The 57,671-nt window shown below is 30.4% G+C and carries 51 protein-coding genes and 5 tRNA genes (2 of these 56 cut by a window edge); 33 read left to right on the top strand and 23 right to left on the bottom strand.

What is annotated here, in order from left to right; genetic code table 11:
- Positions 1–186, top strand: partial view of a FixH family protein gene (locus tag ABDX67_RS05025; RefSeq protein WP_347173876.1) — the end only. Its footprint begins 270 nt before the window's first position; only the last 186 of its 456 coding nucleotides appear in the window; its start codon lies off the left edge, out of view; it ends in the stop codon at positions 184–186.
- The gene (locus ABDX67_RS05020; protein WP_347173875.1) at positions 187–888 is read left to right on the top strand and encodes a sulfite exporter TauE/SafE family protein; all 702 of its coding nucleotides are present in this window, start codon (positions 187–189) and stop codon (positions 886–888) included.
- A 170-nt stretch (positions 889–1,058) separates the two neighbouring features.
- On the opposite strand, the gene ABDX67_RS05015 is transcribed toward ABDX67_RS05020, so the two are convergent.
- From ABDX67_RS05015 to ABDX67_RS04995, 5 genes are all read right to left on the bottom strand, one after another.
- Positions 1,059–1,973 carry a bile acid:sodium symporter family protein gene (locus ABDX67_RS05015; RefSeq protein ID WP_347173874.1) on the bottom strand — a complete coding sequence of 305 codons (915 nt, stop codon included), beginning with the start codon at positions 1,971–1,973 and terminating at the stop codon, positions 1,059–1,061.
- Positions 1,957–2,598 (bottom strand): DUF4159 domain-containing protein, encoded by a 642-nt coding sequence (locus tag ABDX67_RS05010; RefSeq protein ID WP_347173873.1) that lies wholly within the window; start codon positions 2,596–2,598, stop codon positions 1,957–1,959. The genes ABDX67_RS05015 and ABDX67_RS05010 overlap by 17 nt, the downstream gene beginning before the upstream one ends.
- A gap of 45 nt (positions 2,599–2,643) precedes the next feature.
- A complete protein-coding gene (locus ABDX67_RS05005; protein WP_347173872.1) occupies positions 2,644–3,357 on the bottom strand; it encodes a 16S rRNA (uracil(1498)-N(3))-methyltransferase in 714 nt (237 codons plus the stop codon).
- A 120-nt stretch (positions 3,358–3,477) separates the two neighbouring features.
- Positions 3,478–4,602 carry a GTP cyclohydrolase gene (locus tag ABDX67_RS05000; RefSeq protein ID WP_347173871.1) on the bottom strand — a complete coding sequence of 375 codons (1,125 nt, stop codon included), beginning with the start codon at positions 4,600–4,602 and terminating at the stop codon, positions 3,478–3,480.
- 24 nt (positions 4,603–4,626) lie between these two features.
- Positions 4,627–5,784, bottom strand: coding sequence for a transporter (locus tag ABDX67_RS04995; protein WP_347173870.1), 1,158 nt, complete (start codon positions 5,782–5,784; stop codon positions 4,627–4,629).
- Positions 5,785–5,988: 204 nt separating this feature from the next.
- Here ABDX67_RS04995 and ABDX67_RS04990 point away from each other — a divergent pair, with 204 nt between their 5' ends.
- Together ABDX67_RS04990 and ABDX67_RS04985 are read left to right on the top strand one after the other, a co-directional pair.
- The gene (locus ABDX67_RS04990) at positions 5,989–6,240 is read left to right on the top strand and encodes a DUF4834 family protein (protein ID WP_347173869.1); all 252 of its coding nucleotides are present in this window, start codon (positions 5,989–5,991) and stop codon (positions 6,238–6,240) included.
- Between the two features lies 1 nt (position 6,241).
- Positions 6,242–8,653: a YfhO family protein gene (locus tag ABDX67_RS04985; protein ID WP_347173868.1), complete on the top strand. Its 2,412-nt coding sequence runs from the start codon at positions 6,242–6,244 to the stop codon at positions 8,651–8,653.
- 2 nt (positions 8,654–8,655) lie between these two features.
- Here ABDX67_RS04985 and ABDX67_RS04980 read toward each other — a convergent pair whose 3' ends face one another.
- On the bottom strand, positions 8,656–10,335 hold the full coding sequence (locus ABDX67_RS04980) for a helix-turn-helix domain-containing protein (RefSeq protein WP_347173867.1): 1,680 nt from the start codon (positions 10,333–10,335) through the stop codon (positions 8,656–8,658).
- Positions 10,336–10,591: 256 nt separating this feature from the next.
- Here ABDX67_RS04980 and ABDX67_RS04975 point away from each other — a divergent pair, with 256 nt between their 5' ends.
- The 4 genes from ABDX67_RS04975 to ABDX67_RS04960 are packed head-to-tail and all read left to right on the top strand — an operon-like array spanning position 10,592 to position 15,646.
- Complete coding sequence (locus tag ABDX67_RS04975; RefSeq protein WP_347173866.1) at positions 10,592–11,815, top strand: glycosyltransferase family 4 protein; 1,224 nt, start codon at positions 10,592–10,594, stop codon at positions 11,813–11,815.
- Positions 11,812–13,086 (top strand): glycosyltransferase family 4 protein, encoded by a 1,275-nt coding sequence (locus ABDX67_RS04970; protein ID WP_347173865.1) that lies wholly within the window; start codon positions 11,812–11,814, stop codon positions 13,084–13,086. Before ABDX67_RS04975 ends, ABDX67_RS04970 begins: the two co-directional genes overlap by 4 nt.
- A 5-nt stretch (positions 13,087–13,091) precedes the next feature.
- Positions 13,092–14,177, top strand: a complete 1,086-nt coding sequence (gene wecB / locus ABDX67_RS04965; protein ID WP_347173864.1) for a non-hydrolyzing UDP-N-acetylglucosamine 2-epimerase — start codon at positions 13,092–13,094, stop codon at positions 14,175–14,177.
- A gap of 8 nt (positions 14,178–14,185) precedes the next feature.
- The gene (locus ABDX67_RS04960; protein WP_347173863.1) at positions 14,186–15,646 is read left to right on the top strand and encodes a lipopolysaccharide biosynthesis protein; all 1,461 of its coding nucleotides are present in this window, start codon (positions 14,186–14,188) and stop codon (positions 15,644–15,646) included.
- Here ABDX67_RS04960 and ABDX67_RS04955 read toward each other — a convergent pair.
- From ABDX67_RS04955 to ABDX67_RS04910, 10 genes are all read right to left on the bottom strand, one after another.
- On the bottom strand, positions 15,627–15,935 hold the full coding sequence (locus tag ABDX67_RS04955; RefSeq protein ID WP_347173862.1) for a DUF6122 family protein: 309 nt from the start codon (positions 15,933–15,935) through the stop codon (positions 15,627–15,629). The genes ABDX67_RS04960 and ABDX67_RS04955 overlap by 20 nt on opposite strands.
- A 145-nt stretch (positions 15,936–16,080) precedes the next feature.
- Positions 16,081–16,656, bottom strand: a complete 576-nt coding sequence (locus ABDX67_RS04950) for a Crp/Fnr family transcriptional regulator (RefSeq protein ID WP_347173861.1) — start codon at positions 16,654–16,656, stop codon at positions 16,081–16,083.
- Between the two features lie 22 nt (positions 16,657–16,678).
- The gene (locus ABDX67_RS04945) at positions 16,679–17,308 is read right to left on the bottom strand and encodes a WbqC family protein (RefSeq protein ID WP_347173860.1); all 630 of its coding nucleotides are present in this window, start codon (positions 17,306–17,308) and stop codon (positions 16,679–16,681) included.
- Positions 17,309–17,311: 3 nt separating this feature from the next.
- Positions 17,312–18,889, bottom strand: a complete 1,578-nt coding sequence (lepB, locus tag ABDX67_RS04940) for a signal peptidase I (RefSeq protein WP_347173859.1) — start codon at positions 18,887–18,889, stop codon at positions 17,312–17,314.
- Between the two features lie 88 nt (positions 18,890–18,977).
- Positions 18,978–19,679, bottom strand: coding sequence for a 4-hydroxy-tetrahydrodipicolinate reductase (gene dapB / locus ABDX67_RS04935; protein ID WP_347173858.1), 702 nt, complete (start codon positions 19,677–19,679; stop codon positions 18,978–18,980).
- Position 19,680: 1 nt separating this feature from the next.
- Positions 19,681–20,256: a DUF5683 domain-containing protein gene (locus ABDX67_RS04930; RefSeq protein WP_347173857.1), complete on the bottom strand. Its 576-nt coding sequence runs from the start codon at positions 20,254–20,256 to the stop codon at positions 19,681–19,683.
- Positions 20,256–21,143 (bottom strand): ParB/RepB/Spo0J family partition protein, encoded by an 888-nt coding sequence (locus ABDX67_RS04925; RefSeq protein WP_347173856.1) that lies wholly within the window; start codon positions 21,141–21,143, stop codon positions 20,256–20,258. Before ABDX67_RS04925 ends, ABDX67_RS04930 begins: the two co-directional genes overlap by 1 nt.
- On the bottom strand, positions 21,143–21,907 hold the full coding sequence (locus ABDX67_RS04920) for a ParA family protein (protein ID WP_347173855.1): 765 nt from the start codon (positions 21,905–21,907) through the stop codon (positions 21,143–21,145). Before ABDX67_RS04920 ends, ABDX67_RS04925 begins: the two co-directional genes overlap by 1 nt.
- Positions 21,908–22,097: 190 nt before the next feature.
- Positions 22,098–23,558 (bottom strand): aminoacyl-histidine dipeptidase, encoded by a 1,461-nt coding sequence (locus ABDX67_RS04915; RefSeq protein WP_347173854.1) that lies wholly within the window; start codon positions 23,556–23,558, stop codon positions 22,098–22,100.
- Positions 23,559–23,705: 147 nt separating this feature from the next.
- Entirely contained in the window at positions 23,706–24,338 is a 633-nt protein-coding gene (locus ABDX67_RS04910) for an NAD(P)H-dependent oxidoreductase (RefSeq protein ID WP_347173853.1), read from the bottom strand.
- Positions 24,339–24,483: 145 nt separating this feature from the next.
- Here ABDX67_RS04910 and ABDX67_RS04905 point away from each other — a divergent pair, with 145 nt between their 5' ends.
- From ABDX67_RS04905 to ABDX67_RS04890, 4 genes are all read left to right on the top strand, one after another.
- The gene (locus ABDX67_RS04905; protein WP_347173852.1) at positions 24,484–25,761 is read left to right on the top strand and encodes a DUF2851 family protein; all 1,278 of its coding nucleotides are present in this window, start codon (positions 24,484–24,486) and stop codon (positions 25,759–25,761) included.
- Between the two features lie 22 nt (positions 25,762–25,783).
- Positions 25,784–26,461, top strand: a complete 678-nt coding sequence (locus ABDX67_RS04900; protein ID WP_347173851.1) for an NUDIX hydrolase — start codon at positions 25,784–25,786, stop codon at positions 26,459–26,461.
- A 124-nt stretch (positions 26,462–26,585) separates the two neighbouring features.
- A complete protein-coding gene (locus tag ABDX67_RS04895; RefSeq protein WP_347173850.1) occupies positions 26,586–27,596 on the top strand; it encodes an SPFH domain-containing protein in 1,011 nt (336 codons plus the stop codon).
- A 2-nt stretch (positions 27,597–27,598) separates the two neighbouring features.
- A complete protein-coding gene (locus tag ABDX67_RS04890; RefSeq protein ID WP_347173849.1) occupies positions 27,599–28,519 on the top strand; it encodes an NAD(+)/NADH kinase in 921 nt (306 codons plus the stop codon).
- A 32-nt stretch (positions 28,520–28,551) separates the two neighbouring features.
- On the opposite strand, the gene ABDX67_RS04885 is transcribed toward ABDX67_RS04890, so the two are convergent.
- From ABDX67_RS04885 to uvrA, 7 genes are all read right to left on the bottom strand, one after another.
- Positions 28,552–31,005, bottom strand: a complete 2,454-nt coding sequence (locus ABDX67_RS04885; protein WP_347173848.1) for an alpha-ketoacid dehydrogenase subunit alpha/beta — start codon at positions 31,003–31,005, stop codon at positions 28,552–28,554.
- Positions 31,006–31,210: 205 nt separating this feature from the next.
- On the bottom strand, positions 31,211–32,920 hold the full coding sequence (locus tag ABDX67_RS04880) for a tetratricopeptide repeat protein (protein ID WP_347173847.1): 1,710 nt from the start codon (positions 32,918–32,920) through the stop codon (positions 31,211–31,213).
- A 240-nt stretch (positions 32,921–33,160) separates the two neighbouring features.
- On the bottom strand, positions 33,161–34,873 hold the full coding sequence (locus ABDX67_RS04875) for a hypothetical protein (RefSeq protein ID WP_347173846.1): 1,713 nt from the start codon (positions 34,871–34,873) through the stop codon (positions 33,161–33,163).
- A 10-nt stretch (positions 34,874–34,883) separates the two neighbouring features.
- A complete protein-coding gene (locus ABDX67_RS04870; protein WP_347173845.1) occupies positions 34,884–35,627 on the bottom strand; it encodes a hypothetical protein in 744 nt (247 codons plus the stop codon).
- Between the two features lie 107 nt (positions 35,628–35,734).
- Entirely contained in the window at positions 35,735–38,536 is a 2,802-nt protein-coding gene (locus ABDX67_RS04865; protein WP_347173844.1) for a gluzincin family metallopeptidase, read from the bottom strand.
- A 72-nt stretch (positions 38,537–38,608) separates the two neighbouring features.
- On the bottom strand, positions 38,609–39,319 hold the full coding sequence (locus ABDX67_RS04860) for an LOG family protein (protein WP_347173843.1): 711 nt from the start codon (positions 39,317–39,319) through the stop codon (positions 38,609–38,611).
- Positions 39,320–39,385: 66 nt separating this feature from the next.
- The gene (gene uvrA / locus ABDX67_RS04855; RefSeq protein ID WP_347173842.1) at positions 39,386–42,208 is read right to left on the bottom strand and encodes an excinuclease ABC subunit UvrA; all 2,823 of its coding nucleotides are present in this window, start codon (positions 42,206–42,208) and stop codon (positions 39,386–39,388) included.
- Positions 42,209–42,318: 110 nt separating this feature from the next.
- Here uvrA and ABDX67_RS04850 point away from each other — a divergent pair, with 110 nt between their 5' ends.
- The 21 genes from ABDX67_RS04850 to rpoB form a co-directional block, all read left to right on the top strand.
- Complete coding sequence (locus ABDX67_RS04850) at positions 42,319–42,546, top strand: PspC domain-containing protein (protein WP_347173841.1); 228 nt, start codon at positions 42,319–42,321, stop codon at positions 42,544–42,546.
- 6 nt (positions 42,547–42,552) lie between these two features.
- Complete coding sequence (locus tag ABDX67_RS04845; protein ID WP_347173840.1) at positions 42,553–43,467, top strand: SDR family oxidoreductase; 915 nt, start codon at positions 42,553–42,555, stop codon at positions 43,465–43,467.
- A gap of 73 nt (positions 43,468–43,540) precedes the next feature.
- Positions 43,541–45,217: an alanine/glycine:cation symporter family protein gene (locus ABDX67_RS04840; RefSeq protein ID WP_347173839.1), complete on the top strand. Its 1,677-nt coding sequence runs from the start codon at positions 43,541–43,543 to the stop codon at positions 45,215–45,217.
- A gap of 8 nt (positions 45,218–45,225) precedes the next feature.
- Positions 45,226–46,107, top strand: a complete 882-nt coding sequence (locus tag ABDX67_RS04835) for a ComEA family DNA-binding protein (protein WP_347173838.1) — start codon at positions 45,226–45,228, stop codon at positions 46,105–46,107.
- A 28-nt stretch (positions 46,108–46,135) separates the two neighbouring features.
- The gene (locus tag ABDX67_RS04830) at positions 46,136–47,302 is read left to right on the top strand and encodes an acyl-CoA dehydrogenase family protein (protein WP_347173837.1); all 1,167 of its coding nucleotides are present in this window, start codon (positions 46,136–46,138) and stop codon (positions 47,300–47,302) included.
- Between the two features lie 174 nt (positions 47,303–47,476).
- On the top strand, positions 47,477–47,674 hold the full coding sequence (gene rpsU, locus ABDX67_RS04825; protein WP_347173836.1) for a 30S ribosomal protein S21: 198 nt from the start codon (positions 47,477–47,479) through the stop codon (positions 47,672–47,674).
- Between the two features lie 112 nt (positions 47,675–47,786).
- Positions 47,787–48,671 carry a tyrosine-type recombinase/integrase gene (locus ABDX67_RS04820; protein ID WP_347173835.1) on the top strand — a complete coding sequence of 295 codons (885 nt, stop codon included), beginning with the start codon at positions 47,787–47,789 and terminating at the stop codon, positions 48,669–48,671.
- Positions 48,672–48,677: 6 nt separating this feature from the next.
- The gene (hpf, locus tag ABDX67_RS04815; protein ID WP_347173834.1) at positions 48,678–48,986 is read left to right on the top strand and encodes a ribosome hibernation-promoting factor, HPF/YfiA family; all 309 of its coding nucleotides are present in this window, start codon (positions 48,678–48,680) and stop codon (positions 48,984–48,986) included.
- 96 nt (positions 48,987–49,082) lie between these two features.
- A tRNA-Thr gene (locus ABDX67_RS04810) sits at positions 49,083–49,156 on the top strand.
- A gap of 31 nt (positions 49,157–49,187) precedes the next feature.
- A tRNA-Tyr gene (locus ABDX67_RS04805) sits at positions 49,188–49,269 on the top strand.
- Between the two features lie 42 nt (positions 49,270–49,311).
- Positions 49,312–49,384, top strand: a tRNA-Gly gene (locus ABDX67_RS04800).
- A gap of 11 nt (positions 49,385–49,395) precedes the next feature.
- Positions 49,396–49,468: transfer RNA gene (locus tag ABDX67_RS04795), tRNA-Thr, on the top strand.
- 62 nt (positions 49,469–49,530) lie between these two features.
- The gene (gene tuf / locus ABDX67_RS04790) at positions 49,531–50,715 is read left to right on the top strand and encodes an elongation factor Tu (RefSeq protein ID WP_347173833.1); all 1,185 of its coding nucleotides are present in this window, start codon (positions 49,531–49,533) and stop codon (positions 50,713–50,715) included.
- 65 nt (positions 50,716–50,780) lie between these two features.
- Positions 50,781–50,853: transfer RNA gene (locus ABDX67_RS04785), tRNA-Trp, on the top strand.
- 15 nt (positions 50,854–50,868) lie between these two features.
- Positions 50,869–51,057, top strand: coding sequence for a preprotein translocase subunit SecE (gene secE / locus ABDX67_RS04780; RefSeq protein ID WP_347173832.1), 189 nt, complete (start codon positions 50,869–50,871; stop codon positions 51,055–51,057).
- Between the two features lie 2 nt (positions 51,058–51,059).
- Complete coding sequence (gene nusG / locus ABDX67_RS04775) at positions 51,060–51,611, top strand: transcription termination/antitermination protein NusG (RefSeq protein ID WP_347173831.1); 552 nt, start codon at positions 51,060–51,062, stop codon at positions 51,609–51,611.
- Between the two features lie 70 nt (positions 51,612–51,681).
- Complete coding sequence (gene rplK, locus ABDX67_RS04770; RefSeq protein WP_347173830.1) at positions 51,682–52,119, top strand: 50S ribosomal protein L11; 438 nt, start codon at positions 51,682–51,684, stop codon at positions 52,117–52,119.
- 21 nt (positions 52,120–52,140) lie between these two features.
- Entirely contained in the window at positions 52,141–52,830 is a 690-nt protein-coding gene (rplA, locus tag ABDX67_RS04765) for a 50S ribosomal protein L1 (RefSeq protein ID WP_347173829.1), read from the top strand.
- 11 nt (positions 52,831–52,841) lie between these two features.
- Positions 52,842–53,357, top strand: coding sequence for a 50S ribosomal protein L10 (gene rplJ / locus ABDX67_RS04760; RefSeq protein WP_347173828.1), 516 nt, complete (start codon positions 52,842–52,844; stop codon positions 53,355–53,357).
- A 51-nt stretch (positions 53,358–53,408) separates the two neighbouring features.
- Positions 53,409–53,783, top strand: coding sequence for a 50S ribosomal protein L7/L12 (gene rplL, locus ABDX67_RS04755; RefSeq protein WP_347173827.1), 375 nt, complete (start codon positions 53,409–53,411; stop codon positions 53,781–53,783).
- 123 nt (positions 53,784–53,906) lie between these two features.
- Positions 53,907–57,671: the 5' portion of a DNA-directed RNA polymerase subunit beta gene (gene rpoB, locus ABDX67_RS04750; protein ID WP_347173826.1), read on the top strand. The gene runs 51 nt beyond the window's last position; the window shows 3,765 of its 3,816 coding nt (coding positions 1–3,765); its start codon is at positions 53,907–53,909; its stop codon lies off the right edge, out of view.

Here is a 57,671-nt window from a genome sequence, read left to right as displayed (position 1 = left end):
AAAGGAAAAGTGTTCCTATACAGACCATCTAATAAACAATTGGATTATGAAATGCCTATCGCACTTTCAGATTCATCTTATTTGCTCATGCCTGACAAACGTTTATTGGATGGTCGCTGGAACATTATCGTCAAATGGACGTATAATCAACAAAGTTACTTATTTAAAAAAGAAATTTTCTATTAAATGTTGTTTTCGGCAATAATTTTTGGACTTTTAGGCAGTTTCCATTGTATTGGAATGTGTGGTCCAATTGCTTTTATGTTGCCAGTTGATAGAACAAATAACGCTAAAAGGATTTTACAAGTTTCTGTATATCATCTTGGTAGGATGTTTTCGTACGGGGTTTTAGGATTACTTTTTGGTTTTTTAGGAAAAGGATTTTACCTTTTCGGATTTCAACAATATTTATCTATAATAATTGGTGTTTTAATGATCTTGATGGTTGTATTACCAAAAAAAACAATCAATAGATTTAGCATTACAAAACCGATTTATAAAATCCTTTCAGGAGTTAAAAATAGATTAGGAAAAGAATTAAAAAAGAAAAAAACAGACACTTTTTTTACCATTGGTTTCTTAAACGGGTTTTTACCTTGCGGATTGGTTTATATGGCAATTTTTGCTTCTATAGCAACAGGAAGTATACTTGAAGGAAGTTTGTACATGGTTTTATTTGGATTAGGAACTGTTCCGTTAATGACGGCTTTTGTCTATTTAGGAAACTTTACAACAGGCTTAGTTCGAAAAAGAATTCAACAATTTATTCCAGTAGCGGTTGTGGTAATTGCCGTGTTATTTATTTTACGCGGAATGGGTTTAGGAATTCCGTATGTTTCTCCAATTCATGTTCACGAAATGGTTGATGGCGGACAAATGTGTCATTGATTTAGTTAGAAAGTTAGAAAGTGAAAAAGGCGCAAAGTAACAAAGGATTAAAGTTTCAAAGGCTAAAAGAAGAGAAATTTTAATCTTGTAAAGTGTGCGAAATTTTTATTTTTGATAACTGATAACTGATAACTGATAACTGATAACTGATAACTGATAACTGATAACTGTTACTTTTTCCTTCCCCAATACGTAGCCAAAGCCATTCCAGAAAAAACATCCCAGATTCCCCAAAAAGCCGCTAGTAAAGCCATTCCGCCTAAACCTTCAAAAAAACCAAAAATTAATAGTAACCCTAAACCACCATTCTGAATTCCGGTTTCCATAGAGATTGTTTTTCTATCTTTTTTGTTTAACCCAAAAGCTTTAGCAGTATAAAATCCAAGTACAAAAGCAAAGATGTTATGAAATATTACAAGGAATAAAACCAAGTGAATATAATTCATAAAAATATCTAAGTTTTGAGAAAATGCCACAAAAATTAACGCAACAAAAACCAACATAGAAAGTGGTTTTAATACTTTTTCTATTTTTTTTGCCATTTCTGAATGATAATGTTTTACCAACATTCCGGCAATTAAAGGAATTCCTAAAATTAATAAAACGAGTTTAAATAAATCATAGGGATTTAACTCTACGGTTTGTAAAATGGCGTTTGTTGGTTCATATAAACTTCCCCAAAAATGTAGATTAAAAGGCGTCATAAAAATGCAAATCAATGTTGCAAAAGCTGTTAAACTAACAGATAAAGCGGCGTTTCCACCAGCCATTTTACTAAAAAAGTTAGAAACATTTCCGCCAGGACAAGCTGCAATCATCAACATTCCTAATGCAAAACTTGGATGAGGTTTAAGCGCTAAAATTATTAAAAAAGTTGCTGCAGGCAATAAGATAAATTGAGAAAGAACACCAACAAAAACTATTTTAGGATTTTTAAATAAGCGTTTAAAATCATCAATAGTAATTCCTAGTGCAACACCAAACATAATGATGCCAATAGCAATATTTAATACCCACAAACCGCTAGCATCAAAATGAATTTTAATATCGTCTATATTAGTAATTTGATCAATGTTTAAAGGCATATTCTATAATATTTGAACCCATTTTTAAAGCTTTTTCTCGTACTTCTTTAGAATTATTGTGTACACTTGCATTTTCCCAGCCATCACTTAAATCTGATTCGTAATCATAAAAACAAATTAATCTTCCTTCGTAAAACAAACCAAAACCTTGTGGTGGTTTTTTATCGTGTTCATGAATTTTCGGCAAACCATTTTTAAAAGTAAATGTTTGGTTGTAAATAGGATGATTTTTAGGAATTTCTTGAAATTGCAAAGTCGGAAAAACTTTTTTCATTTCTCTTCTAATAAATGTATCTAAACCGTAATTGTCTGAAATATGTAAAAAACCACCAGAGATTAAGTAATTGTGTAAATTTTTGGCTTCATCTTCAGAGAAAAAAATGTTTCCATGACCAGTCATAAAAACAATTGGATAATTTATAATATCTGGATTTCCTACAGCTACAAAAGTTGGGTTTTCCTTAATTTTTGTGTTGCTATTGGTGTTTGCAAATTCAATTAAGTTTGGTAAAGCTGTTGGATTTGAATACCAATCTCCTCCGCCATTGTATTTTAATACTGCAATTTCTTGTGCATTTGCAAAAAATGAAAAACTAAAGAAAATGAAAATAAAAAAATTCTTCATCAAGTAAGTTATAATTGAATTTGAAGCAAGATACTAAAATATAAATCAATTTATTTCATTAATCAAAGCAACAGTTTGAGCAGCTACAACACCAGCAGTTTCTGTACGTAATCTACTTTCTCCTAAAGTAACAGGAATGAAATTAGCAGCTAATGCTTTTTCAATTTCAGCTGGATTAAAATCTCCTTCTGGACCAATTAAAATGGTAATATTTTGAGTTGGTTTTATGGTTTTTGCAAATGATTTTTTGTCTTGTTCTTCACAATGCGCAATAAATAAATGGTCTTCAAAATTTTGTTTGATAAAATCAGAAAATTTTATGGGTTCATTCAATTTTGGTAATACAAATTTCAACGATTGCTTCATTGCAGATTGTAGAATTTTTTCTAATCGATCCCTTTTTAAAACAGTTCTTTCTGAATTTGCACAAATGATTGGTGTAATTTCATCAATACCAATTTCTGTGGCTTTTTCTAAAAACCATTCGAATCTGTCGCTATTTTTTGTTGGTGCAATGGCAATATGCAACTTGTAGTTCCAAGGTTTTGGTTTTGTTTCTGAATTTTGAATTTCTACCAAACATCTTTTATCATTAGCTAAAATGATTTTCACAGCGAACAATTCATTTTTTCCGTTAGTGATATGTAAAATATCGCCGTCTTTTTTTCGCAATACTTTTACAATATGTCGGCTCTCTGTTTTATCGAAAGTAAACTGAGAATCGTTGGTTGATATGTTTTTATTATAGAATAATTGCATTTTTTGTTTTTAAGGTTCAGAGGTTCAAAGGTTCAGAGTAGCAAAGTTGCAAAGTGAAAAAGTTACAAGTTTTATTGTTTTCTAAGTTTCAAAATTTTAGTTTTTCCTAATTCCTAATTCCTAATTCCTAATTCCTAATTTATAAGTTCTACGTCTTTTGTGTGTAACGGGATTAAAATTCCTCCAAATTTTATGGATTGCTTCATTGTCTTCTAACTCTGGAGTTCTAATCATTTCTTTTACTCCTTTTGCTATACAGACTTTTGCGTATTCATTAAAAATAATTGCGGTTACACCTTTGTTTTTATAACTGTCTTCAACTCCAATTAAATAAGTTGTTACAGTTTTAGGTTTTTTTCTAGCCTTTAATAAATGAAAAATTCCGAACGGAAATAACTTTCCGTTTGCTTTTTGAAGTGCTTTAGAAAATGAAGGCATAATAATAGCAAAAGCTACTAATTTTTTATTTTCATCTACCACAAATTTTATAAATTCTGGATTGATAAAACCGATATAACGTTTTTTAAAATGTTCTATTTGTGTGTTAGAAATCGGAACAAAAGAAGATAATTTCGAATACGTTTTGCTAAATAAATCAAACATTTCATCCACATAAGGCATAATGTCTTTTGTGTTGGTAAAATTTAACGGAGTAAGTTTATATCGATGTTTTACAACTTTTGCAATCCTATCATAATAAGCCGCATCAATATTGCTAATTAGAAACTTGTTTTCTAAATATTCTTTCTCTTTTTTATATCCTAATTTTTCTAAATGCTCTTTGTAATACGGTTGAGAATACCACGTAATCATGGTTCCGATATGATCAAAACCTTCAACTAAAACACCTACTTTATCTAAATTAGAAAAACCAACCGGACCTTCAATATATTCTAAGTTATTTTGAAAACCGATTTCCTTTACTTTTTCAAGTAAAATTCTACTAACTTCTATGTCATCAATTACATCAAACCAACCAAAACGCATTTTTTGAATGCCTTGCTTTTCAGTTTCATATTTGTTGATGATTGCTGCAACACGACCAACAATTTTTTCGTTTTTAAGAGCGATAAAAAAACGAGCTTCTGCATGTTCAAATGCTGGATTTTCATTTTTATCTAACGTGTCTAATTCGTCTTTTATTATTGGTGGAACCCAAAATGGATTTCCTTTATAAAGCGAAAAAGGAAATTTAACAAATTGTTTTAAATCCTTTCTTGTAAAAAGTTCTTTAATGGTAATCATAGGTTAAATATACAAAACGTTCAATTACTTAGTATCGTTTTTTGTTTCGTCTTTTTGTTTGGTGTCGTCCTTTTTCTTAGTGTCGTCTTCTTTTTTGTTTTTTCGTTTTAAAAAACTAAAGAAACCACCTTTTTTCTTTTTAGTATCTTTCTTTTTTGTGGTAGATTCTATTCTTTTTCGAACAGGTTTTTTTCGATCATATTTTTTTTCATTACTCTTATCTTTCTTTTTAAACTTAAAGAAATCTAACAAACGACCAAAAAACTTTTTCTTTTTTGTTGAAACTGGATCATCTTCTATAATTACATTTCCTTTTTCGTCTAACAAATCAAATTCTGGAACATGTCTATCTAATCGAAACGAAAATCCAATTCCAGTATAAAATTCAGTTGTTTTTCCGTTAAAATTTAATCGAGTAGAAGCATCAATCTGAAAATGTCTACCAGATAAATAGGCAATTCCAGTTCCGAAATCAGTATTAGTTTGATACTTGTTATAACTTCCTTGATGTTCTAAAAAAGTACTCCAAGTTTCATTAAAAGCATAGGTTCCTGTAACGATATAAGCAAATTCTGAATACGAACTTCCAATATTATCATAGTAAAGATTAGTAACAATATTTAATTTTTTAGATAAATTATTTTGAAGTAAAACTCCAAATTTAGGCGTTAAACCTTCTAATTTGTAAATGTTGTTTACCAAGTTTGAGTTAACGCCTACATAGATGGCTACAGACGGAATTGCTCTTTTCCAATCAAAAGCATGTCTGCGTTTCCAACTTCTTATTTCTTTAGATTTGTCTTCATATTCTTGATGAAAAAATAAATATTTTGCACCGAAAGAAAAATCGCTAACTCCTGTTGTAAAATAATCAGAAGTAAATACATTTTTAAAAGCTACTTTATCGCTTTGAAGTGTAAAATTTGTGTTGAACTCTAATTTATCATCAAAAAAGCTAGTTCTAAAAACCATATTATAGCCAAAAGATCTTGGAATGGTAAAGGTTCTAACAATTTGAGATGAATTATAAAAAAAACCAGTTTCTAATTGATAAATACCAGAGCCAACACTATACGGACTTTCAGAAAAACCAGGCCTGTTAGAGTTAATAACATTTGTGTATTGAGCATTTAAAAGATAACTGCTACATATAAAAAAGAAAAAAAGAATCTTTTTATTCATATTCATTTTTGGGGTAATTCATCATCAATGCTCTGTCTTTTTGCAGATAAACACAAACATACAGCAAAAAAAGCATACGTCATATTTATGAAATTGCTTTTTTAAACTTTTGGATTGTTTTTTGTATAATCTTAACGTTAAAATTGCTGTCAAATTGTTACTTTTGAAGGAATTTTTGAATCATAAAAAGCAATAACAATATAAATGGGTTTATTAAGAACAATCGCTATTATTTTATTAGTGTATTATGTGCTTAAATATTTGACTAAATTATTTGCACCAATTCTAATGAAAAGAATGGTGAATAAAATGCAGCAAAAAGCACAAAATCAACATCAAAAGCAACAAGAACCAAATGTAAAAGTTGGTGAAACTATTATTGATAAAAAGCCTGTAAATAAGAATCAAAGCAATAATTCTGTTGGAGAATATGTTGATTATGAAGAAGTAGAATAAGATGAAAATTAAAAATACATTCCCATATATTATAGCGATTCTAATTTTTGTAATTGCTTCTGTTTTATACTTTAATCCTGTTTTAAAAGGAGAAAAAATAAAACAAAGTGACATTACTCAGTTTAAAGGAATGTCTAAAGAAATTGCAGATTATAGATTAGAAAAAGGAGAAGAACCTTATTGGACCGGATCCGCTTTTAGCGGAATGCCAGCGTATCAATTAAGTGCATATTATCCGAATGATTATATTAAAACTTTAGATAGTGCTTTACGGTTTTTACCAAGACCAGCAGATTATGTTTTCTTATATTTCTTAGGATTCTTTTTATTGTTAACAGCTTTAAATACCGAATGGGAATTGGCAATTTTAGGTGCTCTTTCCTTTGGCTTTTCTACCTATTTAATTATCATTTTTGGAGCAGGTCATAATGCAAAAGCACACGCAATTGCATATATGCCAATGGTTATGGCTGGCGTAATTTGGATTTTTAAACAAAAATATTTACTCGGATTTATTGTTACGTCTATTGCAATGGCATTAGAAATATATACGAATCATCCTCAAATGACGTATTATTTAGGTTTTACGTTATTAATTCTTGGTATTATAAAATTGATTGAAGCAATTCAGAATAAAAGTTATGTTCCGTTTATAAAACAATCAGTAATTATTGTTTTTGCAATGATATTAGGACTTGGTGTAAACGCTACTCGTTTACTAGCAATGAAAGAATATGCAAGTTTTAGTACGAGAGGGAAAACGGAATTAACAATTGAACCAAACGGTTCTCCAAAACAAGTAACAGATGGTTTATCTAAAGAATATATTACAGAATATAGTTACGGTTTAACGGAAACTTTTAATTTATTTATTCCGCGTTTTATGGGTGGCGGAACGTATGAAAAATTAGGAAAAAACTCTAGTTTCTATGAAACCTTAAAATCGCATCCACAAATTGGGCCTGTTCAAGCATCCCAAGCGTCAAAACAAGTTTTTACCTATTGGGGAGATCAAACAATTATAGAAGCACCAGCTTATATAGGTGCAGTTTTAGTGTTCTTGTTTTTTCTTGGCGCGTTTTTGGTAAAAGGAACTTTTAAAAAATGGTTGGTTGCTGCAACTATTTTTTCAATTGTATTAAGTTGGGGTAAAAACTTTGAAATTATTACCAACTTATTTATAGATTATGTACCGCTATACAATAAGTTTAGAGCAGTTTCTTCGATACAAGTAATTGCAGAAATTTGTGTTCCGTTACTAGGAATTTTAGCCTTAAAAGAATTCTTTTCTAAAGAAATTTCTTTGGATGAGAAAAAGAATGCATTAAAAAAAGCATTTTATATTTTAGGCGGAATTGCAGTTTTCTTTATCCTTTTCGGTTCAAGTTTATTTGCTTTTGAAGGATTTAGAGACAATAGTTATGAGCAAATTCCTGGTTTGATTGAAGCTTTAATTTCGGATAGAAAAGCAATGTTATTTCAAGACAGTTTACGTTCATTGATTTTGATTTCAATTTCGTTTGCAATTTTATGGTTTTTCCTTAAAAATAAAATGAATCAAACTAAAACAATTGTTGGATTTGCAATCATCATTTTATTTGACTTACTTTCTGTAAATATCAATTATGTAAATAAAGATTCGTTTGAAAAAGCAAGAAATATTGAAAAACCTTTTCAATTAAATGACATCGACAAGGAAATCTTAAAAGATAAAAGTTATTATAGAGTCGCCAATTTTCCAAGTCCGTTACAAGATGGAAGAACATCGTATTTTCATAATTCTATTGGTGGTTATCACGCTGCTAAAATGGGACGTTATCAAGAATTGTTTGATTATCAAATAGTAAAAAACAACATGGAAGTGTTGAACATGTTAAATACCAAATATTTTATCTTTCCAGATCAAACAGGTAATTTAAGTGTACAAGAAAACCCGAATACAAATGGTAGCGTTTGGTTTGTGTCGAACTTAAAATTAGTTACTACTGCTGATGAAGAAATAAAAGCATTAGATTCTTTAAAAACAAAACATGAAGCAGTAATTGACACAAGTAAATTTGATGTTAAAAACAATTTTGAAAGAGATTCTACAGCAAGAATTAAACTCACAAATTATGATGTTACAGCGCTAACTTATGAATCTAATTCTACAAAAAATCAGTTTGCTGTTTTTTCTGAAATTTATTATAAAGACGGTTGGAATGCTTATGTTGATGGAAAATTAACGCCACATTATAGAGTTAATTATGTGTTGCGTGGAATGGAAATTCCGGAAGGAAAACATACAATCGATTTTAAATTTGAACCTACAACAATTAAAAATGGAAACACAATAACATTAACTTCTTACTTTTTGTTATTGATAATTCCGATTGGATGGTTTTTTGTTGAGAAAAAGAGAAAGAAAGAATAAAATTAATCCTTTAGAGATTTGATATATTCTGACGGAGTTACGCCAACTTCTTTTTTAAAAGCTCTTGTAAAAGCAGACGCATTTGTGTAGCCAATTTCTTCTGCTAAATACTGAATTGTATATTGTTGGTATTGTTTTTTTGTATTTAATTTTTTGATTAAATAATCAATTCTAAGTTTTGTAATATATTGTTTAAAACTTTGATTTTTTGTGTTGTTAATAATATAAGAGAGGTAAGAAGTATTTGTTTCTAGTTTTTTTGCCAATATATTTATATTGAAATCACTTTTTAAGAATTCAGTTGATTCTTCTAACTCATCAAGTTGCTTTAAAATAGTTGCTTCCAGCTCTTTTTCTATCTTATATTCTTTCTTTGGATGTGATTCTTTTGTTTGAATTTCATTCAATATGAAGTCAAAACTCTCTTTGTTTTTTCTTCTTTTCTTTTTTGATCTATTAACTAAATAAACAATTAGAAAAATAGATAAAAGGCAGATAAATAGCAGTTGAATTAAATGGGTTTTACGCTCTAAATTTATAGTCACATCATTATTTTCTTTAATTTGATTAAAGTTATATTTATAATGAGATTTATTAATTTTACTTTTGTTTAAAGTTAATTCAGACAATTCTTTTAACCCCAATCGCGAATATTTATAAGCACTATCCGTTTTTTGTAAATTGTTATATTGATTTGCTAAAACATCATAAATAATAATTTTTTTATCTTTTGAAATAGTTGCGTTAGTAGCATCAGAATATAAAAATTTGTTAGCGTAAATTAGTGTTGAATCTTTTTTGTTTAAATTATAGTAAATCAAAGATTTATAAAAACAAATATCTTTTGTAATTCCAGAATCTACATTGTTAATTAAAGATAATTCTTCTAAAGCTTTCTTAAATTCCTTTTTTAGAATTTGAACTTTAGTTTTTCTTAAAGTGTATAATTGTTTTGAATTTTTATTTGGAGGATTAAAACCTAAGGCAACAGAGTATGCTTTTTTATAATATACACCAGCAGAATCTAAATAACTTTTTACCGAGTCTTTTCCGATGTTAAAAAAATTATCGCCAATCATGTTTAAATTACTAGAATGTAATACTTTTAAATGATTGAAATAATATGTATTGTCGTTACTTAGTTTTTGTAATTCAGTGTTGGTTTCTTTAAGAATCTGAATAGCTTCATTATGTAGACCAAGAATTTCTTTTATGCCTGCAATATTATTATTTACACCCAATTTATGAAGATAATAATACATATTTCTTTCAGGAATGGTTTCTATTATTTTCTTTTTTTCTAGAAGATATTGAAAAGCTTTATCATATTTTGCTTGATTTTTTTTAATCCAAAACAACCTATTATACGCTGATAGTAATATTTTATAATTACAAGAAGTAGTTTTGCTTTTTAAATCTTCAATAACTTTTAAGCAAATTTTTTCAGAGGTGTCAAAATCGCCACTCTTATAATAAGCATTTGCTTCACTTATAATTCCAAGATTTTTTGTGCATGGGTCATTCGATTTTTGACTTTCTTTTGCGTAGTAGAATAAACTATCAATATTTGTATTTCCAAATTTTTCAATTTTTTTCGTATAGCTTTTATTTAATTGCTCAGTTTGAGCCATAGAAAATGAACAGCTACATAAGAAAAAAATAAGAAAAAAATTATATTTCATAAAAAAACATTAATATTTAATGAGGTAAATTTTAACTGTGCTTTTTATAAAAAGCGGAATACATAATTATATTAAGGTAAATATAATAGGTATATTTATACTACCAAATAAACCGGTATAAATATATTTGGTATGAAAAGGGAATAAAGAGAGCGAAAGCTCTCTTTTTTTATTTGAGAAGTTTAAAATGTTAATTTGATTGTATACATTTGGTGCTTGTTATAAAGCACTTAAAAATAGCATTAGCACAGAGAATATGAACATAGGAATGTTATTAAATGGAAATTATCCGGCAGATATTAGAGTTCGTAAAGAAGCAGAAACTTTAGTGGAAAATAACCATTCGGTTTTTGTTTTGTGCAAAAAAAATCCTAACGAAAAAGAGTACGAAGTTGTAAACGGAGTTCAAATTATTCGTAAAATAGAATATCGAAATTTAGCACATGAAGGTATTATTGATGTAATTGCTTCAGTAGGTTTTGTCCATCCTTTTTTTAAAAAACAGCTAGCTTACTTTATCAAAGAAAATAAAATTGATGTACTTCATGTACACGATTTACCTTTGGCAAAAACTGCTTTTCTGGCAGCAAAAAAGAGACATTTAAAAATGGTACTGGATTTGCATGAAAATTATCCAGCAGCTTTAATGACATGGTTCTCTTGGCGTAAAAATCCAATCATCAGAATAAAAAATAACTTGTTTTTTAGTTACAATAGATGGCGAAAATACGAATCTAGAATCATTAAAAAGTTTGATGTTTTAATTACAGTTGTTGATGAAATGAAGCAACGATTAATTGAGCAACACAATATTTCTGAAAGTAAAATTGTGATTGTTCCAAATTCAGAGAAAAAAGAATTTATCAAGAATTTTAACGCTGCTACCACCAATTATTTCAGCAATTTAGAAGATAAATTCATTATTTCTTATGTTGGAGGATTTGGTCCACATAGAGGATTGCATACTGCAATTTTAGGAATGAAAGAAATTTCTAAGAAAATTCCGAATGCTTTTTTAGTATTGGTAGGTCCGGCAAATAATGATGTTAGAAATCATTTACAAAACATTATCATTGATAATAATTTACAAGATTTTGTTGAAATTAGAGGAAGCGAACCTTTTAATAATGTTGTGAATATTATGAAGAATTCTTCCGTAAACATCATTCCACATATTTCAAATGAACACACAGAAAGTGCTGTTCCGCATAAGTTTTTTCAAATTTTATTATCAGGAAAACCATTATTAGTTTCTGATTGCGCTCCGATGAAAAGATTGGTAAATCAATATGAAATCGGCACTTATTTTGAATCAGAAAATCCACAGAGTTTTGCAAAAGCAATTGAAGAAATCTATACTGATTACGATTCTGCAATGCAAAAAGCAAAGAAAGGAAATGACGAATCTTTAAATGGTGAACTTAATTGGGAATTTACTTCAAAAAACTTAGTACATTTATACAATAACTTAGGTAATTGAAAATACTAATTATTACATATTATTGGCCACCATCTGGCGGTTCTGGAGTGCAACGTTGGTTGAAATTTGTAAAGTATTTACAAGATTTTGGAGTTGAACCTGTTGTGTATACGGTTGATAATCCAAAATATCCAATTTTAGATGTTTCTTTAGAAAATGAGATTCCGAAAAATATCACCATTTTAAAACAACCCATTTGGGAGCCAAACAATATTTTATCATTTTTTAAAAAGAAAAATACGCAACAATCAGCAGGGTTTTTAAATCCAAATCCTACTTTTTTTGGAAGAATATTACAATATGTTAGAGCTAATTATTTTATTCCAGATGCACGAAAATTTTGGATAAAACCCTCTGTTAAGTTTTTAAAAAAATATGTAAAGGAGCATAAAATTGATGCAGTAATTACTTCTGGTCCGCCGCACAGTTTGCATTTAATTGGTTTGGAATTAAAGAAAGAATTGAACATCAAATGGATTTCTGATTTTAGAGATCCGTGGACAGAAATAGATTATTTTGAGCAGTTACCATTGACCAAAAAATCAATTCAAATTCATCAGCAATTAGAACAAGAAGTTGTTGAGAATTCGGATGCAGTTTTAGTTATCGGAAAAACAATGAAAGAGAATTTCTCTAAATTTTCTAAAAATATTCATGTTATTACAAACGGATTCGATAATGACATCAATTCTGCATCAATAACTTTAGATAAAAAATTTACAATTACTCATGTTGGTTTAATGAATGCAGATAGAAATCCAATTTCATTATGGAAAACAATTTCTGAAATTTGTAAAGAAAATGATGCTTTTGCTGCTGATTATCAAATTCAATTTGTTGGAAAAATAGCATCAGAAGTTAGAGAAAGTTTAAAAGAATATCAAATAAAAAAAATTACAGATGTTGGATATGTTTCACATCAAGAAGTGACCAAGTATCAACAAAAATCGCAAGTTTTATTGTTAGCAGTAAACAATGTAAAAAGTGCAAAAGGCATTATTACTGGTAAAATATTTGAGTATTTACAAGCAAAACGTCCTATCTTAGCTATTGGACCAATTGATGGCGATTTGGCTGAAATTTTAAAAGAGACTAATTCAGGAATTATTGTAGATTTTGATGCTGTAGAAAACTTAAAAAAAGAAATTCTGCAATTATATAACTCATTTAAGAATAGAGGTTCAGAGTCAAATTCTAGCAATATAGAGCAATATCACCGAAGAAATTTAACAGAAAAATTAGCCAATATAATTAAAGAAACCGTTTCGTAATTTTTATGAAAAAAATAGTAACCATTTTAGGAGCAAGACCACAGTTTGTAAAAGCTGCAGTGCTAAGTAGAGTGATAAAAAATCACCATCAAATTGAAGAAGTGATTATTCATACTGGTCAACATTTTGATGCCAATATGAGTGAAGTTTTTTTTGAAGAAATGGAGATTCCGAAACCTAAATATAATTTAGCAATAAACAGTTTAAGTCATGGTGCAATGACTGGACAAATGTTAGAAAAAATAGAAGCTATTTTGTTGGATGAAAAACCAGACGCAGTAGTTGTATATGGCGATACAAACTCAACAGTCGCAGGTTCTTTAGCAGCTAAAAAATTGCATATAAAAGTAATTCATATTGAAGCAGGTTTGCGTTCTTTTAATATGAAAATGCCAGAAGAAATAAATAGAATTTTAACAGACAGAATTTCTGATTTGTTGTGTTGTCCAACAGAAACTGCAATCAAAAATTTGAACAATGAAGGCTTTGATAATTTGCCAATCAAAATTGTAAAAAATGGCGATATTATGAAAGATGCAGTAGAATATTACAGTCAAACATCCGCAGAAAAGTCTTCTATCATTGCTGATTTAGAGTTGAATAAAAACGCTTTTGTGCTAGCAACAATTCATAGACAAGAAAATACTGACGATGTAGAGAATTTAAAATCAATTTTTGCTGGTTTAAAAGAAATTAATAAAGAATGCACTGTGGTTTTACCATTGCATCCTAGAACAAAAAAAATCTTAGAGCAAAATAATATTCAACCGAAAATCACATTAGTAAATCCTGTTGGTTATTTTGCAATGTTAGAGTTGCTTAAAAACTGTAAACTAGTAATTTCTGATAGTGGAGGATTACAAAAGGAAGCTTTCTTTAATAAAAAGAATTGCATTATTGTAAGAGAAGAAACAGAATGGATTGAGTTGGTGGAGAATGGTTTTGCAGAAATTGTTGGAAGCAATCAAACTTTAATTATAAATGCTTTTCATAAATTTAAAAATTCAGAATTGGATTTTAATAAAGAGTTGTATGGAAATAATGTTGGAGAAAGTATTCATCAATCTATTTTAACATTGCTAACTAAATAATTTTTTCATTGGGAATTGTATTAAATCAATCGTTTAAAAACACAATTATCACGTTTGCGGCATTCGGAATTGGTGGTGTTAATGCGTTGTTTTTATACACAAATTTCTTAACGGATGAGTATTATGGTTTGGTTACGTATCTGTTATCAACCGCAAATTTATTAATGCCATTAACAGCTTTTGGCGTTCAATATTCTATCGTTAAATTCTTTTCGTCGTATACATCAAAACTCGAAAGAGATAAATTTTTAAGTTCATCTTTAATTTTTCCATTGATTATTGCATTGCCTTTTGGATTTTTAGGTTCCGTTTTTTACGAGCAAATAAGTAATTATTTATCTATAAAAAATCCAATTATAAAAGATTTTACTTGGATTATTTATTTGGTTGCAATTGCTACAGCCTATTTTGAAATTTTTTATGCATGGGCAAAAGTACAGATGCAATCGGTTTTTGGAAATGTGTTAAAAGAAATGTTTTCTAGAATTGCAGCAATGATTCTGTTGATCTTAGTTTATTTAGAAGTTATAACTCAAGTAGAATTCATTTATTATTTAACTGGGGCTTATTTTATACGTGCTTTTGTAATGCTTTTGTATGCATTAAAATTATATACGCCAATATTTACATTTCAATTACCAGAAAATTACAAAGAAGTATTTAAATATGCGTCGTATATTATTTTGGCGGGTTCTGCAGGAGCAATTTTATTAGATATTGACAAGTTTATGATTCCGCAAAAAGAAGCAATTGCATATACAGCATATTATGCTGTCGGAGTTTATATTGCATCATTATTAGAAGCTCCAGGACGATCAATGGCTCAAATTATTCAGCCAATTACAGCAAAGGCTTTAAACGAAAATAATGCCACCGAAATACATAAATTATATAAAAGCACTTCAATTAATTTATTATTAATTTGTGGATTGTTTTTCTTGCTGATAAATCTAAATATCAACCAAGGATATTTACTGATTGACGAAAAATATTCTGGGGGAATTTGGGTGGTGTTGATGATTTCTATAGCAAAATTATACACAATGGCTTTGGGAAATAACGGAGCAATAATTTCGAACTCTAAACATTATAAAATTTTATTACCCTATTCTATTGGAATGGCACTATCTGTATATTTTTTAAATGATTGGTTTATAGATTTATATGGAATGAATGGTGCAGCGCTATCTACGTTAATCGTTTTATTGTTTTTTAATACAGTGAAGATTTGGTATGTAAAAAAGAAATTTAACATTCAGCCTTTTACCATAAAAACAATTTACTTGCTTTTTGTTTTAGGAGTTGTTTATGGCTTATTTTTCTTCTGGGATTTTAAGTTTCATCCAATTATTAATATTGGATTGAAATCAATTTTAATAACCCTTGCTTATTTAGTGATTATTTATAAATTGAATATTTCTTCTGATATCAATACGATTATCAATAGGCTTATAAAAAGCAATCGATAGTATCTGCAAGAATATGTAGTAGCAATCCAATTGCTAGGATTCTCGTTTTTTTCCAAATCAATAGTAAAAAATAAATTGCAATAGCAATATAACTATGTAATGGATGAAAATTAATACTGCATCTATTCGGATCAAAAATTGGATTTGCTAATAAATGATCTACATCTATCAACATGGTTGCTATAAAAATTAGGTATACTTTTTTCCAATTTTCTTTGAAAAATAGAAAAGCAATTATTGCAGGAACAATAAAATGAAAACTATAATGTACAATAAATTTTAAATCCATTTTGGTAAAAATAAAAAAGACTTGTTGTTAAACAAGTCTTTTTTTAATAAACAACTAGGGGATAGTAAATTCATCAGGGAAATATTATATCAAATTTAATTGAATTATTACTATTAGTGGTTAACAAATGTTAAGAGATTCTTTTTTATTTAGAGTACAATTCTTTTCTAATTCTACTTAATTGTACAGCAGTAATACTTAGGTAAGATGCAATGTGATATTGTTGAATTAAATTCTCAATTTCTGGAATATCTTTTTTTAGTTTTAAGTATCTTTCTGTGGCGTTTAGTGTTGAGAGTTCATTAATTCTTTTTACGACACTTAAAAAAACGTTTTCTAAAATTTTAACATGAAAAAGAGTAAGTTCGTGATTCTCTTTAGCTAATTCTACAAACTTGTAATAATCTCCTTCTAAAAACTCACAATCGGTTAGACAACCATAATAAGAGTCAGAAGGCTTTTTTTTAATAAGTCCAGCTAAAGATCCAGAAGTTGTTATTGGAACAAAAAGAGTACGAATATGTTCTTTTCCTCTTTCGTCAATAACGTAAGATCTGGCTACTCCTTTTTTTAAGAGATAAAATTTTGTTGGTATTTCTCCAATAGAAACAAAAGTTTCATTTTTTGAAAATGATTTTTCTGTAATAGTGCTTTTAAACAAGTTTAATGCCTCATCAGATAAGGGATAAACTTGATTTACAAAGGTTTCAATAAAATCCATATAATAAGAACTAAAAACTGTTTTATTGGGGATATTCTTCCAAAGTTAATGTATTATTATCTAAAAAACTAATTGCATTTGGACCTTCCATAAATAATAAATCTAAAATAGATAGGTTTTTAATAAACCCAAATTTGTCGTCAAACATTTGAATATATGGCTTAAAAATACCTTTATGTTCTTGTTTTGCATTGACTAAAAAACGATAATCATTTTTATTGGAAGATTGGTATTCTTCCATTTTTTTATATGCCTGACTAATTTGTAAAGCATCTGTAATAAAAAGATATGTATCGATGTTTATGTCTAATAAATATTTGTATTTTTTTGAAAAAATCGGAAGCAAATCATCTTCGTAAAATTCAAAAAAAGGCGAATTTCTGTAAGCTATTTGTATTGATTTTAAATGTTGACTTTGCCAAGAAACAGAATTATCTACTAAAGTATCTTTTGTCTTTTTTTTTGATGAAGTTGATGTATGTTTTATAGGGATATTTAATAGTTGTTTTCCGTTTGGCCCATAAATATAACAGCGATTTCTATAGGTTTGCTTTTGAAAATTATCTTCTACTTCAAAAAGCACTTTGTCTGTATTTACAATAGTGATATATTGAGAAATAGGAGAGAAGTAGGTTGGTAACAGTAAAGACATTTATTATTTAGTTACTTTTTTCTTTTTACGATAATAACTTATTGCAAAATAAACCATTAAAGCAATTAAGAAAGGTTTAAAATAAGAAACTGGTTCTCCGCTTCCGCCAACTGTTGTAAACATTCTATCCCAACGTATTGATGCAAATTTTGCAAATCCAGGTGCATTAGGATCCCAACTTAACCAAATAAAAACAGGTTTTCCAACAACATGATCAAACGGAACATAGCCCCAAGAACGTGCGTCTAACGAGTTTTGCCTGTTGTCTCCCATCATCCAATAATAATCTTGCTTAAACGTGTAAGAAGTTGCTTTTTTACCGTTTAAATAATAATTATTTCCAACAATTGATAAATTATTATGCTCGTATCTTCTTATGATTTGTTCGTAAAAAGGCATTGATTTTTCATTTAATGCTACGGTTTCTCCTTTTTTAGGAATATAAATTGGGCCATAATTATCGTTTGTCCATAAATAATGTGGACTGTGCGGAAATAAATCTTTGTTAAATGTTCCTTTTGGTTCTATTCTTTTAACAATGCTTTTTACAATTGGGTTATTTTTAATTAAAGCTGCTTCATCGTCTGTTAGGTTTAAAATATATTTTCCATTTTCAGATCCATATTCTCTAATATTATATCTTTTTGCAGCGCCTTGGCTAAATTGTTGTCCGCCTGTGTCAACCGTGAAAAAGTATTGCGGTTTTGCTCTATCTGGCAATACGGTTCTTTTTCCGTTTATAAATACATAACCATCTCTTACCTCTAAAGAATCACCAGGAACACCAACGGCACGTTTTACATAGTTGGTTCTTTTATCAACTGGTTTGTAGGTGAATTTTCCAGATTTATCTCCCCACATTAAATTTAAAGAATCTGCAGGCCAGCTAAACACAACAATATCGTTGCGTTTTATTTTTTGAATTCCTGGTAAACGCATGTATGGTAAAGACAATTTGTTTAAAATTGAATTTTGGTCTTTAGAATTTGATAAATACGATTTCCCTAAGTAAGGTAATGTGTCATGAACCATTGGCGCAGCAACAGTTGTCATCGGAACTCTTGCTCCGTAATGAAACTTACTTACAAATAAAAAGTCGCCAACATATAATGTTTTTTCTAATGATGAAGAAGGAATTGTGTATGGCTGCATAAAATACGTATGTACTAAAGTAGCTGCAATAATTGCAAAAGCAATTGAACTAATCCATTCGCCAAGCGCACTTCTTGGTTCTAAACTTCGGTCTTTTATATATTGGTTTTTAGAAAAATAATTGATATAAAATAAGTAAAAACCTAAAGTTGCAACCGAAAGAATTGTATCAGGCCTTTTGTTATGACTAAAACTTCTACAGGTTTCTATCCAAATTATTGGAAACATTAATAAGTTTACAATCGGTATAAATAATAAGATTGTCCACCATTTTGGTCTGTTTATAATTTGCATCAATACAATTGCATTGTAAATTGGTACAATTGCTTCCCAAGCTTTTCTTTCAGCTTTTATATATAATTTCCAAGTAGCTAAAAAGTGGATAGCTTGTATTGCTAAAAAGAATAAAAACCATTCTGTAAATGTCATAATCTGTATTTTTTGCTTGTTTCCGCTAAAGAAAACAATATTGTAATAATAGTGTATTAGTTTGTTTTGTTAAGAATTGTTACATTCTTTAACCAATGTTTAACACATCTTTCATTGTAAACACGCCTTTTTTATTCAGAATCCATTCTGCAGCTACAACTGCACCTAATGCAAATCCAATTCTGTTATGTGCTGTGTGTTTTATTTCTATCGAATCTACTTCTGATGCATAATTTATAATATGTGTACCAGGGATTTCTCCAGTTCTTTTTGATGTTATCGGAACAATTTCATCGGATACTTCTCCGTCTAATTTCCATGCTGATTTAGAACTATTTGCTATAATTCCTTCTGCCAATGTAATTGCCGTTCCGCTTGGCGCATCTAATTTTTTTGTATGATGAATTTCTTCTAATGAAATTTGATACTCACTCAAAGTGTGCATCATTTTAGCCAATTGATTATTGAGCTCAAAAAAAATATTGACTCCAATACTAAAGTTGGATGCATAGATAAAAGCACCATTTTTCTCATTGCAAAAATCAACTACTTCATCATATTTTTCAAGCCAACCAGTTGTTCCGGAGATTACAGGAACTTGGTTTTCTAAACAATTAGAAATGTTATTTACTGCCGATGTTGGCACACTAAAATCGATAGCAACATCTGCATCCGTAATTGTATATGTTGAGTTTGAAGTTGATTTTACAACAATTTCATGACCTCTTTGTAAGGCAATTTTTTCAATTTCTTTGCCCATTCTTCCGTATCCTAATAAAGCTATTTTCATACTAAAAAGAATATTTAAAAGTTAAACCAAATTTCGGAATTCCATATGTTTTTGGGCTCTGAATCATAGCAGGAGTAAACGATAAATTATCGTTGGTGTTAAATTGCAACAAATGTGCATTTACACTTGCTTCTACAATTTGTAAAACATAGAAAACCACGGTTGTTAACAAGGCTAAATCACGATTGCTTTTTAAAGTTTTTTGTGCGCTTATTAATCCGTTTCTAGAAACAATATCCGCAAATTCATCTTGTAAACCTGCTTCTCGTAATTTAAATGCAGTTCTATATCTGTCGTATTCTTTGTTATTGTCTAAATACAAATAAATACTTGTTCCCATTGCACCCCAAACAATTGGTGCTTTCCAATATTTCTTGTTGTAAATTTGACCACCGCCAGGAAATATTGCTGAGTAAAACGCTGCTTTTGATGGAGATAACGGATTAAAATAATTGCTATTTAATTTGATATTTCCTTTTATTTTAAGATCATCTACTTGTGTAGAATCTTTTTGTGCGCTTATAGAAAATGATATAAGTACACTTAAAAAGAAAAGTATTTTTTTTAGTGATAACACTACTTTAATAAGTTTTTTATTCGATTAAAATCTTCTTCTGATTTAAATGAAATTGAAATTTTTCCTTTTCCTTTAGCAGTAGCACTAATTGCCACCTTGCTGCCAAAAAACGAATTCAATTCTGATAAAGATTCTTTAACAAAACTAGGCGTTTGTTTTTTTGACTTTGTGGCTGTATTTCCTTCTTTTATATTTTTAACCAATTCTTCAGTCTGCCTAACAGATAATTTATCTTTCACAACTTTTGTATAGATATTTAATTGATTTTCAGAAGAATCAACATTGATTAAAGCTCTTCCGTGCCCCATCGAAATAAACCCATCTCGCATTCCGGTTTGGATAATTGGATCTAATTTTAACAAACGTAAATAGTTGGTTACTGTAGATCTTTTTTTACCAACACGAACACTTAATTGCTCTTGTGTTAATTGAATTTCATCAATTAAACGTTGATAAGAAAGGGCAACCTCTATGGGATCTAAATTTTTACGTTGGATGTTTTCTACCAATGCCATTTCTAGCATTTCTTGATCGTTGGCAAGTCTAATATAAGCAGGAACAGTAGTATTTCCAACTAATTTAGAAGCCCTAAATCTACGTTCTCCAGAAACTAACTGAAATTTATTTCCTTCTAATTTACGAACGGTAATTGGCTGAATAACTCCTAATTCTTTGATAGAATTAGCTAATTCATTTAAAGCATCTTGGTCAAAATAAGTTCTAGGCTGAAACGGATTTACTTCTATATTTTTTAATTCAATTTCTACAATTGTACCAACTAATTTGTCGGCATTTTTATCAGAAACAGAATTAATATCTGCTGAAGATTCATTTAATAAAGCAGATAATCCTCTACCTAAAGCTTGCTTTTTTGTTGCTTTTGCCATTATGCGTTTTTCTTAATAATTTCGTTTGCCAAACTTAAATAATTTACTGCACCTTTACTTGTAGCATCATAAGCAATAATGCTTTCTCCATAACTTGGAGCTTCTCCTAAACGTGTGTTTCTTCTAATAATAGTGTCAAAAACCATTGAGCTAAAGTGCTTGCGAACTTCTTCTACAACTTGATTAGAAAGGCGTAAACGAGAATCGAACATGGTTAATAATAATCCTTCTATATCTAAATCAGGATTGTGGATGTTTTGTACACTTTTAATGGTGTTTAATAATTTTCCCAATCCTTCTAATGCAAAATATTCACACTGAATTGGAATGATAACTGAATCTGCAGCAACTAAAGAATTTAAGGTGATTAATCCTAACGAAGGTGCGCAGTCAATTAAAATATAATCGTATTTGTTTTTTAATTTTGTTAGCGATTTTTGAAGCATATATTCTCGTTGCTCTTTATCAACCAACTCAATTTCTATGGCAACCAAATCTATGTGAGCAGGAATAATATCTACATTCGGAGAAGTAGTTTTTTGTATCGCATCGTTTATAGAAGCTGTATGTTCTAAAACTTGATATGTTCCAATTTCTACAGCGTCAACATCTATTCCTAAACCCGAAGAAGCATTTGCTTGAGGATCAGCATCTATCAACAACACTTTCTTTTCTAGAACACCTAAAGAAGCTGCTAAATTTACCGTAGTTGTTGTTTTACCAACACCACCTTTTTGGTTTGCAATTGCAATAATTTTACCCATTAAAATATCGGATTATATAAAAAGTAAAAATACGATTATTTGTCGTTAATTAAAATCAAAGATGTTAACAAAATAATAAAAATATAACAAATTAAAAGTCAGTAGTTTATATTTATTTTATTGGAGATAATAAACATTCTAATACATGAAAAAACCGTTGAGTTATCAACGGTTTTTAAATAGAGTTTTATTATTTATTTGGAATATTTTTTAGTATTTCTAGTAAAAAATCCCAGAACTTCTGAGTTGATGTAATGCTTGCTCTTTCATCTGGAGAATGTGCTCCTCTAATAGTTGGTCCGAAAGAAACCATGTCCATTTTTGGGTAATTCTGACCCAAAATTCCACATTCTAATCCTGCATGACAAGCAGCGATTTTTGCTTTTTCTCCGTGTAATTTTTCGTATAAACCATCTAAGGTTTTTAAAATTTCTGAATTTATATTTGGCAACCAACCTGGATATTCACCAGAATAAGTAACGTCGAACCCAGCTAATTCAAAAGCAGAACGAATAGAGTTTGCTAAATCAATTTTATTACTTTCAGATGAAGAACGCGTTAAACAATTCACTAAAATTTCTCCGTCTTTTACAACAACTTTTGCAATATTATTTGATGTTTCAACCAAATCACTAATATCTGGACTCATTCTATAAACGCCATTTAAAGTAGCGTAAATAGATTTTATCAATCCTTCTTGAACACCTAATTCCATTACTTTTTCAGGTGTATTTGTTTCAGAAATTTCGATGGATAAATTAGGTTCAACACTTTTAAATTCAGCATAAATATTGTTAATAAGCTCATTCATTTCAAAAAAGAAAGGTTCTTTAGAAATAGTGTCAATTACAACAGTTGCTTTACTTTCTCTCGGAATTGCATTACGCAAACTTCCTCCATTAATTTCTGAAATACGCAAACCAAAATTCTCAAAACCATCAAATAAAATACGGTTCATTATTTTATTTGCATTTCCTAACCCTTTGTGAATATCCATCCCAGAATGTCCACCATTTAATCCATTTACAGTAATGGTAAAAGCCAAAGTCTTCTCCGAAATAACTTCTTCAGCATACGTTCTTTTTGCTGTAACATCAATTCCGCCAGCACAACCCATTCCAATTTCATCATCTTCTTCGGTGTCTAAGTTCAAAAGAATTTCTCCATCTAAATATCCAGCTTCTAACCCTTTTGCGCCGGTCATTCCAGTTTCTTCGTCAATCGTAAATAAGGCTTCAATTGCTGGATGTTCAATCGTTGTAGATTCTAAAACACTCATAATTGCAGCAACACCTAAACCATTATCTGCACCTAAAGTTGTGCCTTTTGCAGTTACCCAATCACCATCAACATACATTTCAATTCCTTGTGAATCAAAATCAAAATCAGTGTCAGAATTTTTTTGATGTACCATATCTAAATGACTTTGCATTACGATTGTTTTTCTGTTTTCAAATCCAGCAGTTGCAGGTTTTTTAATGATAACGTTTCCAACAGGATCTACGACAGTTTCTAGGTTTAGATTTTTGCCAAATTCAACCATAAAAGCAATCACTCTTTCTTCTTTTTTTGAAGGTCTTGGTACTGCATTTAAATCTGCAAAATTCTTCCAAACAGCTTTTGGTTCTAAGTTTCTTATTTCTGTGTTCATTGTGTTTATTTTTTGTGTTTCAAAAGTACTGTTTTACTCTTGTTATATAAAATAAAAGTATTTAAAAGGTCTCGACTCCGCTCGACCAGACATCGTATAAATGTCTCTACGAGCGGAGTCGAGAAGTCTTTTTAGTTAATCAAATTATTAGTTGATTTCTATAATGACTTCATCAGTATTTTTACGAACTTTTTTCAAGTCTTTCATAAAATCATCTTCTGCTCTAAATCCAACAGGAAGTACTAAAACCGATTTTAAATTGTGTTTGTTTAGATTTAAAAGGGCATCATATTGTTCAGGAATAAAACCTTCCATCGGACAAGAATCGATATTTTCTGATGCTGCAACCGTCATTAAATTCCCTAAAGCGATGTACGCTTGATTTTTCATCCAAGAATGTATTGTTTCTTCTGATTTTGTTTCAAAATCATTTTTTAAGTAGTTTTTAAATTGATCTAAAATTTTATCGGGTGTATTTCTAATTTTTTTGACTAAAGAAAAATAATTTTCAACATCATCACTAGACATATTTTTCTGAATACAAAGTACTAAAACATGAGATGCTTGCACTATTTGTTGTTGATTCCAAGAATGTTTAACCAATTCTTTTTGAATCTCTTTATTGTGTACAACAACCATTTTTATAGGCTGTAAACCGTATGAAGTTGCGGTTAAATTAAACGCTTTTTTTAAGGTGTTAATCTGTGAATCTGACAGCAATTTTGTGGCATCAAATTTCTTTGTTGCATACCGCCATTCTAAATTTTTTATAATGCTCATTCGGTGTTTTTTAACGAAACAAAAGTACTATAAATTCATTTTAATATAGAAGTTAGTCGATTAGATTTAATAATGTGTACATAGATTTTTTCTTTACTCAACTTTTTTTTCTAAATTGATTGGCGAAAAAGAAAAATAGTTAGCTATGAAAGAAGATTTTCTACATTATGTGTGGAGACACCAATTGTTTTCTAAAACAAATTTACAATCCACAGAATTTAATAAAATTGAAATTGTTTTTCCGGGGAATCATAATACCAATTCTGGACCAGATTTTTTAAATGCTAAAATTAAAATTGATGATATTTTATGGTTTGGAAATGTAGAAATTCATGTAAAATCTTCTGATTGGTATGTGCATCAACACGAGAAAGACTCTAATTACGATTCTGTTATTTTACATGTTGTTTGGGAAGATGATGCTGAAGTTTTTACGAAGGATAATTTGTCTTTGCCAACCGTAAATCTTTCTGAATTAGTTGCCAAAGATTTGTTGTTTAACTATCAAAAATTGTATTCAAAAGAGCAACGTTGGATTCCTTGTGAAAACGCAATTTCTACAATTGATTCTTTTGTTTTTGAAAATTGGAAAGAACGTCTGTTTTTTGAACGGTTGGAAGAAAAATCAACATTGATTCAGCAATTGTTAAACGATTCAAATTCTGATTATGAAGCAGTGTTGTTTAAATTATTAGCAAAAAATTTCGGATTAAAAACCAATGCAGAAGCATTTTTAAATCTGGCGAATTCTATTGATTTTTCTATTGTTAGAAAGTTGCAAAATGATGTATTTCAATTGGAAGCTTTGTTTTTTGGTCAAGCTGGCTTTTTAGAAAAAATATCAGAAGAACTATATGTCATTGATTTAAAAACTGAATATGAGTATTTAAAACATAAATTTAAGTTAGAGCCAATTCACAAAGGACAATTTCAATTTTTTAGAATGCGTCCAACAAATTTTCCAACCATAAGAATAGCACAATTGGTCTCTTTGTATTACAAACATCAAAATTTATTTTCTAAGTTGATGAAAACAACCGATGTAAAAGAAATGTACCAATTTTTTACAATTGAGTTGAATGATTTTTGGAAAACACATTATACCTTTCAGAAAACCGGATTGAAAAGTGCAAAAAACATAACAAAATCCTTTATAGATTTATTGTTGATTAATACAGTAATTCCTTTGAAATTTAATTATTTAAAAAGTAGAGGAGAAGTAGAAGAAGCTGATTTCTTAACATTAATTCAACAGTTAAAGCCTGAGCAGAATTCAATTATTTCTAAATTTAAAGATTTGGGAATTCATTCTAAAAATGCTTTTGAAACGCAAGCATTGTTACAGCTTAAAAATAAGTATTGCGCAAAGAAACGATGTTTACAGTGCGCAATTGGTAATAGTTTATTGAGAAAAAAATATTAGTTTTGTGTGAAAATTACACATAATGAGTAAACAATCAATTAAACTTTCTGTAGATGCAGTTGTATTTGGATATGAACAAGGAAACATATCAGTCTTATTAATTAAAAGGAAGTATGATCCTTTCAAAGGTCAATGGGCAATACCAGGTGGATTTGTTGAAAACGATGAATCTTTGGAAGATGCAGTTGAAAGAGAATTGTTTGAAGAAACAGGAATTAAGATTAATTACCTTGAACAACTTTACACATTTGGAAAACCAAATAGAGATCCAAGGGGTAGAGTAGTTTCAATAGCTTATTTTGGATTAGTCCGTCCAAATGCATTTAAACTATATGCTTCAACTGATGCTGAACAAGCACAATGGTTCAATATTAAAGACTTACCCAAATTATCTTTTGACCATAAAGAAATTTTAAAAACTGCTATAGAAAGATTACAAGGTAAAATAACCTATGAGCCTATAGGTTTTGAATTACTTGACAAGAAATTCCCGTTTTCTGATTTAGAAAAATTATATACAACACTTTTAGGTAGAGAAATTGATAGACGCAATTTCCGAAAGAAAATTGTTGGTTTAAATGTATTAGATGAGCTTGACGAAAAAGTATCAAAAGGCTCTGGAAGACCTGCCAATTTATTTCAGTTTAATCAAATACGATACTTCCAGCTCAAAAAGGAAGGGATAATTTTCGAAATATAAACTACCGATATTCAATATAGTAATGTATTTGTGTAAAAAAAACACAAAATATATTTGGTAGATAGTTAAATTCATTTTACATTTGTGTTATAATTACGCAAATTAATAATTAAAACTCAATATTATGTTAGGAATAAATTATATCAAATTCGACTCAATGAATTATGTAATTCATTACAAAAATGGGAAGATAAAGAAAGAGGGAAGAGGATTATCATTCTTTTACTTTTCTCCGAACTCATCAATAGTATCTATTCCTGTACCAAGTAATGATTTTCAATTTGTATTTAATGAAACTACTAAAGATTATCAAGAGGTTACATTGCAAGGACAAATAACTTATAAAATTGATAATCCAAAGCAGATTGCTGAAACATTAGATTTTACAGTTAATAAGAAAAAACAGTATTTAAAAAATGATTACGAGAAAATTCAACAGCGAATAATTAATGAAGCTCAAACCGCGAGTGCTTCAATTATTCAGCGCCTAAATCTAAAAGAAGCTTTAAGACAATTAGAAGAGATTGAAAATGAGATATTTACTAGTGTTCAAAAGTCAAAAACTGTTCAAATGTTAGGTTTAGAAGTGTTAAGTGTAAATATACTTGGTGTAACTCCAAATCCTGAAATGGCTAGAGCTTTAGAAGCACAAACGAGAGAATCTTTGCAAAAAGAAGCTGATCAAGCTGTATATGAACGTAGAAATTTCGCCGTAGAACAAGAAAGAATAATAAAAGAAAGTGAGCTAAATACAGAAATTGCAGTAGAAGAGAAGCAAAAGCAAATTGTAGAGAAGAAAATGGAAACAGATGTTGTAAAACAAGAAAATGAACGAAAGTTAAAAGAAATGGAAATGACATCAAGTATTTCTCTTGAAGAACAAAAGAAAGAACTTATTGATATTCAAGTAACAAATGAGAAGAAAGAAGCAGATGTTAAAGAGTATGTTTTAAATGCTAATTTAAAGCCATATAAAGAGTTAGACTGGAAAACATTAATGGCAATTAGTAATAATGGTAATGATCCAAGTAATAATATCGCATTAGCTTTTAGAGAATTAGCCGAAAATGCTGATAAAATTGGAAATCTTAATATCTCTCCAGATTTATTAGAATCTATTGTTAAAAGTAAATAAAAATGAAATTTGAAAGAGTTATAATAATAAGAGATAAAACTAGGCTTGAGCAATTAGTTGAAAGATTTAATTCCAAAGCTCAAGCCAAGTTTTATATTGAGAGTTCAGATGGAGACTTCGAGTTTTTTGAATTTGAACACAACACTTTTTATGAATCACTTTCAAAAGTAAAGGACTCTATAAATGGAATTCTTAAATATAAAGTCATAAATCGTTCTTTTTTACCAACATATATTTTCACTGAACAGGATTTAGTGCTAGTTATTGGTCAAGATGGATTGGTAGCAAATACAGCTAAATACGTAAATGGATTGCCAATTATTGGTATTAATCCAGATATAGAGCGTTATGACGGAATTCTATTAAAACATTCTCCTAACGATTTAAATGGCATTTTAAAAAATGTTATCAAAGGTAGTTATGAAACTAAACAAGTAACTATGGCCAAAGCTACATTAAACGATGGTCAAGTACTTTTAGCTTTTAATGATTTTTATATTGGAGCAGATTCTCATGTTTCTTCAAGATATAGTATAGAGTTTAATGGTGAAAAAGAGCAACAATCTTCTAGCGGAATAATAATTTCGACTGGAGCAGGTTCTACAGGTTGGTTGAGTTCTATTTTTAATATGACTAATAATATTAGTGAATACTACAATAGTAAAAATAATTCTGGAACGACTTTAAATTGGGATGCTAACAAACTTGTATTTGTTGTAAGAGAACCGTTTAGGAGTAAAATGTCGCAAATCAATATTGGGTATGGAATAATAACAAAAACCAATAAATTAAGAATTGAATCAAATATGCCAACAAAAGGAATTATTTTTAGTGATGGTATTGAGTCAGATTTTTTAAATTTCAATTCCGGAAGTACTGTAGATATTGGTGTTTCAGAAGATAAGGCTAGGTTAATTATATAAAAACCCAAACGATTATATTTAGGTTTTTTTAATTAATACAAACTTTTATACTTTGTAGGATTTGCTTCGTGCATTATTTTATAGACAGTTTCAAAAATATCTTCAACAGAAGGTTTAGAAAAATAATCTCCATCAGTTCCGTAAGCTGGTCTATGTGCTTTAGAAGTCAACGTTGTTGGTTTACTATCTAAATATTGATATCCATTTTGATTTTCTAAAATTTCTTGTAATAAATATGCAGAAGCTCCACCTGGAACATCTTCATCAACAACTAATAATCTGTTAGTTTTTGCAATACTTTTTACTGTTTCATGATTGATGTCAAAAGGCAATAAACTTTGAGCATCAACAATTTCTATGTCAATTCCAACTTGTTGTAATTCTTTAGCAGCTTCTTCTACCAATCTTAAAGTAGATCCATAAGAAACAACCGTAATGTCTTTTCCTTCTTTTAAGATTTCAATTTCTCCGATTGCAGTTTTAAAATCACCTAAATTGGTAGGTAATTCTTCCTTTAAACGATAACCATTTAAACATTCTATAACCAATGCAGGATCATCGCCTTCTAATAAAGTATTATAGAAACCAGCAGCTTTAGTCATGTTTCTAGGAACTAATACATGTATTCCACGAACGTTATTTATGATTCCGCCCATCGGAGAGCCAGAATGCCAAATTCCTTCTAATCTATGTCCACGCGTTCTAATAATTAATGGCGCTTTTTGTTTACCAACAGTTCTGTAACGAAGCGTCGCTAAATCATCACTCATAATTTGTAAAGCGTATAGTAAATAATCTAAATATTGAATTTCTGCTATGGGTCTTAATCCACGCATCGCCATTCCAATTCCTTGGCCAAGAATAGTTGCTTCTCTAATTCCTGTGTCCGAAACTCTTAATTCTCCATATTTTTCTTGTAAACCTTCTAACCCTTGATTTACATCACCAATAAAACCAGCATCTTCACCAAAAATTAAAACTTCTGGATGTTTTTTAAGAATAGCATCAAAATTATCTCTCATAATAATTCTTGCATCAACCAATGTTTTTTCTGAATTATATGTTGGTGATAATGAAGGAATATTTGTTGTTGCTAATTCTGTTTCGCTTAATAAATGTGTTGAGAAGAATTCAAATCCTTGATTGATTTTGTTCTTTATAAAACTTTGTAAAGCAGTTTTTTCTGTAAAAGTTTCATCTTTTACGTAGCGTAAAGCTTTACGTGTAGCAATTAAAACATCTTTTCTAATAGGTTCTGAAATTGCTTCCAATTCATTCTTTAATTTTAAAATAAAAGATTTATTACTGCTTTTATTTGCTACTTTTTCTAGTAAGTTAACAGCTATTTTTAATTCGTCCTTTATTTCATCTAAATACGCATTCCAAGCATTTCTTTTTGCTGTGCTTACGTGTTTTTTTGCTTCTTTTTCAAGTGCAATTAATTCTTCTTCTGAAGCAACAAATTTTAAAATTTCTCCATTGCTATCTTCTAGTTCAAAATCTAAAATCCAAGAACGCATTTTTGCGATACAATCAAAATCCTGTTCCCACTTTAATCTATCTGCGTCTTTATAACGCTCATGAGAGCCAGAAGTAGAATGTCCTTGAGGTTGCGTTAATTCTTTAACGTGAATTAAAACCGGAACATGTTCTTCTCTTGCAATTTTTGCCGCTTTTTGATACACATCAATTAGTTGCACATAATCCCATCCGTTTACAACAATAATTTCGTAACCGTTATTTTTTTCGTCTCTCTGAAACCCTTTTAAAATTTCAGAAATACTTTCTTTTGTAGTTTGATATTTTGCATGAACTGAAATTCCGTATTCATCATCCCAAACATTCATTACCATTGGCACTTGTAAGACACCTGCAGCATTTATTGTTTCAAAAAATACGCCTTCACTTGTACTTGCGTTACCAATTGTTCCCCAAGCAATTTCATTACCGTTTGTAGAAAAATGAGAAGCATTTTTTAATTCTGCTACATTTCTGTATATTTTTGACGCTTGTGCCAGTCCTAATAAACGAGGCATTTGCCCAGCAGTTGGAGAAATATCTGAACTAGAATTGTATTGTTTTGTAAGGTTTTTCCAATCTCCGTTTTCTTCTAAACTATGCGTTGCAAAATGCCCACCCATTTGTCTTCCTGCCGACATTGGGTCTGCGTCTAAGCTTGGATGTGCATACAAGCCTGCAAAAAATTGTTGCGCGGTTAGTTCTCCCAAAGCCATCATAAATGTTTGATCTCTGTAGTAACCAGATCTAAAATCACCTTTTAGAAACGCTTTTGCCATTGCCAATTGCGGCACTTCTTTTCCGTCTCCAAAAATTCCGAATTTTGCTTTTCCTGTAAGAACTTCTCTACGACCTAACAAACTACATTCTCTACTAATACGCGCAATTTTATAATCATTTAAAACTTCGTTTTTAAAATCATTAAAAGAGAGTTCTTTAGTAGTTGGCTTTGTAGCTGTTTTTGTCATGTTTATAAAGTGTATTACGTGTTTTGCAAAGGTAGTGTTTTTGGTTGATATTTAAAAATATTTTGTTTTATTGATGATATCATAATAAAACACGGAATTATGAATCTTTTACTGAGGATAATGTAATTAATTTAGTTCTTTGTAAATTTTGTTAATTTCACTATTGAAATTTAAGATGTTTGTATAGCGAGTATAAATTTATTACTTACCCAAACTCTTTGAGAAGTTTCTCTAAATTCTCTTCTGTATGCTTGTTTAGTTTTTTTCGAATACGATGCTTTGTTACACGAATTGTATTTGTAGAAACTCCTAAAATTAGTGCCATTTCACTATTGGTTAACTGAAGCTTTTCTAAGCATAAGCAACGTATTTCAGCTTGACTTATATCTGGGTAGGCTGCTGTAAATGAGGAGATAAAATTAGGGTAAACTTTTTTAAATGTACTTTGAAATTTACTCCAATCATTCTGAGTTAAAATATTTTTAGTTTTTAGATCAGAAAGTATGTTTGCACTATTTTTAGAAACTTTGTCTTTTTTTAGTTCGGTAATTAACCTGTTGTCCTCACGTATTTTTATTGTTAGATTTTTCAACTGACTTTCAGCCTTTTCTAATTCTTTTTGTGTTTTATCTAAAGCGAGTTCTTTAATTTCTTGTTTTTTTAAAAGGTACTGATTTCGAAACCAAAAAGAGAATATACTAATTATAAGTAAGAGTACAATGAATAAGATGATAAAATTACGTTGAGTGATTTTTAACTTACTTTCTGTTTTTAATTTTCCAACTTCTAATTCTCGTTCTTTCGCTTCAACTTTTTGATTGGCTCTCAATAATTTTATACCACTGTATTTTTCATTGAATGCATTTATTGCAATCATTGTAGAATCTAAATACGTTGTACTTAGTGCTAACTGATTGTTGGCAGCATACCATTTACTCATTATTGGATATAATTTATGAAGACGATCTGTTTGCTTAGATAGTTTGATGTACTTTCTAGCTTCATCAATTTTTTGTTTAGCTTCTGTGAGTTTATGTTGCTTTAAATAGATATCAGCAAGTGGTGTTGCAGATCCTGAAGCAAGACCATAATCTTCATTTTTTAAGGCTTCTTCAATGTCTTTCTTAAATAAGGGAATTGCTTTTTCAAAATTTCCTTTCAAATAATAATTATATCCTAAATTACCTGAAGCAATGCCTATCCAAGCTGTATTTTTATATGGAGAAGTATCATTAATTACTTTTAAAAAATAGGTTTTAGCAAGTTCTAATTCTCCTAACTTTTGATAACACAAGCCAACGGTATTTTGTGCTCCAAGAATATCTGCAGCATTAAAGGCTGTTTTCTTTATGTTACTCGATTTTATAAAATAAGTAAGTGCATTTGTGTAATCTTCGAAGTGATAATAAGAACGACCAATAAAATTTAAATGATTTGCCATATTAGGAAAACTCTCAGGCTCCATTTTATCTAAAATTTTAGCAGACTGTAACAACCATTCAAAGGCGGTTTCATAATCTTTAAAAGACCAATAATGTGTAGCAATAACTTGTATTGCGCGCTCTTCTATATGATAAACTTTGTATGTATTACCTTTTTGGGCAACTTCAATTAGGTTTTGAATTAGTTCTAGTTTTTTATCTCCGTAAAAAAACCAATTAGCGTATGCACGTAATAATTCTGCTTCTAGAGCAAGCTCTTTATCATTATTTGCTAAAGCCCATTGCTCCATTTCATGGGTGTAGGTTTTAATATGTAAAGAATCTTGTTTGTTTTTGTTTATGGTATTCCTATACAGTACATCTATAGCTTCAATCTTATCTTTATAAGGTTTGTGAAGCATTTCTTTGTACTGTGCAAAGGATGTTACACAGCCAAATAATAAAAAGAATCCTATTAATTTTAGTTTCATCATCAGGGAAATATAAATCGAATATACTTAATAATTTATTGGAATTATAAGGAAGAAAAGGTATTGGATGATGAAAGTTACTGTGGTTTTTTAATAACCGTTTGTCTATTAATTCTTTATGTGTTTTTTTAAAAATTGAAAAAAAATAAAGAAAATTTTAAGTGTATGTTTATTTTTGATGTGAAAGCAAAAAGACTGCCTTTTTAGGCAGCCTTTATTAATATTAACTTTTGTAAATTATAACTATAACTTATCGCAAACACTTTTAGGTAAATTAAAGTCATTAATTTCAAATTTTTGGCTGGTAAATGTCCATTTGTTAATAAAACTCTTTTCTTTATGAATAATTTTAAAGTTGTATTCTTTTCCTAATTTAAAACCTTTTAGGGTTAATTTACCATTTTTAATGGTGCCTACATGTCTAAAAGTACTATCCTCTTTTTCAACATATAAAACAACACCGTCTGGCACAAATGTTTTTCCATTACATTTAGCAGAAACATTTATTGTAATATCTGGTATTTTATTAGCTTGATCGGCTAAATTGCTTACGCCGTCACAAATGTTGTCTTTAGTAGTATCAACAGATGTAGTTTTATTGCCAATTTCATCTGTTTCAACCTGTACCTTTAATACATCGCTTATATCATCTATGTTTAGTGTTTTAGCATATTGAGTAATTCTAGCAAGTAATGCAATAAGGTCAGGGTTTAAGCTTGTGCCTGTGCTTGAGACTGTATTGATGTTAGAGTCAAGACCTTTAGATGACCATATAGTTTTTTTACTTACGTAAAAAACAGAAGGTGTTGTTATTACTTTTTTCATAGAATTTATAAGATTACCAATCTCTAAAGGACTTAATACGGTAGTCCTAACAAATGTAATTGGTAATAAATTTGCTCTAACTGGAAGTGTACAACTTGCGCCCAAGGTTTTACTGTTTAACTCATTTGTTAAAGCACCTGCACCAAAAACAGATACGTTGTTTGTGGTAAATTCAATATTAAAGAAATCACTTGTGTTGCCAGCAGTTACTGTACCGTTTTGATGAAATGACCAATTGCTGCTTTTTCCGTTATTTGAATAAATAGGATATGAGTCTCCAACTTTAAAAGCAGTACCTGTTTCTAAATTGGGCATTTTAGAAGGAATTTGAATGGTCATTTTAATAGGTTTAGAAAATTCTTTTATTGCTTTGCCTCCAATCACCATATTGATGCGAGAATATCCAATTAAATTTAAATTTTTTCCACTCACTTTACTGCCTACTGCATCTGAAATTTCCATGTTATCAAAATCAATATCTCTGTCGCTAATTATCCCTAAAGCATCAACATTTCTTATAGATACATCTAGTTTAGATCCAGTAACTACCATACTATTTTCATCCATAAATGTTGTTTCAGTAGGAATTGTTATGCTGGTGGTTGTAAAAGTATTTGTCAAAGAAGTTTTAATAGTTGATGACGATGTAGTGGCATTATTTGTTAAGGTAGCACTTCCTTGAGCCGCAGTTACACCAATATCCTTTGCTTTATTAAGTAATGGTATTGGTAGGTAGGAAACAGTGTCTTTAATTGTTAAAGCAAAAGTTTCTGTTTTGTAAGTTCCTCCACTAATAGTTATATTAAAATTTAGTTCTTTTACACCAGTGCTTTTATTTGGATTTACGCTTAATTGAATAAAACCGTCATTTTCTGTGATTGTATTTTCACCGGCTTCGTTTACAAGTTTGTTGGCATCTGCACCCGTAAGCTCTATAGTAAAATCAGTGTCAATAATATCTTGTTTATTGCCAAAAAGATCTGTTAATTCTATTACAGCAGATTGCTCAAAAATAGTGTTGGTTACACCAACGTTAAAATCTTCTATTTTGTCAAAAAATTTGGTGCATCCAACTAACAATGTTAGTGATACAGCAAGTGCTATTGTTATTTTTTTTATTATATTTTTCATGATTTATTTTTTAAAATTTGTAGGTTAATCTAAATTGTATTCTAGGAATAAATGTTAACGATTTAAAAGCTTCCTGTAAGGTAGCTTCTTCGTCTTGTGTTGGTGCAAGTAATTTATCTGCTTGTAAATCTACTTGTGGCGATTTTGCAAAATAAGTACCAATGTCTATCCCAAAACCAAATCTATTTTTTGGTACAGCTCTACCGAAACCAAAACCGATAAAAGGTGCAACACCAGACCATTTAGAGTCTATTACAACTTTACCAACATCTTGTGGAGTAATATTAACATCACCAAATTTTATACCTTCTTTATAGGTAATTGTCCCATTGATGTTTACATCGTTTAAAAATCCAACTCCAAAAGCTAGTTTAAAAGAAGAGTTTTTAAAAGGTAAATACTCAGCACCTAAATCTATAATAGTGCTTTTACCTCCTCCAGAAAAAGCGACATCATCATTGTCTAAAAAAGAAGAAATATCTACTTCTTTATCTTTAATTTCAAAAGTACTATAAGTTAGCATTGCACTGAATTTTGAGTTTAGTTTTCTTGCGTAGCCAACTCCAATTCCGGAAGATCCAAAGGAGATACTAAAAGCATTTTTTTTGATTTTTGTAATTGTATCTTCTTGATTTTTATCAAAAGAAGATAAAGAAACATGTTCTTTTTTGTTTGTAACATTTGGTGTTTGTTGCCCAAAACTTTGTAAGCTAAAGCAAAATACACATGCCACTAATAGTAGGTTCGTTTTCATTTAGATTTGTTTAAATTAGTTTTTATTTAAGAGCAAATAAACTAACAAAACACTAAAACTTTACTATAACAAGCGTTACAAAAACGTTACAAAATTATTTTTGGTGATTATAAAAAGCCTCTTCTAAAGAAGTTGTAAATAGCTGAGGGATCTGCAGTCAATACAAAACGAATTTTACTTGGATATGCATTTTGACTAATTTCCCAACCATTATTTGAGTACATCGGAAAATAAACTTCTAAAATGTTGTGGATAAAGTTAAATCGTATTCCGTTCTCGTAAGCAAAATAAGTATCTTGTCCTTTGTTCTTTAAAAAAGCAACATCGTTATAATATTCTACCCATTTCCAAAGTCCGATACTAGAATTAAAAGATGCCATAAACTGATTTGCAAAACGTGTTGGCAAAACAGATTTAAATCCACCATCATTAATGATAACTTGTTGGCTAAAAATTCCAGAACTTTCTGATCTTCCAAAATAGTTTTGTTCAAACAAATAATCTGACGGACGATCTAATCCAAAGCTAAAATAATTTCCAGTGGTTTTATTATTTAAAAAGAATCCACCAAAAAATCTAAAATCTAATTGTCTGTTTGCTGCGGTTAATTTTCTGTATCTAATATCCGTAGAAAATTTTGTAAAATTAGAGGAAATATCTGTGTTTACTTTATAAGAAACTCCTTCAATAATATTTGGTTTAGAATAGATGTATTTTACATTTAAAACATTGTACACATCTTGCTCTCTTGCAGGAATATTTGCAGCAGTTTCTTTATGAATATTCACATATTTAACTGTTAAAGCGCTTCCTCCAACATCACGTAAACTTTTCCTTTTAAAAAGAACTGAAACGAACGGAGTAAAAATGCCGTAAGATAATTCTGGTGCGTAATGAAAATTACTTGCAGAAACTCCATAAACAACTTGTCTAATTTTAGACTCCTCGAAATACTGATTGTACATTACAGAAGCTAAGCCAGTTACAGATTGACTTTTTGTTGCGTAAGATGGTACTAATTTAAAGACAAAATTTCTTGGAATTACTGGTTTGTTATGCAGTTTTAATCCTAGTGTAATTCCATCATAATAATTGTAACTTAATTCTGGTTGATAAAATAATTGATTGTAATAAGGATCTTCAATATCCTTGATTAATTTTAATTGTATCGGTTTGTCTAAAATGCTTTTTTTAACATTTTTCCAATTATCCAAGGTATTGTATTCTGGATATAATTGTTCGTAATTAAGAGATATTTTATCAAAATCTCCTTTTAAAATAGTAACTGTTTTGGTAGAATCGATTCCGGTAAACCATTTTTGAAACTTTATTTCTTTGTTTTTTACGCCATATAATGCAACAGGAGCAGTGATATTTCTTTTATTTTTGATATCAATTTTTAAAGAATCATTTTCTGTTTTAACTTTTTTAATGGTGTAATCAATTTTTTTATTGGTGTTGATATAGTCACCAAAAAACCATGTTAAATCTTTATTGGTTTTTGATGAAATGATGTTGTTAAAATCTGCACTTTTACTGATTTTTAATACATGTGTTTTATAATATTCTTTAAAACTTTGTTTCACAACAGAATCGCCAACATATCCTTTTAAGTACTGCAAACCTAAACCAGCTTTGTATTTGTTGGCTATTTTTCTATTAAAATTTGATAAAGAATCTGCTCTTGTTGTTAATGCTTGATCTAAAAATTGACGCGCACTAAATTGATATACAAACGGATATTTATCATTAAAATTTAGTTTAGAAAAATTGAAACTTCTAATTCCCCAAATTTTGGATACAGTTCCTAAAAGTTTTACATCTGGGTAATATGTATTTACATATTCAATCATTAAATAAGTCTGAATTCCGTCTATTAACCAGTAATCAGTTCGCCTATTTAAAAGCAATGTATTTTCTATATATTTTCTCGAAATCGCTTTAAAAAAAGTAATATCTCTATCAAAAACATCAGAAAACGGACTTAGAAATTTAGGCAATTGATTTAAGCCATAAATCGGATTGTTGTTTTGAGAAATTTTGTCAATTAAAATCTCTTTATGAGGGTATTTACCTAAGTAGCTTTCAATAAAATAAATTTCTCTATTTAAAATATCTGAAGTTAATTTTTTGTTGATTCCTTTTGATTCAATATCAGAAATAACGTCAATGTTTTCGGTTTTATAAACAGTAAAATTATTTGTTTTATCAATGCTTAGAATAACATCAGTTTTGTTTTTTCCTGATAAATTATAAGTAGAATTTATTTTCTTTTTTTGCGATAAATTACTTGTAACAAAGGTGTTTTCGGTAACTTTTAATTTAATGTTGTAATTTGCAATGTCTATAAATAAATCATCGATATTTAAATTGCTCATTAATTGCCAATCAGTAGTAAAAACAACAGGAGTTAGATACCAATAACGTAAATGATAACCTGTTTTTGTTTTGCCATAACTTGTAAATCTTGCGTCAGGAATTTTAACTGTAAACGAAGCGTTTATTATTATAGAATCCGCAGGATTTAAAACTTCATCTAAATCAATTTTAAGAATATCTTCAGCATCTTTATTAGAAGTAAATTGTACAGATTTGTAGTTTACAGATAGATTTAAAATCTTGCTAAAACCACGTTCATTCTTTTTTGCAAAATAGAGCGATTTGTCATAATCTTCAATCAATCTTTTTGTTAAAGGCGTGTTTTTATCTTTAAAGCTATTTGCCCAATTATGAAGATAAATTTCGCTTAAAGGTTGCTTAGAATTATTGTAATAAACAATTTCTTGCTGAATCTTTATCACATCATTTTTTTCATCTAAAATCGCATCAATTTGTATTGAATTTGTTTGTGCGCAAATTCGAGCTACAAATAATGTAACAATAAACGTAAAGATTAGTTTTAGTTTCAAATCGAAATTAATTTATAATAAGGATTACATGTTATTAATGAAAAAATTTCAAAAAAAGTATGTAGCTATTTTTTAGAAGTTTGGTTTTAGGCTGTATTTTGCATAAAACTTATTTAAGTGATCTATCGCTTCATCAGCGGTGTCAACAACTCTAAATAAATTTAAATCTTCAGCACTAATATTTCCTTCAGCAATTAATGTATTTTTAATCCAGTCTAACAATCCGCCCCAAAAATCTTTACCAACTAAAACGATTGGAAAACGTCCAATTTTTTTAGTTTGAATTAAGGTAATTGCTTCAAACAATTCATCTAAAGTTCCAAAACCTCCAGGCATTACAATAAATCCTTGAGAATATTTTACAAACATTACTTTACGAACAAAGAAATAATCGAATTCTAAGTTTTTATCGCTGTCTATCCACGGATTAAAATGCTGCTCAAAAGGCAATTCTATATTTAATCCAACCGATGTTCCTTTTCCTCTGTGTGCGCCTTTATTACCAGCTTCCATAATTCCTGGTCCGCCGCCAGTAATAACTCCGTAACCATTTTGAGTTAATTTAAAAGCAACTTCTTCTGCCAATTTATAAAACTTGTCTTCTGGTTTTGTTCTTGCGGATCCAAAAATTGAAACACAAGGTCCAATTTTACTTAACTTTTCATATCCAGCAACAAACTCAGACATGATTTTAAAAATCGCCCAAGAATCGTTTGATTTTATTTCATTCCACGTTTTTTGATCTAACTTATCTTTAATTAATTTCTCTTCCTTCGGATTCATAATCTCTCTATTTTTTTAATTATTCTTTAAAATTTTATTTACCAAATTACTTTTTTGGCAAACGTGCTAAGATACTTCTTTTTTCAAAAACTTAGCTGTATAACTGGTTTTATGTTTTGCAACTTCTTCTGGCGTTCCATAACATAAAACCTCTCCACCTTTTTTTCCGCCTTCCATACCAATATCAATGATGTAATCTGCCAATTTTACAACATCTAAATTATGCTCTATAATTAGAACAGTATTTCCTTTATCTGCCAATTTATTTAATACATCCATTAAAACTCTAATGTCTTCAAAATGCAAACCAGTTGTTGGTTCGTCTAAGATATAAAAGGTATTTCCAGTATCTCTTTTAGATAATTCTGAGGCTAATTTTATACGTTGTGCTTCTCCGCCAGATAGCGTTGTAGATTGCTGCCCTAATGTTATATAACCTAAGCCAACATCTTTTATGGTTTTAATTTTCCGGTGGATTTTAGGAACTTTTTCAAAGAAAACAACTGCATCATCTATTGTCATTTCTAAAATATCTGAAATCGATTTTCCTTTATAGCGAATTTCTAAAGTTTCTCTATTAAAACGTTTTCCTTGGCAGGTTTCGCACTCTACATGAACGTCTGGTAAAAAATTCATTTCAATAACTCGAACTCCGCCACCTTGACACGTTTCACATCTTCCGCCAGTAACATTAAAAGAAAATCTTCCTGGTTTATAACCACGAATTGCAGCTTCTGGTGTACGAGCAAATAAACTTCTAATTTCGCCGAAAACTCCAGTATATGTAGCTGGATTTGAACGAGGAGTACGCCCAATTGGAGATTGATCTATGTCGATTACTTTGTCTACATGTTCTAAACCTTTAATGCTTTTGTAAGGCATTGGTTTTTTTACGCCACGATAAATATGTGCGTTTAAAATTGGATACAACGTTTCATTTATCAAGGTTGATTTTCCGCTTCCAGAAACTCCAGTAACGCAAATCATTTTTCCTAAAGGAAAATCTACCGAAACATTTTTTAAATTATTTCCTGTTGCTCCTTTTAATTGAATTTTTTTTCCGTTTCCCTTTCTTCTTTTTTTAGGAACAGCAATTACTTTTTTACCTGTGATATAATCCGCAGTTAACGTATCGTGTTTTTTTAATTCCTCAAAAGTTCCTTCGCTGACAATTTCTCCGCCATGTCTTCCAGCTCCAGGACCAATATCAAACACAAAATCTGCAGCTTCAATCATGTCTTTGTCGTGTTCTACAACCAAAACCGAATTGCCAATATCTCTTAATTTGATTAAAGAATCAATTAATTTTTGATTGTCTCTTTGATGCAAACCAATGCTCGGTTCGTCTAAAATATACAACACGCCAACTAGTTGAGAGCCGATTTGTGTTGCCAATCTGATACGTTGCGCTTCTCCGCCAGACAAGGATTTTGAAGTTCTGTCTAAGTTCAAATAATCTAAACCAACATCAAGTAAAAATTGAATTCGAGTTCTAATTTCTTTTAAAATTTCTTCAGCAATTGTTAACTGTCTTTTAGAAATTTTCTTGTCGATTTTATCAAACCAATTTGCCAATTCTGTGATGTCCATCTTTGCTAAATCGCTAATATTTTTATCTAGAATTTTAAAATACAAGGCTTCTTTTTTAAGACGATTACCGTTACATGTAGAACACGAAACTTCGTCCATAAAATCTTTTGCCCATCTTTTTATAGAAGTAGATTCACTATTTTGATATTGACTGTTGATAAATGAAATAATTCCTTCAAAATCAATTTCATAATTTCTAGTTACGCCAACTGATTTTGATTCTATATTAAATTTTTCGTTTCCGCCATTTAAAATAATGTCGATTGCTTCTTTTGGGATTTTGCTAATTGGATCGTTTAATTTAAAATTATAACGTTCTGCAATTAGTTGTAATTGCTTAAAGATCCAGCTATTTTTTTGTTCTCCTAAAGGAATAATTCCGCCATTTTTAATTGAGACAGAATCATCTGGAATTACTTTGTTTAAGTTTACTTCGTTGGTAATTCCTAAGCCATTACAGGACGAACAAGCTCCTTTTGGTGAGTTAAAAGAAAATGTATTTGGTTCTGGATTTGGATATGCAATTCCGGTTGTTGGACACATTAAATCTCTACTAAAATATCTTGGATTGTTGGTTTCTAAATCAATTACCATTAAAATATTATTACCAGTATATAAAGCTGTTTTAATCGTTTCTTCTAATCTTTTTTCTACGGAATTGTTGACAGCAATTCTATCAATTACAACTTCAATATCGTGCGTTTTGTATCTGTCTAAACGCATTCCTTTTGTAATTTCAACAATTTCTCCATCAACACGAACTTTTACAAAACCTTGTTTAGAAATTTGCTCAAATAATTCTCTGTAATGTCCTTTTCTAGATTTTACAAGTGGCGCTAAAATGGCTATTTTTTTATCTTGAAAGTTGGTAAGAATTAATTCTTTGATTTTTTCATCAGAATAACTCACCATTTTCTCTTCGGTGTTGTAAGAATACGCATCAGCAGCTCTTGCAAAAAGCAATCTTAAAAAATCGTAGATTTCTGTGATGGTTCCAACGGTAGAACGCGGACTTTTATTGGTAGTTTTTTGCTCGATAGAAATCACAGGAGAAAGTCCGTCAATTTTATCAACATCTGGTCGTTCTAATCCGCCTAAAAACTGACGCGCATATGCAGAAAACGTTTCAATATAACGTCTTTGTCCTTCTGCATAAATAGTGTCAAAAGCCAATGAAGATTTTCCGCTTCCGCTTAAACCAGTGATAACAACTAGTTTTTCGCGCGGAATCTTAACATCTATATTCTTTAAATTATGAACTCTTGCGCCAAAAACTTCTATGTATTCTTGTTGTTTCAATATGGGAATTTTTAGGAAAAAGGCAAAGTTACACAAACCAATTTATTTTTTACTAAAATCCTAAGAGCAATTCATCATTATATATTATCTTGCGTACACAATATTTTTAAATGAGTTTTATACATTCTGTTCGGCATTATTTTGAGCGTCACGGATTTGCGGTTTCTACAAGATTAGCAGATCGGTTAGGAATGCGCGCTTTAAATGTAAGATTGTTCTTTATTTATATTTCATTTGTAACCGTTGGATTGTCTTTTGCATTGTATTTAACATTAGCTTTTGTGTTGCGGTTAAAAGATATGGTGTACACAAAACGTAGTTCTGTTTTTGATTTATAAAAATTAATGAAAATAAAAATTCTTATTACTGGAAGCAATGGATTATTAGGTCAAAACTTAATTGACTTATTTCTGAAGGATAAAAACAATTACGAAATTTTCGGATTCTCTAAAGGAGAAAATAGAAGTGGAAGAACCGATTTTGAATATCAAACTTTAGATATTACAAACAAACAATTACTAGCAGAAAAGGCAAAGCAAATCTCCCCAGATTTTATCATCAATACCGCAGCAATGACAAATGTTGATGAGTGCGAAAATGATAGAACAGGTTGTTATGAATTAAACGTAAATGTTGTAGAATATTTAACCGCTATTTGTTCAGAAATAAATGCACATTTAATTCATATTTCTACCGATTTTATTTTTGATGGAGAAACAGGAAATTACACAGAAGAAGCTGTTCCGAATCCGTTAAGTTATTACGGAGAAACCAAATTGCTTTCAGAGAAATTTTTACAGAAATCAACCATAAATTTCACTATTTTAAGAACCATTTTAGTGTACGGTTTGGTTAATGATATGAGCCGAAGTAATATTGTTCTTTGGGTAAAAGAGTCCTTAGAAAAAAACAAAGAAATTACCATTGTAGATGATCAATTTAGAGCACCAACTTTTGTAGAAGATTTAGCATTGGCTTGTAAAATTTCTATTGATAAAAAAGCAACAGGAATTTTTAATATTTCAAGCAATAAATTATTAAGTATTTACCAAATTGCTCAAGAAATTGCAGAAACTTTTCAGTTAGATAAAACGTTGATAAAGCCTATTTCTACAAGTACTTTAAATCAAACTGCACCAAGACCTCCAATAACAGGATTTGATTTAACTAAGACAAATAATGTGTTAGAATTCTATCCAAAATCATTCAAAGAAGATTTACAAAGATTTAAAGAAAATTTATCTAATGTTCATTTTTAACAACTAAAAGTTGTTAAAAGTTCATTTTTTTTATGATATTGCGCCTACTAATCAAATAAATTAAATATTTCTCATGAAGAAAAAACTTCTTTCGCTACTGTTTTTAGCAGTACCAGTATTTACATTTGCACAAGAAAAAGGAATAGATGAAAAAATTAATGATGCTTTTATGCCAATTGCAACTTGGTGGGAAAATTTCATCTTAACCACAGTGCCAATTGGAGAATATGATGTGCCATTTGTGGTGCTTTTATTAGTAGGTGGCGCAACATTCTTTACTATTTATTTCAAGGTTCCAAGTATTACACGTTTTCATACAGCAATTAGTACTGTTCGTGGAAAATATGTTGATATTGAAAAGCATGGAGTAGATAAATTATATAATAATGATGAAGCATTAGCTATAGAAGATATTCAAGATACTATTCGTGATGAAAGTGCTCATGGAGAAGTTTCTCACTTTCAGGCATTGGCAACAGCAGTTTCAGGAACCGTTGGTTTAGGAAATATTGCTGGAGTTGCAGTAGCAATTGCATTAGGTGGTCCAGGTGCAACTTTCTGGATGATTGTTTGTGGATTGATAGGAATGTCAACAAAATTTGTTGAATGTACTTTAGGTGTAAAATATAGAGATGTTGGTGAAGACGGTACTATTTATGGTGGTCCAATGTATTACATGTCAAAAGGATTAAAAGAACGCGGTTTTAAAGGTTTAGGAAAAGTTTTAGGTGTATTGTTTGCAATACTATGTGTTGGTGCTTCTTTTGGAGGTGGTAACGCATTTCAATCAAATCAAGCAACTGTACAATTATCTTCTTTAATGGGGCTTCAAGGAGGTTCATCTGGATTTATTATTGGAGTTGTATTAGCAATATTAGTTGGTATCGTTATTATTGGAGGTATTAAACGTATTGCTAAAATCACAGAAAAAATAGTGCCATTTATGGCAGGAATTTATATTATAGCTTCTTTAATCATTATTTTATCACATGCATCTTATATTGATGATGCGTTTAGTTTAATAATAGACGGAGCATTTACGCCAATGGCTGGTCTTGGAGGAGTAGTTGGAGTAATTATCGTAGGTTTTCAACGTGCAGCTTTTTCAAATGAAGCAGGTGCAGGTTCAGCTGCAATTGCACACTCGGCTGTAAGAACAAAATATCCAGCATCAGAAGGTGTGGTAGCTCTTTTAGAGCCTTTTATTGATACTGTTGTTATTTGTACAATGACTGCATTAGTAATTATTTTCTTTAATATTGATGGAACAGATATGCAAAGTGTTTTCCAATATGGAGCAGCAGGAGATTCATCAAGTAGTGTTTTATTAAACTCTGATGGAAGTTCAATTGGAGGAGTAGATTTAACGTCTATGGCATTTGATGCTGTAATTCCAGGATTTTCATATATATTAACTATCGCTATCGTATTGTTTGCTTTTTCTACAATGATTTCTTGGTCTTATTACGGACTACAATCTTGGAAATATTTATTTGGTAGAGGAAAAACTGCAGATATGGTGTATAAGGTTTTATTCTTATTATTTATTGTTATTGGAGCAGCTGCTACTTTAGACGCAGTTATAAAATTCTCTGATGCTATGATTTTAGCATTGGTATTCCCGAATATGGTTGGGTTATTGTTCTTATTCCCAAAAGTAAGAGAAGAAATGAAAAAATATATTGATGCTATAACAATTAAGAAAGAAGCAATTGAAGATGGTGCAATAGATGTTAATGATCACTTGTAAATAAAAAAATGTTTAAAAAAAGACCCCATTTCTGGTATAACAAAAGCCAAAGAAATGGGGTTTTCTTTTTATTATTGATAATTGTTATTCTACAAATAGCAATCTCATTGGTTAATTTTTCTAGTAATAATAAAGATTTTAATATAAAAGAATCAATTGCTTTAAATGCAAAAATTGATTCTTTAAAAAAGAATGAGATAGAAAATAGGAAACCAAAAATCTATCCTTTTAACCCCAATTACATTACAGATTATAAAGGCGCTCAATTAGGAATGTCTATTAAAGAAATTGATAGATTACTTGCATTTAGAAAAACTAATAAGTTTATTAATTCAGTTAGTCAGTTTCAAAAAATCACACAAGTTTCTGATAGCTTATTAGACGAAATTTCTCCTTACTTCAAATTTCCAGAATGGATTGTAAAACAAAATCAACAAAAAAATGTAAAGAGTTCGACACTAAAATTAAAAGACTCTAAATCAAAACGAACTACAACAGATTTAAATTTTGCTACTGCTAAAGATTTTCAAACTATAAATGGAGTCGATAAATACGTTGCTCAACGAATAGTTAAATATAGAGAAAGACTTAGTGGCTTTTCTGATGAGAATCAATTAAAAGAAGTTTGGAAACTAGATATTTCAACTGTACAAAGAATTTTGAATGTTTTTAAAGTTATTGATGAGCCAATCATCAACAAAATAAATGTAAATACTGCCACATTTAAACAGGTGCTTTCTAATCCTTATATAGATTATGAATTGTGCAAAAAAATCTTTGAGTTTAGAGATGAAGTTGCTGAATTACAATCTATTGAAGAGTTAAAAAATATTGAAGGTTTTCCTTTAGATAAATATGATAGAATAATTCTATATTTGGAAGCTAAATAAACAAACAACTAAAATAGCAAACAGTACTATGAATAACATGTACTTTACAGAAGAACACGAGGTTTTTAGAAAAAGTTTTCGTGATTTTTTACAAAAAGAAGTAACTCCGCATATAGATAAATGGGAGAAATCTGGAACAATAGAACGCTTTATTTGGAAAAAATTTGGCGAAATGGGGTATTTCGGATTAAACTCTCCAGAAGAATATGGAGGATTGGATTTAGATATTTTTTACACCGTTATTTTCTTAGAAGAATTACAAAAAATTAATTCAGGCGGATTTGCAGCGGCAATGTGGGCGCACGCATATTTAGCGATGACACACGTTACAAAAGAAGGAGATGAAAGAATTAAAAGTGAATATCTAACACCAAGTATTGATGGTGATAAAATTGGATGTTTGTGTATTTCAGAACCTTTCGGAGGAAGTGACGTTGCAGGAATGAGAACAACTGCTATTAAAAAAGGAGATTCGTATGTAATTAATGGCTCTAAAACTTTTATTACAAACGGAATTTATTCAGATTATTTAGTGGTTGCAGCAAAAACAAATCCGGAAGACAAACACAAAGGAATGAGTATTTTTATTATGGATAGAGATACACCAGGAATTTCATCAACCAAATTAGATAAGTTGGGTTGGAGAGCTTCAGATACAGCAGAAATTGCTTTTGATAATGTTGTTATTCCATCAGAAAATTTAATGGGAGAAGAAGGGAAGGGCTTTCCTTATATCATGCAGCATTTTGCGTTAGAGCGTTTGGTAATGGCAATTAACGCACATGCTAGAGCAGAATATGCGGTAGAATATGCAATTCAATATATGAGTGAGCGTCAGGCTTTTGGAAAAACGTTGGATAAGTTTCAGGCACTACGTCATAAAATAGCAGAAATGGCGAGTGAAGTAGAAATGTGTAAAGAGTTTAACTATTCAATTGCAAAAAGATTAAACGACGGAACTTATGTTGTAAAAGAAGCAAGTATGGCAAAAATGTTGTCAACCAAAATGGCAGATGCTGTAATTAATGATGCTTTACAAATGTTGGGTGGTTATGGTTATATGGAAGATTACCCGATGGCGCGCTTGCTACGCGATAGTAGATTGGGCCCAATCGGTGGTGGAACTTCAGAAATCTTAAAAGAGATAATTGCTAAGATGATTATCGACAAGAAAGATTATAAACCAGCAACTTAATTAGATTTCTAGATTGTTAGACAATTAGATAGCTTATTATAATCGATAATTAAAAAACTTTTGCTGCTCAATAAATAAGCAATCTTTTTTTGTTGTCTATTAAAAAAACCTTTGTACTTTTGCAGTCCATTAAAAAAACAAATAGATAGAACAAATGAAAGGAGGTGCCAATATATGTTAATTATACCAGTTAAAGAAGGAGAGAATATCGATAGAGCTTTAAAACGTTTCAAAAGAAAATTTGATCGTACGAAGACAATGAAGAACTTGCGTAACAGAAAACATTTTACAAAACCTTCTGTTGCTAAGAGAGCTCAAAACATCAAAGCATCTTATGTTCAAAGATTAAGAACTCAAGAAGAAGTAGGTTAGTAATAACCTGTTTTTACAATATAAAAATCCTGTTGATTCAACAGGATTTTTTTTGTTTTATACTTTTGCTACTTTATATATGTGTAAATTTGAAAAAATCAAGAATATAAAAATGATCACTTCTTTTTTAGAGTATTTAATTTTAGAGAGAAAATATTCAGTACATACGGTTACGGCTTACAAAAATGATATCAGTTCTTTTTATGAGTTTTGCAAAGAAGAATATGAAACTGAAAACCTTACAGATGTTAATTACAGCCAGATTAGATCTTGGATTGTAAAATTGGTTGATGAAGGAATCTCTAATAATTCAATAAATAGAAAAGTAAGTTCTTTAAAATCGTTTTATAAATTTTTGCAAAAAACTGAGCAAATTACTTCAAGTCCATTAGCAAAACACAAATCACTTAAAGTTGCAAAAAAGGTTCAAGTTCCGTTTACGTCAAAAGAGATCAATGAGGTTATTGATGGTTTAGAAGCCGAAACTGATTTTATATCACTAAGAAATAAATTAATTGTAGAGCTTTTTTATTCTACCGGAATGAGAAGAGCAGAGTTGATACGTTTATATTTATCATCGATAAATTTTCAGTCAAAAACAATAAAAGTATTAGGAAAGAGAAATAAAGAAAGATTAATTCCTTTAATTCCATCAGTATTAAAAACCATCGAAGAATATCTAATTTTTAGAAAAGAAATTGCAACCAACACAGATTTTCTGTTTATAACGCAGAAAGGAAATAAAATATACGAAACACTTGTTTATAGAGTTATAAATAATTACTTTAGTATTGTTTCTACGAAAGTAAAAAAGAGTCCGCATATTTTAAGACATTCATTTGCAACTCATTTGCTAAATCAAGGAGCAGATTTAAACTCAGTTAAAGAATTGTTAGGGCATTCAAGCTTAGCTTCAACTCAAGTTTATACAAATAATAGTCTAGAGAAAATAAAACAAGTGTACAACCAGGCTCACCCTAGAAGCCATAAAAAGTAAAATTATATGAAAGTATTTATCCAGTCAGTTAATTTCAATGCAGATACAAGTTTGATAAAATTTGCAGAAGACAAAGTGAAAGGTTTGACGAAGTTTCATGATAAAATTATCGATGCAGAAGTCTTTTTAAAGGTTCAAAATACAAGTGATAAGGAAAATAAGATTTCTGAGCTTAAAATTAATATTCCGGGTAGTGAGTTAATTGTGAAAAAAGAAGCAAAATCTTTTGAAGAAGGAATAAGTACAGGTATAGATTCGTTAAAAAGACAACTTAAAAAGTCAAAAGAAAAATTAAGAGGTTCAATGTCAATTTAAAAATTAAAAAAATAGGTAAAAAAAGTTTTAGAAATAAAAAAAACTTTATACATTTGCAGTCCGTTAGAAATAGCGGATTGTTTTTTTATGCAATATGCCGATGTAGCTCAGCTGGCTAGAGCAGCTGATTTGTAATCAGCAGGTCGGGGGTTCGAGTCCCTTCATCGGCTCAAAAAAAGCAAGAAAGTTCATTGAAACAATGGTGAGATACTCAAGTGGCCAACGAGGGCGGACTGTAAATCCGCTGACTACGTCTTCGCAGGTTCGAATCCTGCTCTCACCACAGATAGTTTTTCAATTGAAAAACAAAGGTTAAAAATAGAATGCGAAAGTAGCTCAGTTGGTAGAGCGTCAGCCTTCCAAGCTGAATGTCGCCGGTTCGAACCCGGTCTTTCGCTCTAATTTTTAAGCCGGTGTAGCTCAGTTGGTAGAGCGCATCCTTGGTAGGGATGAGGTCACGGGTTCAACTCCCGTCGCTGGCTCAAATAAAATAGAATAAAATAAACACTAAATATATTTAACTAAGAATTAAAAATTAATAATCATGGCAAAAGGAACTTTTGATCGTTCAAAACCACACTTAAACATTGGTACTATTGGACACGTAGATCACGGTAAAACAACTTTAACTGCTGCTATTACAAAAGTACTAGCTGATGCAGGTTTTTCAGAAGCAAAATCATTTGATCAAATTGATAACGCTCCAGAAGAAAAAGAAAGAGGAATTACAATTAATACATCTCACGTAGAGTATCAAACAGCTAATCGTCACTACGCTCACGTTGACTGTCCTGGTCACGCGGATTACGTAAAGAACATGGTAACTGGTGCTGCACAAATGGATGGAGCTATTTTAGTAGTAGCTGCAACTGATGGACCAATGCCTCAAACAAGAGAGCATATCTTATTAGGTCGTCAGGTAGGGATTCCTAGAATTGTTGTATTTATGAATAAAGTAGATATGGTTGATGATGAGGAGTTATTAGAGTTAGTAGACATGGAGATTAGAGACTTACTTTCTTTCTATGAATATGATGGAGATAATGGACCTGTTGTAGCTGGGTCTGCATTAGGAGCATTGAATGGTGAACAAAAATGGGTTGATTCTGTTTTAGAATTAATGGAAGCTTGTGATAGCTGGATTGAAGAGCCATTAAGAGAAGTGGATAAAGATTTCTTAATGCCAATTGAAGATGTATTTTCAATTACTGGTCGTGGAACTGTAGCTACAGGTCGTATCGAAACTGGTATTGCAAACACAGGAGATCCTGTTGAAATTATCGGTATGGGAGCTGGAAAATTAACTTCTACTATTACTGGTATTGAAATGTTCCGTCAAATCTTAGATAGAGGTGAGGCTGGAGATAATGCAGGGATCTTATTAAGAGGTATTGATAAAGATCAAATAAAAAGAGGAATGGTAATCTGTAAACCAGGTTCTGTAACTCCACACGATAAATTTAAAGCTGAGGTTTATATCCTTAAGAAAGAAGAAGGTGGACGTCATACTCCATTCCATAACAACTATCGTCCACAATTCTATGTAAGAACTACGGATGTTACAGGAACAATTACTTTGCCAACTGGAGTAGAAATGGTTATGCCAGGTGACAACTTAACAATTACTGTTGAGTTACACTCTACAATTGCAATGAACGTTGGTTTACGTTTTGCAATCCGTGAAGGAGGTAGAACTGTTGGAGCTGGTCAGGTGACTGAAATTCTTTAATTAGAGTTCATTTAATAAAATTTCAAGGTGCTTCTCAATATATTTTGGGTTAGCACCTTGTGTTTACGGGCGTAGCTCAGTTGGTAGAGCACTGGTCTCCAAAACCAGGTGTCGGGAGTTCGAGTCTCTCCGCCCGTGCAAATAACTAATAATATGATAAAATATATCAAAGAATCGTTTGAAGAATTAAATAACCATGTTACTTGGTTACCTAGAGAAGAAGCGCAAAAATCAACTGTTGTTGTAGCTGTTTTTACAATAATTTTTGCAATTGCAGTTTTTGCTGTTGATTATGTTTTTCAATTAGGTTTAGATAACTTTTTTACCATGTTTAATAATTAATTATGGCTGATTCAGTTAAAAAGTGGTACGTAGTTAGAGCAATTGGTGGTCAAGAGAATAAGGTAAAAGCTTATATCGAAACTGAAATTGCAAGGCTAGGCTTGTCTGATTATGTTGATCAAGTTTTAGTGCCGAAAGAAAAAGTTATACAAATTAGAGATGGAAAAAAAATTCATAAAGAAAGAGTTTATTTTCCAGGTTATATAATGGTAGAAGCTAATTTAGCTGGAGAAGTTCCTCACGTAATTAAATCTGTAACAGGTGTTATTGGGTTTTTAGGTGAAACAAAAGGAGGTTCCCCTGTGCCATTAAGAAAGTCAGAAGTGAATAGAATGTTAGGTAAAGTTGATGAACTTTCAGTTCAAGACGATAATGTTTCTATTCCTTATGTAATCGGAGAAACAGTAAAAGTTGTTGATGGACCATTTAATGGATTTGATGGTACTGTAGAGAAAATAAATGAAGAGAAAAGAAAACTAGAAGTAATGGTTAAAATCTTTGGACGTAAAACTCCATTAGAATTAAGCTATATGCAAGTAGATAAAATTTCATAATTGTTACAAAAATAGAAATTGATTTTTAATCGCTTCCACGGTTCAAAAATCTGAAACTAAAGTTTAAAAAATGGCAAAAGAAGTAAGTAAGGTTGTTAAATTACAAGTGCGCGGAGGATCAGCAAATCCTTCACCACCAGTTGGACCTGCTTTAGGTGCTGCCGGAGTTAACATCATGGAGTTCTGTAAGCAATTTAATGCAAGAACTCAAGATAAGCAAGGGAAAGTTTTACCAGTAGCAATTACTGTGTATAAAGACAAATCTTTTGACTTTGTAGTTAAAACTCCACCAGCTGCAGTACAATTACTAGAAGCAGCAAAAATTAAAAAAGGTTCTGGAGAGCCTAACCGTAAGAAAGTAGCAAAAGTTTCTTGGGATCAAATTAAAGTTATTGCAGAAGACAAAATGGTAGATTTAAATGCATTTACAATAGAGTCGGCAATGAAAATGATTGCAGGTACAGCTCGTTCTATGGGATTAACAGTAACAGGAAACGCTCCAGCTTAAATTTAATAACGGTTATTCAAAATGGCAAAATTAACAAAAAAGCAAAAAGAAGCTAATGCAAAGTTAGATAGTACAAAATCTTACTCTGTAAGTGAGGCATCTGCTTTAATAAAAGAAATAACAAATGTAAAATTTGATGCGTCTGTTGATTTAGCAATACGTTTAGGAGTTGATCCTCGTAAAGCAAATCAAATGGTTCGTGGTGTTGTTACACTACCTCACGGAACTGGTAAAGATGTAAAAGTTTTAGCATTAGTTACTCCAGATAAAGAAGCCGAAGCTACAGAAGCTGGTGCAGATTATGTTGGATTAGACGAGTACCTTCAAAAAATTAAAGGAGGATGGACAGATGTTGATGTAATTATTACGATGCCAAGTGTTATGGGGAAATTAGGTCCTTTAGGTCGTGTTTTAGGGCCAAGAGGTTTAATGCCTAATCCAAAGACTGGTACAGTAACAATGGATGTTGCTAAAGCTGTTGCAGATGTAAAAGCTGGTAAAATTGACTTTAAAGTTGATAAAACTGGAATTGTACATGCAGCAATTGGTAAAACATCATTCGACGCTGATAAAATTGCAGATAATGCAAATGAATTAATACAAACAATTGTAAAATTGAAACCTACTACAGCAAAAGGAACATACATTAAAAGTGTATTCATGTCTAGTACAATGAGCCCTAGTGTTGCAGTTGAAGTAAAAGCAGTTTAATCTTAGAAATTATGACAAGAGAAGAAAAATCACAAGTAATCCAAGATTTAACAGCTAAGCTAGCAGATTCTAATATTATCTATTTAGCAGATATTTCAGGTTTAAATGCTTTAGCTACTTCTAATTTAAGAAGAGCATGTTTTAAAGCAAACGTAAAACTAGCAGTTGTTAAAAACACTTTGCTTTCAAAAGCAATGGAAGCATCTGATAAAGATTTCGGAGAGTTACCAAATGTATTAAAAGGAAATACTTCTATTATGATTGCTGAAGCATCTAATGCACCAGCAAAAGTAATTAAAGAGTTCAGAAAAAAATCAGACAAGCCTCTATTAAAAGGTGCTTTTGTTGAAGAGTCTATTTATGTTGGTGATGACCAATTAGAAACTCTAGTTAACATTAAGTCTAAAGAAGAACTTATTGGAGAAATTATTACCTTATTACAATCACCAGCTAAAAATGTTATTTCAGCATTGCAGTCGAGTGGTCAAAAACTTTCTGGTATTCTTACAACATTATCAGAAAAATAAGTACGCGCACTAATAAACTATAATAAATAAAATTTTTAAAAAACAATTAAAATGGCAGATTTAAAAGATTTCGCAGAGCAATTAGTTAACTTAACAGTAAAAGAAGTTAATGATTTAGCTACTATTTTAAAAGACGAATATGGTATTGAGCCTGCAGCAGCAGCTGTAGTAGCAGGACCAGCAGCAGGTGGTGCTGACGCAGGAGCTGATGAGCAAACTGAATTCGATGTAATCTTAACAGCAGCAGGTGGTTCTAAACTAGCAGTTGTAAAATTAGTTAAAGAATTAACTGGATTAGGATTAAAAGAAGCTAAAGGTATCGTTGATAGTGCACCAGCACCAATCAAAGAAGGTATCTCTAAAGATGAAGCTGAAGGGCTTAAAGCATCTTTAGAAGAAGCAGGAGCTGAGGTTGAGCTTAAATAAGCTTTAATAGCTTAAACAAACTTAGGTTTAGGTCTGTAGAACAAGTGTTCTTAGACCTAAACCATTTTGTGTATATATTCGTTTTACATTTTAATATCGATTTTAATTAAAAAAATTTCTCTTTTGACAACGAAAAACACTACTGAAAGAATAAACTTCGCGTCAGCAAAATTGGGAACTGATTATCCAGATTTTTTGGATATTCAAGTAAAATCATTCCAAGATTTTTTCCAATTACAAACAAAAGCTGAAGAGCGTGGTGAAGAAGGTTTGTATAAAACTTTCATGGATAATTTTCCAATTACAGATACACGTAATAATTTTGTGTTAGAATTTTTAGACTACTTTGTAGATCCTCCAAGATATAGCATTCAAGAATGTATAGAAAGAGGTTTAACACATAGTGTTCCTCTTAAGGCACGTTTAAAATTATACTGTACAGATCCAGAGCACGAAGATTTCGAAACAATTGTACAAGATGTTTATTTAGGAACAATTCCTTATATGACAAATTCTGGTACGTTCGTAATTAATGGAGCAGAAAGAGTTGTAGTTTCTCAATTACACAGATCTCCAGGTGTATTCTTCGGACAATCATTCCACGCAAACGGAACCAAGTTATACTCTGCAAGAGTAATTCCTTTTAAAGGATCTTGGATAGAATTTGCAACAGATATCAATCAAGTAATGTATGCTTATATTGATAGAAAGAAAAAATTACCAGTAACAACATTATTTAGAGCAATCGGTTTCGAAAGAGATAAAGATATTCTAGAAATTTTTGACTTGGCAGAAGAAGTTAAAGTTTCTAAAGCTGGATTAAAAAAAGTTCTTGGACGTAAATTAGCGGCTAGAGTTTTAAAAACTTGGCACGAAGATTTCGTTGATGAAGATACTGGAGAAGTAGTATCAATTGAAAGAAATGAAATTATCTTTGATAGAGATACTATTATAGAGAAAGATCATATCGATGAGATTATAGAATCTGGTGTAAAAACTGTTTTATTACACAAAGAAGATCATCAAATGGGCAATTATGCTATTATTCATAATACGCTTCAAAAAGATCCAACAAACTCAGAAAAAGAGGCTGTTGAACACATTTATAGACAATTACGTAATGCTGAACCGCCAGATGAGGAAACAGCAAGAGGTATTATTGATAAACTATTCTTTTCTGAACAACGTTACAATTTAGGTGAAGTTGGTCGTTTTAGAATGAATACAAAATTAGGTTTAGATGAACCGATTGATCAAAAAGTATTGACAAAAAATGATATTATTACCATCATTAAATACTTAATTGAATTAATCAATTCTAAAGCAGAAGTAGATGATATTGATCACTTATCTAACCGTCGTGTTAGAACTGTTGGAGAGCAATTAGCGGGTCAGTTTGGTGTAGGTTTAGCTCGTATGGCTCGTACAATTCGTGAGAGAATGAATGTACGTGACAATGAAGTATTTACTCCTATTGATTTGATTAATGCAAAAACATTATCATCTGTAATTAACTCATTTTTTGGTACCAACCAGTTATCTCAATTTATGGATCAAACAAATCCATTAGCAGAGATTACACATAAACGTCGTTTATCGGCTTTAGGGCCTGGAGGTTTATCTAGAGAAAGAGCAGGATTTGAGGTGCGTGATGTTCACTATACACATTACGGTAGACTTTGTCCGATTGAAACTCCTGAAGGCCCAAATATTGGACTGATTTCATCATTATCTGTATTTGCAAAAGTAAACAACTTAGGATTTATTGAAACTCCATATAGAAAAGTTGTTGATGGAAATGTAGATGTTAAGCAAGAGCACATTTATTTAAGCGCAGAAGAAGAAGAAGGAATGAAATTTGCACAATCTAACATAGAGGTTGATGCAAAAGGAAATTTTGTTGGCGATAGAGTTATTTCACGTGAAGGTGGTGATTTCCCTGTTGTTACTCCAATGGAAGTAGATTATATGGACGTTGCTCCAAATCAAATTGCTTCTATATCTGCATCTTTAATTCCTTTCTTGGAGCATGATGATGCGAATAGAGCTCTGATGGGATCGAATATGATGCGTCAAGCAGTACCATTATTAAGACCTGAATCTCCAATTGTAGGTACAGGTTTAGAACGTAGAGTTGCAAAAGATTCTCGTATCTTAATTAATGCTGAAGGTGCAGGAGTAGTAGAGTATGTAGATGCAAATAAAATTACAATTAAGTACGATAGAACTGAAGAAGAAAGAATGGTAAGTTTTGACTCTGATGAAATATCTTACGACTTAATTAAGTTTAGAAAAACCAATCAAGGTACTTGTATTAACTTAAAACCGATTGTAAAAAAAGGAGATAGAGTAATAGAAGGACAAGTTCTTTGTGAAGGTTATGCAACACAAAAAGGAGAATTAGCTTTAGGAAGAAATATGAAAGTAGCCTTTATGCCTTGGAAAGGGTATAACTTTGAGGATGCAATTGTAATTTCTGAAAAAGTAGTTCGTGAAGATATTTTTACATCAATTCATATTGATGAATATTCTTTAGATGTTAGAGATACAAAATTAGGTACTGAAGAGTTAACTAATGATATTCCTAATGTTTCTGAAGAGGCAACAAAAGATCTTGATGAACATGGAATGATTCGTATTGGAGCAGAAGTAAATCCTGGTGATATTTTAATCGGGAAAATTACTCCAAAAGGAGAATCAGATCCAACTCCAGAAGAAAAATTATTACGTGCAATTTTTGGTGATAAAGCAGGCGATGTAAAAGATGCATCATTAAAAGCCTCTCCATCATTAAGAGGTGTAGTAATAGATAAAAAATTATTCAGAAGAGCCGTAAAAGATAAAACAAAAAGAGCAAGAGATAAAGAAGCAATTATAGCTTTAGAATCTTCTTTTGTTACTAAGTTTGAGGTTTTAAAAGATCAATTAGTTGAAAAACTTTTTGCATTAATTAGCGGAAAAACTTCTCAAGGTGTATTTAACGATTTAGGTGAAGAAGTACTTCCAAAAGGAAAGAAATTTACCTTAAAAATGTTAAATTCTGTAGAAGATTATACGCATTTAACACAAGGATCTTGGACAACCGATAAAGATTTAAACAAATCTGTTGGTGAATTAGTTCATAACTATAAAATTAAAGTAAACGACTTACAAGGAAATTTACGTCGTGAGAAGTTTACCATTTCTGTAGGAGATGAATTACCAGCCGGAATTTTAAAACTAGCTAAAGTTTATATTGCTAAAAAACGTAAACTGAAAGTAGGTGATAAAATGGCAGGACGTCACGGAAATAAAGGTATTGTTGCTCGTATTGTTAGAGCAGAAGACATGCCTTTCTTAGAAGACGGAACTCCAGTAGATATTGTGTTAAATCCATTAGGTGTACCATCTCGTATGAACATCGGTCAGATTTATGAAACTGTTCTTGGTTGGGCAGGCCAAAAATTAGGAACTAAATATGCAACACCAATTTTTGATGGAGCATCTTTAGACCAAATTAACGGAATTACAGATGAAGCTGGTGTACCAAGATTCGGTCATACTTATTTATATGATGGTGGAACAGGAAAACGTTTCGATCAACCAGCAACAGTTGGTATCATTTATATGATTAAGTTAGGACACATGATTGAAGATAAAATGCACGCGCGTTCTATTGGTCCGTATTCATTAATTACACAACAACCATTAGGAGGTAAAGCTCAATTTGGAGGTCAGCGTTTTGGAGAGATGGAAGTTTGGGCATTAGAAGCATATGGTGCATCTAGTATCTTAAGAGAAATCTTAACAGTAAAATCTGATGATGTGTTAGGTAGAGCCAAAACATACGAAAGTATTGTTAAAGGTGAAGAAATGCCAGAACCTGGTTTACCAGAATCATTTAACGTA

It is taken from the genome of Polaribacter uvawellassae, from assembly GCF_039748955.1.
Lineage (GTDB): Bacteria > Bacteroidota > Bacteroidia > Flavobacteriales > Flavobacteriaceae > Polaribacter > Polaribacter uvawellassae.
This window is presented reverse-complemented; position numbering and strand designations above follow the sequence as displayed.

Bases quoted from the DNA above. Each gene is read 5' to 3' on its own strand.
- ABDX67_RS05020 (WP_347173875.1), top strand. From the start codon at position 187: ATGTTGTTTTCGGCAATAATTTTTGGACTTTTAGGCAGTTTCCATTGT.
- ABDX67_RS05015 (WP_347173874.1), bottom strand. From the start codon at position 1,973: ATGCCTTTAAACATTGATCAAATTACTAATATAGACGATATTAAAATT.
- ABDX67_RS05010 (WP_347173873.1), bottom strand. From the start codon at position 2,598: ATGAAGAATTTTTTTATTTTCATTTTCTTTAGTTTTTCATTTTTTGCA.
- ABDX67_RS05005 (WP_347173872.1), bottom strand. From the start codon at position 3,357: ATGCAATTATTCTATAATAAAAACATATCAACCAACGATTCTCAGTTT.
- ABDX67_RS05000 (WP_347173871.1), bottom strand. From the start codon at position 4,602: ATGATTACCATTAAAGAACTTTTTACAAGAAAGGATTTAAAACAATTT.
- ABDX67_RS04995 (WP_347173870.1), bottom strand. From the start codon at position 5,784: ATGAATAAAAAGATTCTTTTTTTCTTTTTTATATGTAGCAGTTATCTT.
- ABDX67_RS04990 (WP_347173869.1), top strand. From the start codon at position 5,989: ATGGGTTTATTAAGAACAATCGCTATTATTTTATTAGTGTATTATGTG.
- ABDX67_RS04985 (WP_347173868.1), top strand. From the start codon at position 6,242: ATGAAAATTAAAAATACATTCCCATATATTATAGCGATTCTAATTTTT.
- ABDX67_RS04980 (WP_347173867.1), bottom strand. From the start codon at position 10,335: ATGAAATATAATTTTTTTCTTATTTTTTTCTTATGTAGCTGTTCATTT.
- ABDX67_RS04975 (WP_347173866.1), top strand. From the start codon at position 10,592: ATGAACATAGGAATGTTATTAAATGGAAATTATCCGGCAGATATTAGA.
- wecB (WP_347173864.1), top strand. From the start codon at position 13,092: ATGAAAAAAATAGTAACCATTTTAGGAGCAAGACCACAGTTTGTAAAA.
- ABDX67_RS04955 (WP_347173862.1), bottom strand. From the start codon at position 15,935: ATGGATTTAAAATTTATTGTACATTATAGTTTTCATTTTATTGTTCCT.
- ABDX67_RS04950 (WP_347173861.1), bottom strand. From the start codon at position 16,656: ATGGATTTTATTGAAACCTTTGTAAATCAAGTTTATCCCTTATCTGAT.
- ABDX67_RS04945 (WP_347173860.1), bottom strand. From the start codon at position 17,308: ATGTCTTTACTGTTACCAACCTACTTCTCTCCTATTTCTCAATATATC.
- lepB (WP_347173859.1), bottom strand. From the start codon at position 18,889: ATGACATTTACAGAATGGTTTTTATTCTTTTTAGCAATACAAGCTATC.
- dapB (WP_347173858.1), bottom strand. From the start codon at position 19,679: ATGAAAATAGCTTTATTAGGATACGGAAGAATGGGCAAAGAAATTGAA.
- ABDX67_RS04925 (WP_347173856.1), bottom strand. From the start codon at position 21,143: ATGGCAAAAGCAACAAAAAAGCAAGCTTTAGGTAGAGGATTATCTGCT.
- ABDX67_RS04920 (WP_347173855.1), bottom strand. From the start codon at position 21,907: ATGGGTAAAATTATTGCAATTGCAAACCAAAAAGGTGGTGTTGGTAAA.
- ABDX67_RS04915 (WP_347173854.1), bottom strand. From the start codon at position 23,558: ATGAACACAGAAATAAGAAACTTAGAACCAAAAGCTGTTTGGAAGAAT.
- ABDX67_RS04910 (WP_347173853.1), bottom strand. From the start codon at position 24,338: ATGAGCATTATAAAAAATTTAGAATGGCGGTATGCAACAAAGAAATTT.
- ABDX67_RS04905 (WP_347173852.1), top strand. From the start codon at position 24,484: ATGAAAGAAGATTTTCTACATTATGTGTGGAGACACCAATTGTTTTCT.
- ABDX67_RS04900 (WP_347173851.1), top strand. From the start codon at position 25,784: ATGAGTAAACAATCAATTAAACTTTCTGTAGATGCAGTTGTATTTGGA.
- ABDX67_RS04895 (WP_347173850.1), top strand. From the start codon at position 26,586: ATGTTAGGAATAAATTATATCAAATTCGACTCAATGAATTATGTAATT.
- ABDX67_RS04890 (WP_347173849.1), top strand. From the start codon at position 27,599: ATGAAATTTGAAAGAGTTATAATAATAAGAGATAAAACTAGGCTTGAG.
- ABDX67_RS04885 (WP_347173848.1), bottom strand. From the start codon at position 31,005: ATGACAAAAACAGCTACAAAGCCAACTACTAAAGAACTCTCTTTTAAT.
- ABDX67_RS04880 (WP_347173847.1), bottom strand. From the start codon at position 32,920: ATGATGAAACTAAAATTAATAGGATTCTTTTTATTATTTGGCTGTGTA.
- ABDX67_RS04875 (WP_347173846.1), bottom strand. From the start codon at position 34,873: ATGAAAAATATAATAAAAAAAATAACAATAGCACTTGCTGTATCACTA.
- ABDX67_RS04870 (WP_347173845.1), bottom strand. From the start codon at position 35,627: ATGAAAACGAACCTACTATTAGTGGCATGTGTATTTTGCTTTAGCTTA.
- ABDX67_RS04860 (WP_347173843.1), bottom strand. From the start codon at position 39,319: ATGAATCCGAAGGAAGAGAAATTAATTAAAGATAAGTTAGATCAAAAA.
- ABDX67_RS04850 (WP_347173841.1), top strand. From the start codon at position 42,319: ATGAGTTTTATACATTCTGTTCGGCATTATTTTGAGCGTCACGGATTT.
- ABDX67_RS04845 (WP_347173840.1), top strand. From the start codon at position 42,553: ATGAAAATAAAAATTCTTATTACTGGAAGCAATGGATTATTAGGTCAA.
- ABDX67_RS04840 (WP_347173839.1), top strand. From the start codon at position 43,541: ATGAAGAAAAAACTTCTTTCGCTACTGTTTTTAGCAGTACCAGTATTT.
- ABDX67_RS04835 (WP_347173838.1), top strand. From the start codon at position 45,226: ATGTTTAAAAAAAGACCCCATTTCTGGTATAACAAAAGCCAAAGAAAT.
- ABDX67_RS04830 (WP_347173837.1), top strand. From the start codon at position 46,136: ATGAATAACATGTACTTTACAGAAGAACACGAGGTTTTTAGAAAAAGT.
- rpsU (WP_347173836.1), top strand. From the start codon at position 47,477: ATGTTAATTATACCAGTTAAAGAAGGAGAGAATATCGATAGAGCTTTA.
- ABDX67_RS04820 (WP_347173835.1), top strand. From the start codon at position 47,787: ATGATCACTTCTTTTTTAGAGTATTTAATTTTAGAGAGAAAATATTCA.
- hpf (WP_347173834.1), top strand. From the start codon at position 48,678: ATGAAAGTATTTATCCAGTCAGTTAATTTCAATGCAGATACAAGTTTG.
- tuf (WP_347173833.1), top strand. From the start codon at position 49,531: ATGGCAAAAGGAACTTTTGATCGTTCAAAACCACACTTAAACATTGGT.
- secE (WP_347173832.1), top strand. From the start codon at position 50,869: ATGATAAAATATATCAAAGAATCGTTTGAAGAATTAAATAACCATGTT.
- nusG (WP_347173831.1), top strand. From the start codon at position 51,060: ATGGCTGATTCAGTTAAAAAGTGGTACGTAGTTAGAGCAATTGGTGGT.
- rplK (WP_347173830.1), top strand. From the start codon at position 51,682: ATGGCAAAAGAAGTAAGTAAGGTTGTTAAATTACAAGTGCGCGGAGGA.
- rplA (WP_347173829.1), top strand. From the start codon at position 52,141: ATGGCAAAATTAACAAAAAAGCAAAAAGAAGCTAATGCAAAGTTAGAT.
- rplJ (WP_347173828.1), top strand. From the start codon at position 52,842: ATGACAAGAGAAGAAAAATCACAAGTAATCCAAGATTTAACAGCTAAG.
- rplL (WP_347173827.1), top strand. From the start codon at position 53,409: ATGGCAGATTTAAAAGATTTCGCAGAGCAATTAGTTAACTTAACAGTA.